This is a genomic window from Hydrocarboniphaga sp. (assembly GCF_028291725.1).
Classification (GTDB): domain Bacteria; phylum Pseudomonadota; class Gammaproteobacteria; order Nevskiales; family Nevskiaceae; genus Hydrocarboniphaga.
The window spans coordinates 115,344-162,704 of sequence record NZ_JAQGNT010000051.1 but is presented as its reverse complement, the minus strand read 5'-3'; the positions used below and the strand labels follow the sequence as shown (position 1 = coordinate 162,704).

The 47,361-nt window shown below is 63.5% G+C and carries 45 protein-coding genes (1 of these 45 cut by a window edge); 14 read left to right on the top strand and 31 right to left on the bottom strand.

Translation table 11 applies throughout. From position 1 onward, the window contains the following. A partial coding sequence (locus tag JWQ90_RS14835) for a hypothetical protein (protein ID WP_299695582.1) occupies nucleotides 1–302 on the top strand: 302 nt, incomplete at its 5' end. Between the two features lie 87 nt (nucleotides 303–389). Here the strand turns inward: JWQ90_RS14835 and JWQ90_RS14830 are convergent. The 7 genes from JWQ90_RS14830 to JWQ90_RS14800 all read right to left on the bottom strand — a co-directional run bounded on the left by JWQ90_RS14830 (nucleotide 390) and on the right by JWQ90_RS14800 (nucleotide 7,251). Further along, nucleotides 390–1,520, bottom strand: coding sequence for a sigma-54 dependent transcriptional regulator (locus JWQ90_RS14830; RefSeq protein ID WP_299695580.1), 1,131 nt, complete (start codon nucleotides 1,518–1,520; stop codon nucleotides 390–392). A gap of 236 nt (nucleotides 1,521–1,756) precedes the next feature. Continuing rightward, the gene (locus JWQ90_RS14825; RefSeq protein ID WP_299695578.1) at nucleotides 1,757–2,449 is read right to left on the bottom strand and encodes a TonB family protein; all 693 of its coding nucleotides are present in this window, start codon (nucleotides 2,447–2,449) and stop codon (nucleotides 1,757–1,759) included. Nucleotides 2,450–2,491: 42 nt separating this feature from the next. Continuing rightward, complete coding sequence (locus tag JWQ90_RS14820) at nucleotides 2,492–2,929, bottom strand: biopolymer transporter ExbD (protein ID WP_299695576.1); 438 nt, start codon at nucleotides 2,927–2,929, stop codon at nucleotides 2,492–2,494. Then, nucleotides 2,926–3,357: a biopolymer transporter ExbD gene (locus tag JWQ90_RS14815; protein WP_299695574.1), complete on the bottom strand. Its 432-nt coding sequence runs from the start codon at nucleotides 3,355–3,357 to the stop codon at nucleotides 2,926–2,928. Before JWQ90_RS14815 ends, JWQ90_RS14820 begins: the two co-directional genes overlap by 4 nt. After that, nucleotides 3,358–4,161 (bottom strand): MotA/TolQ/ExbB proton channel family protein, encoded by an 804-nt coding sequence (locus tag JWQ90_RS14810; protein ID WP_299695572.1) that lies wholly within the window; start codon nucleotides 4,159–4,161, stop codon nucleotides 3,358–3,360. It abuts the gene before it with no gap. 173 nt (nucleotides 4,162–4,334) lie between these two features. Beyond that, nucleotides 4,335–4,529: a hypothetical protein gene (locus JWQ90_RS14805; protein WP_299695570.1), complete on the bottom strand. Its 195-nt coding sequence runs from the start codon at nucleotides 4,527–4,529 to the stop codon at nucleotides 4,335–4,337. A 25-nt stretch (nucleotides 4,530–4,554) separates the two neighbouring features. Continuing rightward, complete coding sequence (locus JWQ90_RS14800; protein WP_299695568.1) at nucleotides 4,555–7,251, bottom strand: TonB-dependent receptor; 2,697 nt, start codon at nucleotides 7,249–7,251, stop codon at nucleotides 4,555–4,557. A 544-nt stretch (nucleotides 7,252–7,795) separates the two neighbouring features. Here JWQ90_RS14800 and JWQ90_RS14795 point away from each other — a divergent pair. After that, nucleotides 7,796–8,107: a c-type cytochrome gene (locus JWQ90_RS14795; RefSeq protein WP_299695566.1), complete on the top strand. Its 312-nt coding sequence runs from the start codon at nucleotides 7,796–7,798 to the stop codon at nucleotides 8,105–8,107. 72 nt (nucleotides 8,108–8,179) lie between these two features. Here JWQ90_RS14795 and JWQ90_RS14790 read toward each other — a convergent pair whose 3' ends face one another. Beyond that, complete coding sequence (locus JWQ90_RS14790) at nucleotides 8,180–8,305, bottom strand: hypothetical protein (protein ID WP_299695564.1); 126 nt, start codon at nucleotides 8,303–8,305, stop codon at nucleotides 8,180–8,182. A 49-nt stretch (nucleotides 8,306–8,354) separates the two neighbouring features. Here JWQ90_RS14790 and JWQ90_RS14785 point away from each other — a divergent pair, with 49 nt between their 5' ends. Further along, nucleotides 8,355–9,821: an MBL fold metallo-hydrolase gene (locus JWQ90_RS14785; protein ID WP_299695562.1), complete on the top strand. Its 1,467-nt coding sequence runs from the start codon at nucleotides 8,355–8,357 to the stop codon at nucleotides 9,819–9,821. Nucleotides 9,822–9,882: 61 nt separating this feature from the next. Here the strand turns inward: JWQ90_RS14785 and JWQ90_RS14780 are convergent, their stop codons facing one another. The 10 genes from JWQ90_RS14780 to JWQ90_RS14735 form a co-directional block, all read right to left on the bottom strand. Beyond that, on the bottom strand, nucleotides 9,883–10,317 hold the full coding sequence (locus JWQ90_RS14780) for a CHRD domain-containing protein (RefSeq protein ID WP_299695561.1): 435 nt from the start codon (nucleotides 10,315–10,317) through the stop codon (nucleotides 9,883–9,885). A gap of 100 nt (nucleotides 10,318–10,417) precedes the next feature. Continuing rightward, nucleotides 10,418–11,308 (bottom strand): dienelactone hydrolase family protein, encoded by an 891-nt coding sequence (locus JWQ90_RS14775; RefSeq protein WP_299695559.1) that lies wholly within the window; start codon nucleotides 11,306–11,308, stop codon nucleotides 10,418–10,420. A gap of 113 nt (nucleotides 11,309–11,421) precedes the next feature. Further along, complete coding sequence (locus tag JWQ90_RS14770) at nucleotides 11,422–12,393, bottom strand: SMP-30/gluconolactonase/LRE family protein (RefSeq protein ID WP_299695557.1); 972 nt, start codon at nucleotides 12,391–12,393, stop codon at nucleotides 11,422–11,424. 36 nt (nucleotides 12,394–12,429) lie between these two features. Further along, nucleotides 12,430–13,005 carry a peroxiredoxin gene (locus JWQ90_RS14765; protein ID WP_299695555.1) on the bottom strand — a complete coding sequence of 192 codons (576 nt, stop codon included), beginning with the start codon at nucleotides 13,003–13,005 and terminating at the stop codon, nucleotides 12,430–12,432. 56 nt (nucleotides 13,006–13,061) lie between these two features. Next, entirely contained in the window at nucleotides 13,062–13,469 is a 408-nt protein-coding gene (locus JWQ90_RS14760) for a hypothetical protein (RefSeq protein ID WP_299695553.1), read from the bottom strand. 93 nt (nucleotides 13,470–13,562) lie between these two features. After that, nucleotides 13,563–15,005: a DUF1501 domain-containing protein gene (locus JWQ90_RS14755; RefSeq protein ID WP_299695551.1), complete on the bottom strand. Its 1,443-nt coding sequence runs from the start codon at nucleotides 15,003–15,005 to the stop codon at nucleotides 13,563–13,565. A 44-nt stretch (nucleotides 15,006–15,049) separates the two neighbouring features. After that, a complete protein-coding gene (locus tag JWQ90_RS14750; RefSeq protein ID WP_299695549.1) occupies nucleotides 15,050–17,482 on the bottom strand; it encodes a DUF1549 and DUF1553 domain-containing protein in 2,433 nt (810 codons plus the stop codon). A gap of 448 nt (nucleotides 17,483–17,930) precedes the next feature. Further along, on the bottom strand, nucleotides 17,931–18,686 hold the full coding sequence (locus tag JWQ90_RS14745) for a cytochrome b/b6 domain-containing protein (RefSeq protein WP_299695547.1): 756 nt from the start codon (nucleotides 18,684–18,686) through the stop codon (nucleotides 17,931–17,933). 9 nt (nucleotides 18,687–18,695) lie between these two features. Next, nucleotides 18,696–19,199: a cytochrome c gene (locus JWQ90_RS14740; RefSeq protein ID WP_299695545.1), complete on the bottom strand. Its 504-nt coding sequence runs from the start codon at nucleotides 19,197–19,199 to the stop codon at nucleotides 18,696–18,698. 478 nt (nucleotides 19,200–19,677) lie between these two features. After that, nucleotides 19,678–20,235, bottom strand: a complete 558-nt coding sequence (locus tag JWQ90_RS14735; RefSeq protein ID WP_299695543.1) for a hypothetical protein — start codon at nucleotides 20,233–20,235, stop codon at nucleotides 19,678–19,680. 203 nt (nucleotides 20,236–20,438) lie between these two features. Between JWQ90_RS14735 and JWQ90_RS14730 the strand changes: the two genes are divergently transcribed. From JWQ90_RS14730 to JWQ90_RS14715, 4 genes are all read left to right on the top strand, one after another. After that, nucleotides 20,439–21,029: a hypothetical protein gene (locus tag JWQ90_RS14730; RefSeq protein ID WP_299695541.1), complete on the top strand. Its 591-nt coding sequence runs from the start codon at nucleotides 20,439–20,441 to the stop codon at nucleotides 21,027–21,029. A 283-nt stretch (nucleotides 21,030–21,312) separates the two neighbouring features. Beyond that, complete coding sequence (locus JWQ90_RS14725) at nucleotides 21,313–21,783, top strand: hypothetical protein (protein ID WP_299695539.1); 471 nt, start codon at nucleotides 21,313–21,315, stop codon at nucleotides 21,781–21,783. 297 nt (nucleotides 21,784–22,080) lie between these two features. Further along, nucleotides 22,081–24,537 carry an MHYT domain-containing protein gene (locus JWQ90_RS14720; RefSeq protein ID WP_299695537.1) on the top strand — a complete coding sequence of 819 codons (2,457 nt, stop codon included), beginning with the start codon at nucleotides 22,081–22,083 and terminating at the stop codon, nucleotides 24,535–24,537. Between the two features lie 17 nt (nucleotides 24,538–24,554). After that, nucleotides 24,555–25,772: an EAL domain-containing response regulator gene (locus tag JWQ90_RS14715; protein WP_299695535.1), complete on the top strand. Its 1,218-nt coding sequence runs from the start codon at nucleotides 24,555–24,557 to the stop codon at nucleotides 25,770–25,772. 18 nt (nucleotides 25,773–25,790) lie between these two features. Here JWQ90_RS14715 and JWQ90_RS14710 read toward each other — a convergent pair whose 3' ends face one another. Then, nucleotides 25,791–28,355, bottom strand: coding sequence for a hypothetical protein (locus JWQ90_RS14710; protein WP_299695533.1), 2,565 nt, complete (start codon nucleotides 28,353–28,355; stop codon nucleotides 25,791–25,793). A 56-nt stretch (nucleotides 28,356–28,411) separates the two neighbouring features. After that, nucleotides 28,412–29,116: a hypothetical protein gene (locus JWQ90_RS14705; RefSeq protein WP_299695531.1), complete on the bottom strand. Its 705-nt coding sequence runs from the start codon at nucleotides 29,114–29,116 to the stop codon at nucleotides 28,412–28,414. Between the two features lie 247 nt (nucleotides 29,117–29,363). On the opposite strand from JWQ90_RS14705, the gene JWQ90_RS14700 reads away from it, so the two are divergent. Continuing rightward, on the top strand, nucleotides 29,364–29,927 hold the full coding sequence (locus tag JWQ90_RS14700; protein WP_299695529.1) for a lipid-binding SYLF domain-containing protein: 564 nt from the start codon (nucleotides 29,364–29,366) through the stop codon (nucleotides 29,925–29,927). 171 nt (nucleotides 29,928–30,098) lie between these two features. Here the strand turns inward: JWQ90_RS14700 and JWQ90_RS14695 are convergent, their stop codons facing one another. Next, the gene (locus JWQ90_RS14695) at nucleotides 30,099–30,452 is read right to left on the bottom strand and encodes a YkgJ family cysteine cluster protein (protein WP_299695586.1); all 354 of its coding nucleotides are present in this window, start codon (nucleotides 30,450–30,452) and stop codon (nucleotides 30,099–30,101) included. Between the two features lie 156 nt (nucleotides 30,453–30,608). Here JWQ90_RS14695 and JWQ90_RS14690 point away from each other — a divergent pair, with 156 nt between their 5' ends. The 4 genes from JWQ90_RS14690 to JWQ90_RS14675 all read left to right on the top strand — a co-directional run bounded on the left by JWQ90_RS14690 (nucleotide 30,609) and on the right by JWQ90_RS14675 (nucleotide 35,612). Further along, the gene (locus tag JWQ90_RS14690) at nucleotides 30,609–33,377 is read left to right on the top strand and encodes a winged helix-turn-helix domain-containing protein (protein ID WP_299695527.1); all 2,769 of its coding nucleotides are present in this window, start codon (nucleotides 30,609–30,611) and stop codon (nucleotides 33,375–33,377) included. Nucleotides 33,378–33,618: 241 nt separating this feature from the next. After that, entirely contained in the window at nucleotides 33,619–33,903 is a 285-nt protein-coding gene (locus JWQ90_RS14685) for a hypothetical protein (protein WP_299695525.1), read from the top strand. Between the two features lie 94 nt (nucleotides 33,904–33,997). After that, nucleotides 33,998–34,792: an ADYC domain-containing protein gene (locus JWQ90_RS14680; protein ID WP_299695523.1), complete on the top strand. Its 795-nt coding sequence runs from the start codon at nucleotides 33,998–34,000 to the stop codon at nucleotides 34,790–34,792. Nucleotides 34,793–34,850: 58 nt separating this feature from the next. Beyond that, the gene (locus JWQ90_RS14675; protein WP_299695521.1) at nucleotides 34,851–35,612 is read left to right on the top strand and encodes a hypothetical protein; all 762 of its coding nucleotides are present in this window, start codon (nucleotides 34,851–34,853) and stop codon (nucleotides 35,610–35,612) included. Nucleotides 35,613–35,741: 129 nt separating this feature from the next. Here JWQ90_RS14675 and JWQ90_RS14670 read toward each other — a convergent pair whose 3' ends face one another. Next, the gene (locus JWQ90_RS14670; RefSeq protein ID WP_299695519.1) at nucleotides 35,742–36,467 is read right to left on the bottom strand and encodes an RNA pseudouridine synthase; all 726 of its coding nucleotides are present in this window, start codon (nucleotides 36,465–36,467) and stop codon (nucleotides 35,742–35,744) included. 98 nt (nucleotides 36,468–36,565) lie between these two features. Here JWQ90_RS14670 and JWQ90_RS14665 point away from each other — a divergent pair, with 98 nt between their 5' ends. Beyond that, the gene (locus JWQ90_RS14665) at nucleotides 36,566–36,847 is read left to right on the top strand and encodes a hypothetical protein (RefSeq protein WP_299695517.1); all 282 of its coding nucleotides are present in this window, start codon (nucleotides 36,566–36,568) and stop codon (nucleotides 36,845–36,847) included. A gap of 29 nt (nucleotides 36,848–36,876) precedes the next feature. Here JWQ90_RS14665 and JWQ90_RS14660 read toward each other — a convergent pair whose 3' ends face one another. The 3 genes from JWQ90_RS14660 to JWQ90_RS14650 all read right to left on the bottom strand — a co-directional run bounded on the left by JWQ90_RS14660 (nucleotide 36,877) and on the right by JWQ90_RS14650 (nucleotide 39,959). Further along, a complete protein-coding gene (locus tag JWQ90_RS14660; protein WP_299695515.1) occupies nucleotides 36,877–37,083 on the bottom strand; it encodes a hypothetical protein in 207 nt (68 codons plus the stop codon). 160 nt (nucleotides 37,084–37,243) lie between these two features. Continuing rightward, a complete protein-coding gene (locus JWQ90_RS14655; protein ID WP_299695513.1) occupies nucleotides 37,244–39,265 on the bottom strand; it encodes a helicase C-terminal domain-containing protein in 2,022 nt (673 codons plus the stop codon). 103 nt (nucleotides 39,266–39,368) lie between these two features. After that, complete coding sequence (locus JWQ90_RS14650; RefSeq protein ID WP_299695512.1) at nucleotides 39,369–39,959, bottom strand: S24 family peptidase; 591 nt, start codon at nucleotides 39,957–39,959, stop codon at nucleotides 39,369–39,371. Nucleotides 39,960–40,265: 306 nt separating this feature from the next. On the opposite strand from JWQ90_RS14650, the gene JWQ90_RS14645 reads away from it, so the two are divergent. After that, nucleotides 40,266–41,399: a hypothetical protein gene (locus JWQ90_RS14645; protein ID WP_299695510.1), complete on the top strand. Its 1,134-nt coding sequence runs from the start codon at nucleotides 40,266–40,268 to the stop codon at nucleotides 41,397–41,399. Between the two features lie 107 nt (nucleotides 41,400–41,506). On the opposite strand, the gene JWQ90_RS14640 is transcribed toward JWQ90_RS14645, so the two are convergent. From JWQ90_RS14640 to JWQ90_RS14615, 6 genes are all read right to left on the bottom strand, one after another. Beyond that, nucleotides 41,507–43,174, bottom strand: coding sequence for a tetratricopeptide repeat protein (locus JWQ90_RS14640; protein ID WP_299695508.1), 1,668 nt, complete (start codon nucleotides 43,172–43,174; stop codon nucleotides 41,507–41,509). A gap of 22 nt (nucleotides 43,175–43,196) precedes the next feature. Further along, the gene (locus tag JWQ90_RS14635; protein WP_299695506.1) at nucleotides 43,197–43,631 is read right to left on the bottom strand and encodes a YbjN domain-containing protein; all 435 of its coding nucleotides are present in this window, start codon (nucleotides 43,629–43,631) and stop codon (nucleotides 43,197–43,199) included. Then, on the bottom strand, nucleotides 43,628–44,272 hold the full coding sequence (locus JWQ90_RS14630; RefSeq protein ID WP_299695504.1) for a hypothetical protein: 645 nt from the start codon (nucleotides 44,270–44,272) through the stop codon (nucleotides 43,628–43,630). Before JWQ90_RS14630 ends, JWQ90_RS14635 begins: the two co-directional genes overlap by 4 nt. Before the next feature lie 157 nt (nucleotides 44,273–44,429). Then, a complete protein-coding gene (locus JWQ90_RS14625; RefSeq protein ID WP_299695502.1) occupies nucleotides 44,430–46,196 on the bottom strand; it encodes a putative porin in 1,767 nt (588 codons plus the stop codon). Between the two features lie 152 nt (nucleotides 46,197–46,348). Then, nucleotides 46,349–47,032, bottom strand: a complete 684-nt coding sequence (locus JWQ90_RS14620) for an energy transducer TonB (protein ID WP_299695500.1) — start codon at nucleotides 47,030–47,032, stop codon at nucleotides 46,349–46,351. 10 nt (nucleotides 47,033–47,042) lie between these two features. Further along, on the bottom strand, nucleotides 47,043–47,361 hold the 3' portion of the coding sequence (locus tag JWQ90_RS14615) for a biopolymer transporter ExbD (protein ID WP_299695498.1). 83 nt of this gene lie beyond the right edge of the window; only the last 319 of its 402 coding nucleotides appear in the window; its start codon lies beyond the right edge, outside the window; it ends in the stop codon at nucleotides 47,043–47,045.

Genomic DNA, 47,361 nt, shown 5'->3' with positions numbered 1-47,361 from the left:
CCGATGCGGGCGCGCTGCTGCGTTGCAAATGCTCGCGATACCTACGGGTATCGCTGCGCTTTGCGCCTTGCATCGCGTCCCGCCTCGGGCGTCCCTCACCGCCAATTCCAATGATCCAGCGGACTAGCGCCGAAGCTTGCGCCGCTCAAATTGCAGCGATCGTGCCGAAAATATCGGCGCGCTGTCCCAAGGCTCTCGCTGGTTACAAGCCCTTGATCCCCGGACCAATCGAGCAGATTAACCTGGGCTTTGACGATGCGCCGACGCCAATTTCAGCAACGACCGCGCTTGACAACTGTTGAGATCGCGTCAAGTCAGGCAAGCACTTGTTGATTAGAAAACATCCCGCGGCCTACTGCGGAATGTGACGCAGGCCACGTGCTCAAGGCTTACCGCGCATGCGCCGCATGCAGGCCCGACGCTGATGGTTCGTCCGAAGACTCGTCCTGCTTGTCACCGAGATGGCCGTGCTTTTTCAGCAAGGTCCGCAGCACATTCCTGGAAAGGCCAAGCAGGGACGCGGCGCGGACCTGGTTGTAGCGGCTGTGGCGAAAAGCCTCATCGACGACGATGCGCTCCAATTCGTTGAACAGATCAGCGCCGGGCTCTAAAAGCAGACTCCGCACCGCTGCGGCCACCTGCTCTCGCGGGCTGAGTCGCGACGCGGCTGCACCGGCTCCCGTCGCCAGGGGCGAGGTGATGCCGTTGAGCTTCAGGTGCTCCAAGCGAATCTCGTCGGTCTTCGCTACCAGCAAAGCGAAATGGACGACGTTCTCGACCTCGCGGATATTACCCGGCCAGCCGTAGGCTTCCAGCGCACGGCGCGCCGAATCGGCCAACTGCGGCCGCGCGACTTTGAGCCGCCGGCTGTAGACGTCAAGAAAATGCGAAGCCAGCGGAACGATGTCGCCCGGCCTGTCGCGCAGCGGCGGCAGCTGAAGCTGGGCGATGTTCAGTCTGTAAAACAAATCCAGGCGAAAGCGACCCGCCGCCACCGCGTCGGCCAGATCGACATTGGTTGCTGCGACCAGGCGTATATCCACCGGGATCGATCGCTGCGATCCCAGACGCACGACTTCACGCTCCTGTAGTACGCGCAACAACTTGACCTGCAGGGCCAAGGGCAGATCGCCGATTTCGTCCAGGAATAGAGTTCCGCCGTTGGCCGACTCGAACCAGCCTTCGCGCCGGCGCACCGCCCCGGTGAAAGCACCCACCTCGTGGCCGAACAACTCGCTGTCGGCAAGCTGCTCGCTGATGGCGCCGCAATTCACCGCGAGAAACGGCCCCTTTCGCCCGCTGCGCTCATGGATGTGCCGGGCAACCAACTCTTTACCGGTACCGGTTTCACCGATGATCAGCACCGGCGCCTCACTGGGCGCCACCTGCTCAAGATACTTGAGGATTTCTTTCGATACGGGATCGACGAAGACCAGAGCCTTCGCCCGGATGGTCACCGGCTCCGAATTGGAACCGCGCAGTTGCAGAACAGGAGAATCATCGTAACCAAGCCGGCCCATTGTCCACTCCGTTAAACCAAGCCAACGGCGCCACTGCCGTTACTCATCAAAACATTTTATTAAAATTAGTCCTCTCTAACGAAATTCGATTTCGTATTTGGACTGAACCAATCAGCGAAGCAGTTGGATTTGCGGCGAGTAGCTTGGGGTAAGCGCAACGAATCCCAAGCTGTGCCCGCGCCGGTGTTGGGGTTCGCTGCGCTCACCCCAACCTACTCGGCTGGCTCAGAGCTTTCCTAGCCGAGCGAAAATTCGATCGGAAGCTCAACCGTGAAGTCGGTTGCATCGGGGTTCGCGCTCTCGGGCACAGCCGGAAATTTTCCGATACGCTTGAAGACTTCGCGGCACTCGTTGTCCAAAGCCAGGTAGCCGGCTTTCTGCACTATCCTGGCTTCGGAGATCGAGCCGTCGCGCGAGAACGTCACACGCACCTTGCACGATCCTTGTTCCGATTTGAGTTGGGACGAATTCGGATACTCCACGGTCTCCTGAACTTTCTCCTGCAGGTTGTCGAAGTACGCCGGCGGCACACTGGTGGCGATGACCCGAGCCGGCGCCGGCGCAGGGGCTTCGGCTTGCGGTGGCGGTGGTGGCGGCACGGCAATGACTTCCGGCGCAGGATCGGGCGCCGTCGTCACGATCTGTTGCGGCGGTGGCGGGACCAGAGGCTTCGGAGGGGGCGGCTTCACGATCTCCTTGGGCGGCGGTGGTGGTGGTGGTGGTGGCGGTGGCGGTGGCGGTGGAGCCAGTTCCACGAGCATCTGCTTGCGTTTGGGCTCGCTGACGTGCGCGCCTGGATGCACCAGATGAAGCACGTACAGGATCACGCCGACGTGAAACACGATGGAAACCGCGACACCCGGATTGAACGGCAGCTTTCCGGTACCGATTCTGGGGGCGTCCGCGCTGGCTAAAACAGTGGCGTTCATGGCGATGGCTGAGCGACTCGATTCGTTATTGCGCAGTGACCGTCACTGCTGGGCCTGCGACATCAGCGACACTTTGTAGAAGCCGGCGCCCGCAGCGAGCTTGAGCAGATCCCTGACCTTGTCGAACGCCACGCCCTTGTCGGCACGGATGTAGAGCAGATTGTCCGGCTGCGCTTGCGCGATCTGATACAGCTGAGTCGGTAGCTTGTCGTAGCTCAACTCCTGCACATGCCCTCCTCCGGTATCGATGTAGTAATTGCCTTCCAGGTCGAAGGACACGATCAGCGGATCTCGTGGTTTCCCCATCTCCTGCAACGACGCCTTGGGCAGGGCCACCGGCACCTGCGACAGCATCAGCGGCGTCGTCACCATGAAGATGATCAGCAGCACCAGCATCACGTCGACCAGCGGCGTCACGTTGATCTCGGCGATCGCACCACCGAGACTTTCATCGTCGTACAGACTGGATTTGCTGCTCACGGGCACAGGCTCACTTTGCTGAATCCGGCTTCGCCGACCACCGACATCAGATCGACGACGCGGTCATAAACCGAGTCCTTGTCCGCGCAGACGGTGATCAACTCGTTCGGGTTTTCCGCGGCGATCGAGCGCAGGCGCTGCGGCAGCTCCGTGTAGACAACAGCCTCTTTGGGATCGTCGTTTGTCTGGATGTAGTACTGGTTCTGCAGATCGAAATCGACCGTGATCTTCTGCGCAGGCTGGTCCGACGGGACCAGACTCGGCTTCGGCAGCGCGATCGGCAGCTGGCTCATCATCAGCGGCGCGGTGACCATGAAGATGATCAGCAGCACCAGCATCACGTCGACCAATGGCGTCACGTTGATCTCGGCAACCGGTCCAAGATCGCCCTCGTCGCTCAGCGAGGCGACTTTGACCGTGGCGCCCACCTAGGCCGCCTCGGCCGAGTAGACGCTGGCACCCACACCGCTGAGCGAATCGCTTTCCTGGTTGCGCGATTTGCTCGCCGCATGAGGTGCCGGCCTTTTTGCCGGGACGGCAGCGGCAGCAAGAGCCGGCGCAAAGCGCTTGGAAAGCCGGTTGGCATACACGCCTACGGCCGTATTCACGCGGCCCGAATAGCGGCCGAGGTTGGTGGCGAAGCTGTTGTAGGCCATGATCGAAGGAATCGCCGCCGCCAGGCCGATGCCGGTGGCGATCAGCGCTTCGGCGATACCGGGCGCGACCGTCGCCAGGCTCGTGTCATGTGCACCGGCGATGCCGGTGAAGGTGTTCATGATGCCCCACACGGTTCCGAACAGCCCGATGAAAGGAGCCGACGACCCCACAGTGGCAAGGAACGGCAGCCGCTTGCTGATGCGGCGCTGCTCAGCCGAAACCTGAAGCCGCATCGCATGTTCGATGCGCTCACGCACTTCATGCAGCGATTCGTGGTCATGATCACCGGAACCTTCCAGCCACTCCGCGTTGCCGGCGCGGATGACCGCGGTCAACGGATGCCGATCGGAATAGTTGATCACATCGTCCAGCGTTCCCGTCTCCAGCGTCTTTTCGAGTCGGGTGACCGCATTGAGCGCGGCGACGAATTGAAACAGTTTCTCGAGCATCACCGACCAGCACCACACCGAGAACACCACCAGAATCACGAGTATCGCCTTGACGACGGCATCAGCCTGCGCGATCAAGTGCTGAATGGATAGATCGGCCGGGTTGATAACTGAAGTGGGGTCCATCAGAAAACTCCTTTGACTAAACGCAAAAAACGGGTTGAGACGATGCGAGCGCTTGCATTCGTACCGCGATAGCGCAACGAACAAGCCATATCCACGCAAGCGCCCGAGATCGGCGACAGGCTCGCTCGGATCGGTTGTAGTGATTTGTTTCTGCGGCGAAATTTTTCGCATTTTCATGCGGTTATAAGCTCATGCAGGCCGACTGAACTGCATTTCTTTTGATCACGCTGCTGGCTTTTCAACACCTGTAGCAACACTGTGTTGAGCGCTGCCGGCAACAGTGAGCCGAGTTGAAGTCGCCATTGCCCGATGGCTCGCACAAAGCAAAACACCTCGCTGGCGCGCTGGCCGGCGAGGTGCAGGTTCATCGTTGGCCGAATCGTTGGTCGATACTCAGCCGAGCTTGCCGGTGAATACGATGCCGTACCACTGATATACCGCAGGGACCAGGCTATTCCAGGTTTGCGACTGCGGCGTGCGATCGTCGAACAGGTTCTTGACGACGACGTTCACGTCGAAAGTCCGGTCGGCCCGACCGATGCCGATCGCGAAATCGGTGATCGAGTTGTTCGGGATTTCCGCGTAGCTCGACAGGGCGATATCCGAATTGTAGTGACTCGCATAGTTGGTGTTGAAGCTGGTGTGGAACTCCTTCCGGGCAAACACCGGCACGCGATATTCGGCACCAATGTTGAACGTGTACTTCGAGCTGCCGGCGACCTGTTGCCCGGAGACATCGCGTGTCGGCTGGGTTGCGATCAGGGCAGGATCGAACTCCACCGGCTGGGCGGAATTCGGAAACTTCTTGTAGACCGCATCGTTGTACGCCGCGCTGAAACGGATCGAGGTATACGGGATGCCGGTGTAAGTGCCGTCGAGTTCCAGACCCTTCACCTGCACCTTGGGAACGTTGCCGGTAGCCGACACGTACACCGGCGTGATGCCTCCCTGCGCAGCGGTCGAATAGGGATCGAGGACGTTGACGCCCTGCTGATAGTTGGTGATGTTGTTGAGGAACATATCCGTATTCAGCAACAGCGTGTTGTTGAGCAGCGCCGATTTCAAACCCAGTTCGTAGGCGTTGTTCTTTTCGGGCTTTGCGTTCTGCGAAGTGCCATTGATGACCTGCGCGATTCCGGCCTTTTCGCCGTGCTGGTAGGAGATGTAGGCGGTCTGGTTCTTGTTGAGCTTGTAGCTGGGGCTGAAAACGTAGCTGGGCTGAATCTTGTGAATGCTTTGCGCCGACACCGGGCCCCAGACCACGCCGATCTGACCTTTGCGGATCGCCCTGGCGTCGGCGAGCTGCTGCTTCTGCGCCGTGCTGAGATCGCCGTAGCTCGCCACGTTGAAATACTTCAGCGCGGCGGCATTGGCCACGGCCAGTTGCTCGGCGGTGTTGCTCGCCACCAGCTGGTTAGTGCTATCGACGGTGAAGCCGCCCAGCGACACGCCGTTCACCACGTCCGGATTCAACTCGGGAGCGACTCCATTGTCACTGATGAAGCTGCTGGTCGTGTTTGTGCGGTTTTCCCGGGTAATACGCACGCCGGTGGTGAGCGTCAGCGGATCGCTCAAATGCCAATTGGCCGAGGCGTACACGGCTTCGCTGACGTTCTTGATCGACTGCGGCTGATTCTTGGCCAGGCCATTCAAGGACTCGGTCAGCAGGTAACGGCCGTTGCCGTCCGTATCGAGACGATTGTACTGCGCCGTGGTGGCAAACCAGGCGCCGGCGTCCGAACCCCAGCCGCTGGTTGGAGAACTGAGTTCGGTGCCATAGCCGATGGTGTTGCGGAACAGATAAAGACCCGCCTGGTAGTCGACGAACTTGCCGACCTGCGAGCCGACGCGGAACTCCTGGCTGGTCTGTTGATACTTGTCGTCCTTGCCACCACCCTGGACGCTGATGTCGAAGGGCGTGCCCTCATCGTTGCGCGCATCGAAGTGATAGCTGCGATACGCGGTGATCGAACTCAGCTGGTAATCGCCCAGCGTCCAGTTCACCTGCGCCGACGCGCCATTGGTATAAGTGATCAGCGGCAGCTGCGCATCGACATTGACGCTGCCGTTTCGCAAATAGTCTCCCAGGTAGCTGTAGCTGCCCTGCTGAGTGAACCAGCTTCTGGCCAGGCGGGTCGATGCGTCCGTCGTCAGCGTATTGGGCTTGCCGTCGGAATACTGCGTCGGCGTCGGCTTGTAGAACGTCGAAGCGTTGTAGTTCTCGAAGCCCTTGGGCTGGCTGTCGACACTGACCAAGGCATTGACACTGTCGCTGGGCCTGAGCAGAAACGATACGCGGCCGGCGACGCGATCGGTGCTGTAGAAAGTCTGATCCGGGTTGTACCGGTTCTTGATGTCGCCGTCGCCCTTGTTGACTACGAGCGAACCGCGCCAGGCCAGCAGATCGTCGATGACCGGGCCGCCGCCTCCGAGCGTGGCGATGATGGTCTTGTTCTCGCCAAAGGCCAGCGAATAGTCGGCCCCTGGTGTGAACGAAGGCTTGCGCGTCGTGACGATGATGTCGCCCATGTCGGCCGTCTTGCCGCCCTGGGTTCCCTGAGGCCCGCGCAGCACTTCGACCTTGTCGATGTCGTAGAAGTCGAAGCTGCCCAGCGGATTGAACGCATAAAAGACACCATCGACGACCACGCCGACGCTAGGATCCTGCGCCTCGGTCTGCGTGACTTTGCCGAGGCCGCGAATCGACAGACTGTAAGTGCGCGAGTTGCCGGCGTTGCGGCTGACATTGGCGGTGCGTTTTGTGATCGCGCCAAGGTCGGCTCCCGCCTGCGCCGCCAGATCGGCGCCGGTCACGACGGACGACGAAGACGGCACGTCCTTGAGCGCCGCCAGTGGCTTGGCCGCTTTGACTCTGACTTTCTTCAATTGCTTGGGCTGATCCGCGGTCGGCGCCGCCGCGACAGGAGCTTCTTCTTTTGGCGCCGCATCGGCAGCACCTTTCGCGGCGAGGGCTCGCTGATTGGCCTCCACCGCCTGCTTGAGCCGGTCGATCTCCGCCTGGATGTCCGCGACGCTGCGCGTATCGGCCGCCACCGTTTCCGCGGCGGATGACAGACCCGGCAGCATCATTGCCAGACCCGCCGCCAATGCGGAGATCGGGAACAAACGACTAGGGCTGTGTCGAAAGCGGCCAATCCGGACCTCGGTGTTTATCACGCTGTGCATCCCTATGGGTTGAGTTGGTACTGCTCGAAGCAGAGCCAGGGAGCAACGTTCATTCCAATGGTGCAATCGATTGCTTATATGCCTATTCGCATTGCGAACCGGATCGACAAGTCGATGAATACGCGCCGCAAAACCTGCAGTGGCGGCTTGCCGGCGACGGGAGATGCGAACACGCGCGCTCGACTGCAGAGCCGGCATCGTCGGCATGCCTGCTAAGTTCAGTTCAGCTGCTGTTGAATATTCAACAGCCGATCGGAGATCACCTCGGCGATCCAAACGGCATGCGGTGCGATCGAAGGCCGCGATTCATCCATCGATCTATTGATATGTGTGCATTCGTGCTCCTGCCTGTGTTTTACTGGCCGACTGTGAACCTTCGTCTGCGTCGCGGGCCGCTACACAAGCGGCTTTTCATGGATATTGGGTTCTCAAAATCACAGGAGTTTTCTTGAAATCGATCGCTCTACTCGCGACAGTGGCGGGCTTGGCCATCGCCACGTCGGCGCACGCCGATGAACAGCTGATGTCGCAAGCCGGCTGCATCGCCTGTCACCGCATCGATCAGAAGCTGGTCGGCCCGGCATTCAAGGACATCGCAGCCAAATACAAGACAAGATCCGATGCCGCCAGCTACCTTTTCGACAAGGTGCGCAATGGCAGCGAGGACATCTGGGGCGACATCCCGATGCCGGCGAAAAGTCCGGAGCACTTGTCCGACGAGCAGTTGAAGGCAGTCATCGACTGGCTGCTGACGCTGTAGAAGCGCGCTCGAAAGCACGCCGGCAAGCGCTTGCGCGGCAAGCAGCAAATCGCTGTTTGAATTGCCGCTTTTTCAGCAGAGCTTGAATCTGTCCGACACGAAAGCGCCGCAGGCATGCGCCACATTCTGACCAAAACTTTCTTGCGGATGAATGGCCTGTAGCCGTCCCGCGATGGCGGCGACGATGTCGGCGTCCATGGCTTGCTCCTTGCTCAAAGCGCGCTTCATTCTTCCAAGGATTCAAGCCATGCGCCGATTGACACCGCTTGCTCTCGCCGTCGCCTCATTTGTTCTTGCCACCGGATGCCAGCGCGAGAACGGCACGCTGCAATCAGCCTCCAAAACGCTGGGCGCGAGCGATCTGAAATCGATCGAGTTCTCGGCGACCGGGCGCTGGTTCCAGTTTGGACAGGCACCTGCGCCGGATCTGGCCTGGCCGCCATTCGACGTGAGCCGCTATACCGCGACGATCGACTACGACCATGCCGGCGCGCGGGTGCAGATCACGCGCAAGCAGACCGTCGAGGCGGGGCGTGCGCGGCCCGCAGCTGTCGAGCAAAAGCCCGATCAATATGTCAGCGGCGGGCTCGCATGGAATATTGCACCACCCGCCGGCGCGCCCGCCGATGCAGCGCCGGTCGCGCAGACGCAGCCGGCCGCCGTCGAAGAACGCAGCGCGGAAATCTGGTCCACGCCACAGGGCTTTCTGAAAGCGGCCGCGGTGAACCGCGCAAGCAGCAAAGCCATCAACGGCGGCACCGAGGTTTCTTTCACGGTCGGCAAGGAGCGCTACGTCGGCACGATCAACGCGCACAACGAAGTCGAACGTGTACAGACCTGGATCGACAATCCGGTGCTAGGCGATACGCTGATCGAGACCCGCTACTCCGACTACAAGAAATTCAACGGCATCTCGTTCCCGGCGCACATCGTCCGCACCGAAGGCGGCTTTCCGGTGCTGGATTTGAACGTCGCGACGGTCACGCCGAACGCGCTGGTCGACATCAAGGTGCCGGACGCGGTCAACGCTACGCCGGTTCCGCCGATCACGGTAACGGTGGAAACGCTGGCGCCGGGCGTGCTGTATCTGCGCGGCGGAACGCATCACAGCGTCGTCATCGAGCAGACCGATCATATCGTCGTCGTCGAAGCGCCATTGAACGAAGCCCGCTCGGAAGCGGTGATCGCCAAGGTCAAGGAAACTTTTCCGAACAAGCCGATCCGATACCTGATCAACACGCATGCGCACTTCGATCATTCCGGCGGCTTGCGCACCTATGTCGATGCCGGTGCGACCATCGTCACTGAGCAGGCCAACAGGGCCTACTACGAAACCGTATGGGCGGCGCCGCACAGCATCGCGCCCGACAAGCTGGCGCAGTCCAAAAAGGCCTCGGTGTTCGACACGTTCACCGACAAGCACGTGCTCAGTGATGGCAAGCGCAGCATCGAGATCTATCGGATCAACGGCAGCGGCCACAACGATGCGTTCGCGCTGATCTACCTGCCGACCGAGAAGATCCTGATCGAGGCCGATGCCTACACACCGACGGCGCCGGGCGCGCCTGCGCCGACGTCGATTAATCCCTATTCGGTGAACCTGTACGACAACATTCAGCGCCTGAAGCTGGACGTCGACCAGATCGCCGCGATACATGGCCCGGGCGTGGTGAAGCTCACCGATCTGCAGGCAGCGATCGCGCCCAAGTCCTGAGGTTTTCCCGGTGCAGCGTGTAGGTTGGGGTGAGCGCAGCGAACCCCAACCTACACGCTCGTTACGGCTGCAACTGCCCGCGAATCTCGCCGCCCTTGTTGGCCGCGCTGTGCACGTTCACGTAGAGCTTGCCGGCCTTGAAGCTTTCGTAGTCGGCATCGCTGAGCGTGGTGCCGGCCGGAACGTTCCATTCGTTGTCGGCCAGCTTGTTCAGCGTGACCACCGGGCCACCCTTCTGGCCGGCCACGCCGACGTGGATATGCGCCACCGTCGCATCGGCAAGACCGCTGGTCTTCACGGTTCCGGTCAGCGACCTGTCGTCCGCCACGGAAAAGCTGCCGACCCCGGTCGCGCTGGTCGTCACCGCTGGCGTCTCCTGATCTCCACTCAGTTTCACTTTCACATCGCCTGCATGGGCCGCGCCGATGCTCAGCGCCAGCAGAACGAGGGTGGCGGCACTACCGGCGGCGCGGTACATCTTGATTGTGTGATTCATCAGTTCTCTCCAAAGGGTTTTTAGAAAAGTGGGTGGCGGTTGTTTCCGTCCAAGAACGGCACGAACGAGTGGTAGGCTTTCGGCAGGCGGCCCCCGATGTTCAAGCACGCAGATTCTTCTCGAAGAAAGCGATGGTCCGCTGCCAGGCCAGCCTGGCGGCGGCTTCGTCGTAGCGCGGCGTCGTGTCGTTGTTGAAACCGTGCTCGACACCAGGATAGATGAAGGCTTCGTACTGGACGTGCGCCGTTTTCAGCGCGGCCTCGTAGGCCGGCCAGCCGGCGCCGATGCGCTCGTCCTTGCCCGCGTATTGCAGCAGCAGCGGCGCCTTGATCCTGGCTGCGTCTTCGGCTGATGGCTGCGCGCCGTAGAACGGCACCGCCGCCGCCAGATCCGGCACCCGCGTCGCCAGGAAGTTGGCAATGCCGCCGCCATAGCAGAAGCCGACAACGCCGACTTTTCCGTTGCCCTGCGGCAGCTTCTTCAGCACGTCTTCCGCCGCCAGAAAATCCGCGCGTGTCTTGGCCTGGTCGAGCGTGCCGAACAGCTCGCGCGCCTTGTCCTCGTCGCCGGGATAACCGCCTAGTGGAAACAGCGCGTCCGGCGCGAAGGCGATGAAGTTGTCCAGTGCCAGCCGCCGCGCGATGTCCTCGATGTGCGGATTGAGCCCGCGATTCTCGTGCACGACCAGCACCGTCGGCAGCTTGCCCTTGGCCTTCGCCGGCTGCACCAGATAGCCGCGCAGCTTGCCGTAGCCCTCCGGCGACGGGTAGTCGACATAGCTCGTTATCAGACGCGCATCGTCCACCGGAACCTGTTGCGCCTCGGCGAAATTCGGGCTTAGGGACTCGAGCAAGGCTTCGGCGGTGACGCCGGCGATCACGAACTTGCCGGCGCTCTGCAGAAAACCGCGGCGCGAGAGTTGCCCGTGCACGTATTGGTCGAACAGTTTCAGAGCTTCGGGATGAAAGTCTTTGGCGGTCTTGCGGGTCATCGGGAGCTTTCTCTTGTTGGTGTTGGCGCGTGTAGGTTGGGGTGAGCGCAGCGAACCCCAACCTGTGTCCGCGCCGATGTTGGGGTTCGCTGCGCTCACCCCAACCTACTCGGCTACTTCGCGCGGCCCTTGTAGCCCGGCGTCAGCACGGCGATCTTGTACGCCGCGCCGCGGCCGACGGCGTACAGGGTCCTCTTGCCGGCACCGGCGAACGCGAGGTTCTGCGGCTGCTTGGGCAGCGCGATGATGCCAAGTGCTTTGCCATGATCGGAGAACACCTGTATGCCCAGACTGGTGGCGACGTAGACACGCCCTTTGGAATCGACCGCGAGGCCGTCGGCGCCGCTGGTGATGCCGGTCTCGGTGGGCTTCACGCCATCGAGCCTGGCGAAGCTGCGGCGGGGACCGATGGCGCCGTCCTTGCCGATGTCGTAGGCCAGCACGTACTCGCCATTGGTGTTGGCGACGTACAGCACTTTCTCATCCGGGCTCAGCTGAATACCGTTGGGCCTCTCGATATCGGCGGCGATGCGCGTCAGCGCGCCGGCCGCCGATATCCGATATACCGCCGGTTTCGCCACTGCTGAGGTCGGCGCCGGCTGATCGGGCCGGGCCTGCGCACCGGAGTCGGTGAAGTAGACGACCTGGTTCTTATCGATGACGAGGTCGTTGGGACGGCCGAAGGCCTTGCCTTCGAAATTGTCGGCCAGCACTTTCACCTTGTCCGCGGGGAATACGATGCCGACACGCGTCTGTAGCGTCTGCACCGCATAGAGAACGCCATCGGCGGAGAAAGCCAGGGCGTTGACGCCGTTGGTGTTGTCGAGAAAGCTCGAGGTGCTGCCGTCGGCCGCGATCTGGGTAACGCGATTGGCTTGGTTTTCGGTAAACAGCAGGCTGTTGTTCGCATAGGCGATCGGGCCCTCGGTGCCGGTGAAGCCGTCCTTGATCAGCTCGATCGGGGTGCCGGCGGCCACCACGCCGGCGATCGCCGGCGTGGTCGTTACGGCCTGATCTTCGGCAAGCGCCGAGCCGATCAGCATGAAACCGCCCATAGCAGCGGCGATTGTAGATAGACGTGACATCGAAATATTCCTGGTAGTTTTTTTGTATGCGTAAGTTCAGCTGTGCGCGAGCCGCTGCACCGCTTCCAGCGACTTGGCGACGTTGTCAGCCGGCGTCACGCCGCCGATCGTCTCGGCGATCTTGCCGTCGGAAGTGACGATGAAGGTGGTGCGCTCGGCGAAGCCGTGATCGATATCGACGCCGCGCGTGTCCTTCTTGCCCGGCGCCGCGTCGCGCACCGTCAGCTCGAATGCCTTGGCGATCGCACCGTCGGCGTCGGAGGCGACCGGAAATTTGCCGGCGCAATACTGCGGATCGGCCGAGAACTCGTTGAGCCGCGCGATGCTGTCGAGCGAGACGCCGATGATCGTCGCGCCGGCGGCAGCGAACTTGTCGCTCTCCACCGAGAACGTATGCGCCTGCAGGTTGCAGCCGCCGGTGTAGGCCGAAGGATAGAAGTAGACCACCACCGGCCCTTTCTTCAGCGCGTCCTTCAGCGAGAACGCGAATGCCTTGCCGGCCAGCGAGGCCTGCGCCTTGAATTCCGGCGCGGCCTGCCCGTCCTTCAATGCGGCGAACGCCGGCAGCGTGATCGCAACGGACAGCACACAGATCGACAGGAAACGTTTCATGAAATCCTCCATGGATCGCCCAATGATGGTTTAAAGCAGCGGCGATGATCGCCGTGTTATTTGGTCAGCGGCTTGTAGAGATCGTGACAGCTCTTGCAGTTCTTCGAGATGTCGCGCGCAGTGGCGGCAGCACCGTCGAAATTGCGCGCGCCAATCTGCGCTTCCGCTGTCGATACCAGCGCCAGCGCATCGCGCGCGATTTTCACGGCATCGTCGGTACCTCCCTTTTTCTCGAAATAGTCCTGCGTTTGCAGCAAGGTCTTGCGTAGCACGTCCAGATCGGCCAATGCGATCTCGGCATTGCCGGCACCCAGCACCGGCCCCAGATCCTTATTCGCATCGTCCATGTCACGCATGCTGTCGTCATCGAAATCGCTCAGATCGATCTGAGCCAGCACCAAGCCACTTACCAGTCCACTCGACAAAGCTGCCACCAGTCCCACCAAACCCAGCCACTTACGCATTTGCGACTTTCTTCCTCAGGGAAAAAAGCCCGGGAGGTGCGCCTCCCGGGCAAAGCCGTCTACTCAACGGTGGGAGTGCTTGTCAGTGCCCGGCTAGGCAATCAACTCGTGCACGACCTCGCCATAAACTACGGTCGGACGCTCGGAACGGCCGTTGTTGAGGAACGTCGTCTTCAAGTGATCCAGGCCCATCAGGTTGAGCACGGTGGCGTGCAGGTCGTAGGTATCGACCGCCTTGCCGACCGACTTCAGGCCGATCTCGTCGGTCTCGCCATGGGTGTAGCCGGCCTTGGAACCGCCGCCCGCCATCCACTGCGTGTAACCCCAGGGATTGTGATCGCGGCCGTTGCCGCTCTGGCCATAGGAGGTGCGGCCGAACTCGGACGTCCACACCACCAGCGTCGTCTCCAGCAAGCCGCGCGACTGCAGATCGGCGAGCAGGCCGGCAATCGGCTTGTCGACCATGCGCGCGTTGGCGCCGTGGTTCTTCTCCAGCTCCTTGTGCGCGTCCCAGGAGATCTCCTCTCCCTCCACGTCCACCGGCCCGGTGACCACCTGCACGAAGCGCACTCCGCGCTCGACCAGGCGACGGGCTTTCAGCAGGTTGGCGCCGTAGTCCTTGACGTTGGCGTCGTCATCGTTGATGCCGTACAGATCCTTGGTCGCGTCGGATTCCTTGTTCAGATCGACTGCCTCCGGCGCTGCCGATTCCATGCGATAGGCCAGCTCGTAGGAGTTCAGTCGGGCCTGCAGTTCGGTGTCCTTCGGATAACGCGCGGCGCCACGCTCGTTCAGCAGCTTGAGCAGATCGAGGTTGTCGCGCTGCTGGACAACGGAATTGAGCTCCGGGCGATCGAGGTTGAGAATCGGCGAGGGCCCCGGACGGAACGGCGTGCCCTGATACACCGCGGGCAGGAAGCCCGAACTCCAGTTCACCGATCCCGCCTGCGGCTCTTTCTTGCCGCCATACAGCACGACATACGGCGGAAGATCAGGATTGGCAGAGCCGAGCGCGTAAGAGACCCAGGCGCCGAGCGTCGGCCGGCCGGGGTTCAGATCGCCGGTATTGAGCTTGAGTATCGAGATGTCGTGCGTGGCGCCGATGGTGGTGCTGGCCTTGATGAAAGCCAGCTTGTCAGCGTGCTGAGCGAGGTTCGGCAGCAGGTCCGAGAAATAGGCGCCGCTCTCTCCGTATTGCTTCCACGTGCGGTTCGATGCGTAGAGCTTGCCCACGCCGCCCTGCGTGCTGGTCTTGATGCCCGTCAGAAAAGAGTCGGGCACTTCCTGCCCGGCGAGCTTCACCAGCTGCGGCTTGTAGTCGTACAGGTCCAGCGTGCTGGGCGCGCCATTCTGATGGAGCCAGATAACCGACTTCGCCTTGGCTGGAAAATGGGTCGGCTTCGGTGCCAGCGGGTCCACCAGATCGGATGCACGGGCCACTGAAAGTCCTGCCGGCAACAGGCCGCTCAGCGCGAACCCGCCGAGGCCAAGCCCCGCATTGACCAGAAGATCACGACGCGTTGTTTTGATGCTCATGTCTGCTTTCCTTTGTGTATGAAGCCCAGCAATTGCATGTGAAATCAGAATTTGTAGCTGAACTCGTTGGAGTTCACGATGGTGTGCACCAGATCGACGAACGCGGATTCACGAATCGGATCGGTGATGACGAGCGGTTTTGCGTCAGCCTGCTTGCCGGGCGTGTAGCTCACCGGCAGCGCGATCGCCAGCTTGCCGTCGGTCGCTTTTGAAGCGATCACTTTTTCGTGGCTCTTCAGGAAGGCGACGAACGTGGTCTTCTCGATCGCATCCGGATTGCGCGCGAACAGGATTTGGTACAGAAGATCCAGGCGTGCGGAATCCTTGTCGCCCGCTTCGCGAATCACCCTACCCGCCAGGGCCTGCGACCAGGCGAACACCAGATCGCTGTTGTACAAGGTCAGAGCCTGCAGCGGCGTGGTCGTCACGTCGCGCTTGCTGTGCACCTGCTGCGAGGACGCCATGTCGAAAGTGTCCAGCATCGGGTAGGCAACGCTGCGGCGAGTGAAGATGTACAGGCTGCGGCGATTCCAGTCGTCCTCGTTTTTCGAAACCTTCCATAGATTGCCGGCGTCGAGGCCCTTGGGAATCGGTGGGAACACGCTGGGACCACCAACGACATCGTTGAGCCTGCCCGAGGCCAGCAGCAGCGAATCGCGAATCTCTTCGGCGTCCAGACGACGGCGCGGGAACACCGCCAGCAGCTTGTTCTCCGGATCGGCCTTGTAAGCATCTTCACGGGCGTTGGAAGACTCGCGATAGACGCTCGACACCAGAACCTGGCGCTGCAGCTTCTTCACGTCCCAGCCGCTTTTCACAAAACTGTCGGCGAGATAGTCGAGCAGTTCCGGATTCGTCGGCTTGTCACCGGCGCGGCCGAAATCGCTGACCGACTTGACGATGCCCGAGCCGAAGTACTGCGCCCAGACGCGATTCACATAGACCCGGGCGGTCAAGGGGTTCTGTGGGCTGGCAATCCAGTTGGCCAAGGCCGTGCGGCGTCCCGACGAGAACTCATGGCCCAGCGCCGTGACCGCAGGCACGATGACCGGCTTGGCTCCGTTGGCGATGGCGGCTGGAAAGCCCGGCTGCACTTCCTCCTCGGGCCGCTCCTGGCTGCCGCCGAAGAATCGGAACGTCGGCGGCGAGTCCGCACGGCCAAGCTCGGTCATCGCGGTGATCTTGTCGGAGCCGCTTTCAGGCTTGAGCTTGTCGTACTGCTTCAGCTGCTCGGTGAGCTTTTTGTAGTTTTGCAGCCGCTTATCGTTTTCTTCGGTGTAGCCCGGGTTGTCCTTGTTGGCACCGACGTCGCGCAGATACGTCAGATAGTCGTCCTCGCGCGTCACGTTGGCGAGGCGGTGATTGACCCAGCGGTCCTGCGCGGTCCACTCGCTCGCCGGCTTGAAGATCGCCTCGCGGCTGTCCGTCAGGTACCGTTCCTTGTGGTACTTGTAGGCCACGTCCCGGATCGGATCGAGCAGGGCTTTCTGCTGGTCGCGAATGTCCTTGGTCGCCGCCTGGTATTTGGCCTGCGCCTGCTTGTAGGACTCCTCGTAGCTGCCGACAGCGGCCGAAATATCGTTGACTTCGCTGGTGTTGGCGAAGAACGCCTGCAGCTGGAAGTATTCCTTCTGCGATACCTTGTCGAACTTGTGATCGTGGCAACGGGCGCAGCCGACGGTCTGCGCCAGAAACACCTGGCCGGTGGTGTCGGTCATGTCGGTGGTGATCTGGTACTTGCGCTGCAGCAGATCCCGCGAGTTGTAGTTGTCAGGATAGCCGGCCAGGAAATCGGTCGCGATCAAGGCCTCCTTGTTTCCAGGGGCCAGTTCGTCACCGGCCAGCTGTTCCTTGACGAACTGGTCGTAGGGTTTGTCGTTGTTGAACGCATCGATCACGTAGTCGCGGTAGCGCCACATGTTCGGCCGCGTCACGTCGTTCTGGAACCCGGAGCTGTCGGCATAACGTGCCAGATCCAGCCAGCGCCGCGCCTGGCGTTCGCCGTACTTCGGCGAGGCGAGCAGACGGTCCGCGAGCTTGTCGTAGGCGTCCGGCGAGCGATCGTTGACGAAGGCCTTCACCTCTTCCGGCGTCGGGATCACGCCCCAGACATCGAGAGTCGCGCGGCGAATGAAGATCGCGCGATCCGCGTCGGGCGAAGGCTTGATTCCTTTTTCTTCCAACTTCGCCAGAACGAAACCATCGACCGGAGTGCGCACCCACTTCTTGTTCTTCACCACCGGCTCGGCGGGACGCTTCACCAGCTGGTACGACCAGAGCCCTGCCTTGACCGGCGCAGCCGCTGGCTTGACATCGGCCACCTTGACGTCGGCAGCGGTGGCGACATTGGCTTGTTGCGGCGTCGCCGCTTCCGCAGGCAGCGCCACGTTGCCTTCAGGCACGCCGCCAGCGGCAGCAGCCGCTGTTGCGATGGATGCACCGAGTAGCAATGCGAAATAGGTTTGACTGATCTTCATTCGGCTGTCCCTGATACAGATCGCGAGTTCATCGTTGATGGAGCTGGGGTAAACAGGCAGCCATTGCCTGACATCGCAACGAGCTGTCGATGCCGAATTGCAACTCGCGAGCCATTTGCGAGGCTGCAGACACATCGTCTTTCGATCCATGCAAGTGACTGTAATTGCGAGACTATTTTTTGCGAAAACACGCGCAGCCAAGTTTGAACAGGCTCAATCGGATGGATGCCGGACGACGCCTGCTGCCTATTCAGCATCGGATTCAACAACACTGCTGCCCTTCAGACAGACGTCTGTCGATTGAGGTGACGCGCGCGCAGGCCGGCAATCCTTTTCCGACGTGAGGCCCCAGTTGCGCATCGAAGGTACACGTCGGCAAAGGATTGCCGACCTACGATTGCGACGGCCGCGTCACGGTGTTGGAGCGGAGCGGCGTAGATGCAGCCGGTCAGAACGCCTGGATATCGGCGGCCGGAGCGTGCTCGACGATCCAGGCGAGAGCGCCGCAAAGAGCGGCGATCAGCAGCGCCGCAAGCCAAAGCCGCGAGGATTCGATCGACTCGTTCGCAGCGTTGCTGCGAAGCGCTTTTCGGCCGGTCCACATCGCCTTCAGCAGACGCTCCTTCTTCAGCAGCAGGTGCACCAGAACCGCGGCGACATGAACCGCAATCGCGATGGCGATCCAGTCGAACAGCTGGCGATGCAGGCTCGTCAGCAGCAGGCTGCGAGAGTCGCTGACATAAGCATAGAGCGGCCCGACACTGGCGATCTCGTCATTGCTGAACAGGCCGACGATCGCCTGCGTCAGCAGCGTCGCCATCAGCACAACCACCATGATCGCACCCAGCGGATTGTGCCCGGCGAAATGCTGATCATCACCCCGCAACAGTGCGCGCGTGTAGCGCAAGGTCTCGGTGGGGCCGCGCAGAAAATTCCGGAACCTGGCGTGCCGGGTACCGACCAGTCCCCACAACAGGCGAAAGCCAACCAGGATCAGAACCGCATACCCGCACCAGACGTGGTAACGAAAATAGGCGACGCCCAGCTTGTTGGTGACGTAGCTGGCGATCACCGCGGCAACCAGCGCCCAGTGAAACACTCGCACGGGAATATCCCATACGAGCCTCTGCACCTCGTGCGCGGTCTCCCGCCGCGAATCCGACGGGGACTCCGACACCCCTTCGGCCGACCTGATCATCGACATGGCCCTGGCCTACTTGGCTTTGAAGTCCTCGTGGCAGCCTTTGCAATCCTTGCCCACGGCCGCCGCCGCAGTTTTGAAAGCGTCGGAGCCGGTGTTGTCTTTGCCGACCAGCTGAGCCAGCGCCACGGCATGATCCTGAAACGTCTTCAGCTTCTGATCGAAGTCCGCACGGTGGCTCCATATCTCCGGCTTCGCCTTGGTGTCGCCGCTGCTGGAAATATCGGGAAACGCATCGGTCAGCAGCGGAGCGAGAAACGCCACGCGCTCGGCGCGTTTCTGCACGTCGGCGGCGTCGTAGGGCGTCTTGCCCTGCAGCGTTTCGCCGATCGGCCGGAAGTTGGCGCCGATCAGCGTGAAGATCGCCTTGCGAACTTCGATGGCCTGCCGCGCCGCCGGCGGCGCGGCGTTGGGTGCGGGCGCATCTTGCGCGACGGCGAGTGTGCTGATTGCGCCAAGCAACACTGCGCCGCCTGCGGCGGCGAGCCATGAAGCCGAGACCGATGGATATCTCATATGTCCTGTTGTTATTGCCGATGGGTTTGGAGGCGGAGAACGCCGTTAGCGGACCTGGGAGCGCAACATGCGCGCCATCCCCGAATGAACTTGCTCATCGGTCCGGGCCAGCCATATTGACCTGCGTAATCCCTTGCATCGAAAGGTGTTTCTTCGACGGTCGATGATCAATGTCAATCCGACGGATGCGGTGATTTACCCGAGTCGGCCGCCTGCCTGTTGAAACTGAAACAGTTCCGCAGGCAATTTGCTTGGCATGCAACACGTCGACCGCCGATGTCGTTCGAGACAGCGCGGCACACCGCCGCGAACCCGAGCGGGCCGCTAACAACCGCAGTCGAACTCGTCGATCAGACGCTTCGGTGCCCGCATCCGCCAGGCTTCAGCGAGGGCGTGTTGTAAGACGTCGATTCCTCGACGCCGGGAAAGCGCTGCGCAACACGCAACAGCTTGCGCCATTGCGCAGCGGCGGCGCCTTTCAGCTCGGCCACTGCCATGCGAATGCCGCGCCGCTGACGAGGCCATAGATCAGCGCGTCTAGCAGATCCTTGGCGACGCTGCCCCAGGTCTGCCCTTTCCAGATGCCGCTGGTGAGGCTGCCGACGCCGTAGGCGAGAAACGTGGTCAGCGCGGTCACGTGAAACAGGTGATGGCTGTTGACGCCGGTGATACCGACGGCCGAACACGCCACATGCGCCACCAGCGCCGCGACAACAACATTGAGCACGAACCACTGGCCCAGCGTCGGGCCCATCTTGGGTATGCCGTTGGGCCGCACATGGATGAACCCGACCGGGCCTTCCACCCACTTGGCCTGCATCTCCGGCGACTGCATCTCCTTCATGCCCAGACAGTACGGAATCACGTATTGCCCGGGCTTGGACACTGAGGCCCGCAGCGCGGCGCGAACCGCGTCCTCGTCGGCGAGCTTGCCGTAGTCGGAGTTGTGCCACTTGAAGACCATGTGGATCAGGCTGCTGCTGACAAACACCAGGATCGCGGCGACCAGCACCGGTAACGCGAGATGAACAAGCATTTCGTACTCCCCCAGAACGTCATGCGGATGGCGTTCGCAGTCTGTCACGGCGCCATCGCGGAGTGAAGCCGGTTTTTACAGGGCGCGCAATGGGCGGCAATTCACACCAAGCCCGCAGGGCCGCTTGAAACGGCGCGCAGCACCCCTCTAAGCTGGGGCCGCGTGTATGGGGCACGCCTTCACTTTCACTACCAAGGGGAATCATGTCTATCTTTCGCACGGCCTCCGCCGCGGCCGGCCTGCTGCTGTCCGTCTGTACTTCTGCCGTCTTTGCCCAGGCACCGATGGTGCAGCTAGCCTATCCGGTCCATGCCGGCCTGGGTTTTGTGCTGGAAGGCGCCGGTGAATTCGGCGGCGATCACATCGCCACGGTCACTTTCACCGACGACTCCGATCAGACCGTCGATGCCGGTGACGGCGTCACGATTTCGGGCGGCGCGCATTTTCATACGGAGTCCAACTGGGATTTCCGCGGCACCGTCGGCTACAAGTACGTCACGACCAAGGCCAATAACGCCGACATCTACGTCGATCGCATCGTGCTCAAAGCCGTCGCGGATTATTTCTTCAACAGCAAGTGGTATGTCGGCGGCGGCATCGTGCATCACAGCGGCATCAAGTTTCACGGCGACGATCTCGGGCCCGATCTCGACTTCGACGACGCCACCGGCGGCACGATAGAAGCGGGCTGGTCGTTTGTGGCGTTGACGTACACGTTCATGGATTACCAGGACGAGTTCGGCAACAAGTACAACGCCAACAATATCGGCATCCTGTTTATCGGCCGCTTCTGACGCAGGACGGCGCGTCTTACTTCGGAGCAGATCACACGGCTCCGAGCGATGTGAGCAAGGGCCGCTCCATGCGGCCCTTGCTATTTGCATGGCAGTGTCCCGACATGAGCTCGACGCGCCGCCCGAGGCTGTATTCAGGGCCAGTTCAAGAGTTGGGGCCTTATGATCCGCAAGCGGACGAATGCCGAGCCGTAGCCTCGTTTCCTTGGATTTTCCCCGCGTGCCGGCGATCGCGTCGTCAGTCGATGTTTCTGTAAACAACCACCTGGGGGAATCACTGAAAATGAAAAAAATACTGATCATCGCTGGACTGGCGGCATTGGCCTCACCGGCATTCGCCGCCGACATCGGCGTCTCCGTCAACGTAGGTCAGCCAGGTTTCTATGGCCAGATCAACATCGGCGATTTCCCGCAGCCGCGCGTGATCTACGAAAGGCCGGTCATCATCAGACAGCAGGTCGAATACGTGGGTGGGCCTGTGTATCTGCGCGTGCCGCCTGGCCATGAGAAGCATTGGGACAAACATTGCGCCAGCTACAACGCCTGTGGACGGCCGGTCTACTTCGTCCGGGACGATTGGTATACCAACGAATACGCGCCGCACTACCGGCAGAGCCACGGCGGCGGCTATGACCATGACCATGACCATGGCGACGACCATGGTCATGACGATGACCACGGTCATGGCAACAACGGGCATGGCAATGGCCACGGTAACGGCAACGGCAATGGCCCGGGCAAGAAAGGCAAGTAAGCAGTAACCATAGCCACTCCCGCCGCTTCACTGCTGCGGCGGAGCCGGGAGTGGCGCCGCGCCGGATACAGTCCGCTGCGCGCGGCCTGCCGTCCAACAGCCGGTTGCCGGCATCCGATAGTCGGTCCAGCGTCGGTGACGCCGAGGCGTACAGTGTTCGTCGGCCGATCGCTGTTGCCGCATGGCTTGCAAGGAAGCTTTAGAGATCAAGGACGGTGCGTCCGTCATTTTCCTGGGAATTTGCCTTGTGAGCATCGCAACCCTCTTGCGTTCGGGCCGATATCGGGCAGCGTTGCCTTGAGCCCGAGCTACAACCTGATCCTGGTTCTGCTGTCGTACATCGTCGCGGTGTCGGCATCGTTCGTCGCCCTGGACATGGCCGGCCGCGTGTCGTCCAGCACCGGCAAAACGGTGACGCGGCTGTGGCTGGGGGCCGGCGCTTGCGCGATGGGCCTTGGCATCTGGTCGATGCATTTCGTCGGCATGCTCGCGCTGCGTTTACCGATCGCCGTGTCCTATGACCTTGCCGACACCGCGCTGTCCGCGCTGTTCGCGGTGGCGGCCTCGGCGATCGCACTCAACGTGCTCCGGACCGGCGATCTGCCCCTGGCGCGCCTGCTGCCCGCCGGTGTCGCCATGGGCAGCGGCATCGTCGCGATGCACTACAGCGGTATGGCGGCGCTGCAGGTGCTCCCCGGCCCGCGCTACAACCCGGTACTGGTCACCGCTTCCATGGTGATCGCCGTCGGTGCATCGATCGTGGCGCTGTACATCGCCGCCCGGCTGCGCCGCGAAACCATTGTGACCGCATTCCGCGAGAAGGCCGGCGGCGCGCTGGTGATGGGCATGGCGATCACCGGCATGCACTACACCGGCATGGCGGCGACCGCTTTTGCTCCCGACACGATCTGCTTCGGCGATCCGTCCAAGCTCAGTAACGGCATGATCGCGAGCGCCGTCGGTGTCTGTGTTCTGCTGTTTCTGACCGGCACGCTGCTGGCCGCGCTGACCGATGCCCGTTTGGCCGAGCGCACTGTTGCACTGGCGCGCTCGACGGATCAAAACCTGGAATTGGAGGCGCGCGTACTCGAGCGCACCGCGAAAGTCCGCGAATCCGAGCATGCTCTGCACGCCATGATGCAGAACGCGACGCGCGACCGGGACAAGGCCGAGGCCGCGCTCGCCGAGTTGCAGCGTGCGGTAACACAGCGCACTCAGCTGGAAGACCGGGTGCGCGAGCAGGCCTCGCTGCTGGACAAGGCGCGGGATGCGATCGTCGTTCGCGGAATCGATTCGCGCATTCTTTACTGGAACCAGGGCGCGGAGCGCATCTACGGCTGGGCCGCAGGCGAAGTTCTGGGCCTGTCGGCCGAAACCCTGCTGCATCGGGACCCGGCCGAGTACGGTGCCGCGATGGCTGCTCTGATCGAAACCGGAGAATGGCGCGGGCGCATCGTCCAGCAGCGCAAGGACGGCAGCACGCTGATCGTCGAGCGCCATTCGACGCTGGTGCGCGACGAAGAGGGGCGGCCCAAATCGGTGTTGTCGATCAGCACCGACATCACCAAGCGGGTCTCGATCGAGGAGCAGCTGCAACAATCGCAGCGGCTCGAAACGGTGGGCCAGCTGACCGGTGGCGTCGCCCACGATTTCAACAATCTGCTGACGGTGATCCTGGGCAATGCCGAGATCCTCGTCGAGCAACTGGAAGCTCAGCCTCAACTGCGGATGCTGGCCGAGATGAACTGCAGCGCCGCGCGGCGCGGTGCCGACCTGACGCATCGGTTGCTGGCCTTTGCCCGGTGTCAGGCGCTGGAACCCAGCTCGGTCGACGTCGTCGCGCTGGTTGCGAACATGGCCGCCCTGCTGAAACAGACGATGAGCGAGGCGATCATCATCCAGCGCAGCAGTGCCGATACAGTACCACCGGCCTTGGTCGATCCATCGCAACTCGAGAACGCCATCCTCAACCTGTGCATCAACGCAAGAGACTCGATGGCGGGCATGCCCTCGCGGCATATCACCATCAGCATTGATCAGGCCGTGCTCGACTCCGCCGACATCAGCGGGCACATCGACGTCAGCGCAGGGCACTATGTCCGCGTCGCGGTATCCGACAACGGCCTCGGGATTGCCCAGCAGAATCTGAAGCGCGTGTTCGATCCGTTTTTCACGACCAAGGAGTTCGGCAAGGGGACCGGGCTGGGCCTGTCGATGGTCTACGGCTTCGTCAAGCAATCGCATGGCCATGTTTCGATCGAGTCCGAAGTCGGCAAGGGCACATCGGTACAGATGTACCTGCCGATTTCCCAGCAGCCCGCTTCCGCCGCCGCCGCCGGGCCGGTGGCAAAAAGCGCCACGGTCGGCGGCTCGGAAACCGTACTGCTGGTCGAGGACGAGGAGTTGCTGCGGATCTTCGCCAAGACTCAACTCGACGGTCTTGGCTATCGGGTGATCACCGCGGCCAACGGGGATGTCGCACTGGAAGCGATGCGGCTCAACCCGGATATCGATCTGTTGTTCACCGACGTGGTCATGCCCGGCGGCATGAACGGCGCCGATCTGGCACGGGCAGCCCGCAAGATTCAACCCGATCTCAAAGTCCTGTATACCTCGGGCTACACCGACAATGCGGCACTGACGCAGTGCGGCCTGAGCGGCGAAGTGCACTTCCTCGGCAAGCCCTATCAGCGCGCCGAGCTGGCTCAGAAGCTGCGGTCCGCACTCGCGACTCCGGTATGCGAGACATGTTGAGCCTGCCCGATCCCGCGATGCGTTTACTGATCCTCGATGACCAGGCGGATGTCGGCCAGGTCATCGCCCTCGCCGCCCGCTCGGCCACTTGCGAGGCGCGGGCCACGACGAATGCCGATGCGTTCTTTCAGACGCTCGATGCCTGGAGTCCGACTCACCTGGTCATCGATCTGGTGATGCCCGACATGGACGGCGTCGAGGTGGTCAGGCGTCTCGCGGAACGAGGCTGCCGCGCACGCATCATCATCGCCAGCGGAGTCGGCAGCCGGATCCTGGATTCGGCGCGGCGGCTCGCCATCGAACACAACCTGGATTTCGCTGGCGTGCTGGCGAAGCCCTTTACCCCCCGCGCGCTGCGCGCCTTGCTGATCGACGTACCCCAAGCTGTGCCATTCGACCCGCTGACGATCGCGGTCACCGCATCCGAGTTGCAGCTGGCGCTGACCCGGCACGAGTTGCAGGTCTACTACCAGCCCAAGGTGCACTGCAGCGGCGGCCAACTCGCCGGTTTCGAGGCGCTGCTCCGATGGCATCACCCGATTGCCGGCACCATCCTGCCCGACCGGTTCATCCCGGTGGCGGAGAGCAGCGGCCTGATCCGGCCGATCACCGACCTGGTCGTCGAGCAATCCTTCGCCTGGCTTGCCCGCTCGTTCGCCGACGCGGATTGGTCGATCTCGGTGAATCTGTCGCCGCTGGTGCTCAACGATCTGGGCCTCGCCGACCGGCTGCTGGCACGAAGCCGTCAGCATGCGATCGATCCGAAGCGCCTGATTTTCGAAGCCACCGAAACCAGCGCGATGGATCAGTCGATCAACTCGCTGGATGTGCTGACTCGCTTGCGCCTGAACGGGTTCCAGGTGTCTATCGACGATTTCGGCACGGGTTACTCGTCGATGGCGCAGTTGGTACGGATGCCTTTTTCGGAAATGAAGATCGACAAGAGCTTCGTCATGTCGGCCCTGCAATCCAGCGAATCGCGCGCCATCATCGAAGCCACCGTGGCGCTCGGCCACAGCCTGGGGCTGTGCGTGACCGCCGAAGGCGTGGAAGACGCGGCGACGCTGGAATACCTGCGCATGATCGGCTGCGATCTGGCGCAGGGCTACTACCTGGCCCGCGCGATCCCGGGCAACGAAGTCGGCGCCTGGATCACCGGGTACCGGTCGCGCCTGGCGGCCGCTGTTGGGTCGCCGGTTCTGCCGGGGATAGGCGCGCGCCTATCGGCTGTGTAAGCCGGGCGGGCGCCCCGCCTACGGCGCGGGCGTAGCGCTCTGCGCAGCGGGCACGGGCGCCGGCGCGTTCGACGGGCTGGCATCGGCCGGCGGCTCCTTCCTGGAGCGCTCCGCCTCTTTCTTCGCCGCGTCGCGCTCGATCTCGTCCGGCGACGGCGGCAGCACTTGCACTTCCAGCGCCACGGTGTTGATCACACTCGGATCGTCGCGCAGCTTCAGGTAGAGCCGGCCGTCCGTCGGATGCGGCACCGGCAGGCTGTAGCCGGGGAAGCCATCCGATACCTGCACCGCCTGATCGAACTGCGGATTGCCGGATACCGAATCCACCAGGAACAGATCAGAGCCGGACAGCTTGCAGGCGCGCTCGGCGCTGGCCGGGCACTTGAGTTCCTTCAGCACCGGCAGACGCACCAGCGACACCAGCGGCTGCCAGTCACCGTTGACCGCGTTGGCGATGGGCCGGAATTTCAACGGCCCGAATGCCGAGAAGCCGAAGGCCTTGACCGGGTCGAGCGTGACCAGCGCGACCTTGGCGTCGCCGAGCCGGATGCCGCCGTTGGCGATGGTCAGCTTGGCCGAGAACGCCTCGTCCGCGGTCGCCACCTCGATCGCCTGATCCGGCGGGAACGTCGCCGGCGTCTGCGCGCGTACCGAGAACGTGAAGCGCGCGTCCTGCGGCAGCTCGTCCTGGTTGGCAAGCTGGATGTTGCTGTCGCCGCTGGAGCGCGACGGCTGCACGTTCTTGCTGATCAGCGTGACCTTGGGACGCGGCGCATCGATGCTGGCGGTGACGCGCGAAACGCGGCCGTCCTTCAGCGTCACCCGGGCGGCGATGCCGTTGTCCGGCTTGAGCGCGGCGGCGGCCTGCGCATCCTGCGCGACCATCGTCAGCGAGTCGCTGCCACCCTGCGTCGACAGCTCGCCGGGCGCGAAGCTGACCGCGCCGATGACCAGGCTCGCCACCTCGTCGAGACGGCTGCCTTTGAGCGTGCCCTGCGAATCGCCGGCGTGCATCGCGAAGCTGTCGAGGCGCCCGGCGTTGGAGAACACCTGTATCGGCACCGGGTGCGGCTCGCTGACGCCGGATTGCGTGATCATCAAGGTCATCGCGCCGGGCTGCGCGTTTTGCAGCGGCAGCTTGACCTCGACTTCGCCGGGCTTGACCGTCTTCCACTCGGCTTTCAGCTCCTTGCCGGCCGGGTCCCTGAGCATGATGCCGTCGACGCAGCTGCTGCTGCTGGCACGCAGGCGCACGGTGTCCTGACGGCCGACAATCAGCGCATCTTCGTCGTCGTCGGCTAGCGTCCAGGCGTTGGCATTGGCGTTCTTCAGCGAGAACGTCGGCCCCTGGTAGGTTTCAAAGCCCCAGTAGCCCTGCAGCTGCGCGCGCACCGCGTCGCCGAGCGCGGCGCCCTGCAGGCTCGAGGTGTTGACGACGTAGCCGCCCTGCGCGGCATCGGCGCGCGCCGGCAGGCGGATCGTCTTGCCGTCCTTGCCACTCAAGGTCAGCGTGATGTCGTGGGCGAAACCTGTGGAGAACGCCAGCGGTGCTCCCTCGACCGGCAGCAACAGCGCCGAGCGGCCGGCGCAATAGATATCGGTCGGATCGACCGGGCGCAGCGGCGGCAGCGAGGCTTTCTTCTCGATCGCCGGCAGCGCCACGACCAGCACCGACTTGGGGCTGTAGAACGACGGCGCGGCATTGAGCGTCAAAGCCAGCTTGTCGCCTTTCTGCGAGGACAGCGCCGGGATGTACTGGAACTGCGCGGTGCCGAAGGAATCCAGGATTCTGACGATGTCGAGCACCGACGCGATATACGGGCTGTACACGCCGTAGCCAAGTTCCGGCGTCGCCGCGGCCGCCATCACCAGGTCGGCGCCGGGGCCGCTGGTCAGGGTTTCGGCGATCGACATGCTGTGGCCATCATTGAGGATCAGCGCCTCCTGGCCCTGCGTCAGACATGCCGCCTGCAGCAGCGGAATCTTGTCCAGGCATTTCTCGTCGACCTTGATCGCGAGGCTGCGCGCCAGCAGCGGCGCGACTTCCTTCAGCACCGCCGGATCGCCCTGGTTGAGCACGTGGATCGCGTCCAGATAACGCTCCAGGCGTGAACGATCCAGCGCAGCCTGGTTCAGATCCTGCGTCGCCCGCACGAAGGCGCCGGGGCGGCCGCGCACGGCGCTGACCAGCGCATTCATGTCGCCATTGGTGGAGGGTGCCAGCAGCACCAAGACCTGCTGCGCGCCCTTGGGCACGGTGATGGTCAGGCCTTCCTTGGAACACTTGCCGGTCCAGGTCTTGCACGGAAAAAACCAGCTCTCCGGCGGCGGATTGGTCGAGCCGCTGAGGAACGCCGCGACCATCAGATAGTCGGCGGACTGCGAGGCCGGGAATTCCGGCTTGATCCAGATCTTGTCGCCTTCGGCCAGATTCGGAACCTCGGACGCCGGCAGGATGGTCTTGCCGCGCGTGACGACGACGTCGAGCGTCGGGCCGGCAAGATCGAACGGTGCCGGGGCCGCGGCCTGGGCCACACCCGCCGCCAGGCTTGCAAGAAACAGCAGACACAATCGCAGCGCCATAGCGATACTTCCGGAATCGGTGAGCGACTTGAAACCGCGCGTGTTCATGGACGTGATCATTGGTACTGGGTGGCGATGCCGGCCCAGGTTTTCTCGACTTCCGCCAGCAGCTGCGTGAATGCCAGGTGCTCGGCCTCCAGGCGCCGCTTGTCGACAACCGCAGCCGAGCCCCAGCTGCTGGCCAGATCACCGAGTTTGGCCGTGGCTTGGGCCGACCCGTAGGTGTAGCCGGTACGCACATCGGTGAACACCGCCGACGCGGTGGAACTCACGGAGGCATCGGCGTCCGGCGCGCCGCCGAGCTTGATCGAGCTGAGCGGCGCATAGGCCTGCCCCTTGACCTGGAATGCGGTCTCGACGGTGAACACGAGCAGGATATCGGCTTGCAGCTTGGCGGCCGCCAGGCGCAGGTCGCCTAGCGATTCGAGCTTGATCGGCAGCAGTGCCGGATTCAGCGTCGTCGCGCTGTCCACGGCCGGCCAGGTCGTCAGACTCTTGACCTGTTCTTCGTTGAGCAGCTCCTGCGCGGTCACCAGGCTGAAACGGCCTTTGCCGTAGCTGTCCGCGGTATATGACTTGTATTCCGGCGCCTGCACGCGGACCACCGCGATGCTGGCCGGAAAATGCGGCGCCGGCAGGCGCGTTACGACTTCGCCGTTATCGCCGCCGCCGATCTGGTCGAGACGGACCGGGCCACCCGGAGTGGCATAGCTGGCGCAACCGGCACACAGCACGGCGACGGCAACAACTGAATTTCGCAACAAAAACCTTCTCCTTGCCATACGGCGTGCAGAGTTTAGCGGTCCCCAGCTGAACGAGGGGCTGGCGCGCATCGGGCGAAAACCTCGGCGAAGGATTGCCGACCTACGACAAGCAGTCCGATCACGGGCACCCGTTACCAACCGGAACAAGCGGGCCACCGTCCGTTCAGCTTGCCAATGTCACCGTGCGTACCGTCGAAATGCGTCCCCGACGCATAGACCCGAATCGTAATCAGGAGTTTCCAAAATGACTAAAACCCGCCGCTCCATTCTCGCCGCATCGCTGGCCGTCGCCGCGATGTTTTCCTTCGGCAGCATCAGCAGCGCGAACGCCGCGACCAAGGACGATCTCGACCGGGATTCCCAGCACGCGCTGGAGACGCTCTACAAGAGCAACCCGGCTGCCGAAGCGATCTCCAAGAAAGCCAAGGCGATCCTGGTGTTCCCGTCGATCATCAAAGCCGGCCTGGTGTTCGGCGGCGCTTACGGTGAAGGCGAGCTCGTGCAGGGCATGAAAGTCGACGGTTACTACAACTCGGTCACCGCGTCCTGGGGCTTGCAGGCCGGCGCGCAGTCCTACGGCTACGTGGTGTTCCTGATGAACGCCAAGGCGCTCGACTACATCCACAAGACCCAGGGCTGGGAAATCGGCGTGGGCCCGACCGTGGTCGTGGTCGACGAAGGCGTCGCCCGCAACATCTCGACCTCGACACTGAAGGACGATGCGTATGCCTTCATCTTCGATCAGCAGGGCCTGATGGCCGGCGTCAGCATTGAAGGCTCGAAGATCTCGCGGATCAAGACCAAGTAAGCGCGGCAGGCTGCAAAAAAAGGGCCGCTCTGCGGCCCTTTTTCGATGATGGAACCGACGCGGCGCGCGAATCGTAGGTCGGCAATCCCTTGCCGACATGAGGCCCCGGTTGCGCATCGACGGTACACGTCGGCAAGGGATTGCCGACCTACGAGCGGTTGGGCTCGCGCCTCAGACCAAGACCTGGCGCGTGTTGCGGGCGAACCAGTGGATACGCTGCTCGACCCGGGCATCGATCAACTGCTTCGGACCCCGGCCATGCGGGCAAGGCAGGCTCGGCGTAGTGCCGAACAGGCGGCAGATCAGCGGGCGCTCGTCGTAGACCTCGCAACCGTTCGCGCCCAGATGCGGACAGCTCAGTTCGGCGAGCGCCGCATCGTGGATCGCTTCGCTCTTGCGCGGCAGCCGCGCCATCTCGTGGGATGAGGCCGTCACCGGCCCGCAGCAGTCATGACAGCCGGGGATGCAGTCGAACGACGGAATTCCTGGGCGCAACTGTTGGAGAGTCTCGTCGGCGGAGCTGATGTCGATGTCGTTCTCGAAGCGGACGGGGCCGGCCCGCGAAGGGCGTCACTCTAACAAATCGCTTTCGCCGAACTCGCCGTGCTGTGACCGCGCCGACGCACGCCATTGACCGCCGCCGCGAGCGCCATTGATGATCACCCGATCAGGGGAGTATTCATGGACAACACCGCGGGGCGGAAGGACGCGGCTGGGGAAGATGCTGCGCGCTGGCGCTTCGGCGAGGTCGTGCTCGACGAGCGCACGATGGAACTGCTCGTCGCCGGGCAGAAAGCGGAGCTGTCGCGCAAGCCGCTGGAGCTGCTGATGTACTTCGTCCGCAATCCGGGCGAAGTCGTCACCAAGGAAGAGCTGTTCGAGGCGGTATGGCCCGGGCGCATCGTCTCCGAAGCCTCGCTGACCAATGCGATCGGCCGGCTGCGCACCGCGCTCGGCGACGAGACCGTGCAGCAACTGATCAAGTCGGTCTATGGCTACGGCTATCGGTTCATGGGCGAAGTCATTCGCGAGGATGCGCGCGCCGCCGCGATGCCGCCACCCGGGCCGGCGCTGGACTTCCACGACGGCGACGCCGTGCCGTTTCGATCCAGCTGGCTGCTGCGCAAACGCCTCGGCGCCGGTGGCGGCGGCGATGCCTGGCTCGCCACCGAATCGGCGACGCAGGACGCTCGCGTCTTCAAGTTCGCGCGTGATCGCACCGCGCTCAGCGCGCTCAAGCGCGAAATCACCCTGTCGCGCCTGATGCGCGAAAGCCTCGGCGAGCGTGCCGATTTCGTCCGCGTGCTCGACTGGAACCTGGACGAGGCGCCGTACTTCATCGCCATCGATCATTGCAACGAAGGCAGCCTCAGCGACTGGGCCGACGCCAACGGCGGCATCACCGCGATGCCGCTGGAGCAACGGCTCGATCTGCTCGCCCAGGCCGCCACGGCGCTCGCGGCCGCGCATTCCGTCGGCGTGCTGCACAAGGATCTGAAACCGTCCAACCTGCTGCTGCACCGCGCCACCCGCGACGGCGCCCTGCAGCTGCGGCTGTCGGACTTCGGCAGCGCACGCCTGATCGACCGCAGCCGGCTGGGCTCGCTGAAAATCGCCCAGCTCGGCTTCACCCAGACCGTGCTCGTCGACGGCACCAGCGGAACTCCGCTGTACCTGGCGCCGGAACTGCTCGCCGGCCAGCCGCCGACCATCCGCTCGGATGTCTACGCACTCGGCGTGATCCTCTACCAGCTCGTCGTCGGCGACCTGCGTCGGCCGCTGGCGCCGGGCTGGGAGCTGCGGGTTGCGGACCCGCTGCTGATCGAGGACATCGGCGCCGCTGCGGCCGGCGATCCGCAGCACCGGCTGGGCGACGCCGCCGAACTCGCCGAGCGCCTGCGCTCGCTGCCGACGCGACGCGAACAGCGGTCACGCGAGCACGCGGCACGGCAGGAAGCAGAACGGCTCAAGGCCACGGTGGACCGCGCCCGCGCCCGGCGCAGTCTGTGGCAGGCGCTGGCGGCGACGCTGGTGATCGGCCTCGCCGCGACCTCGTATCTGCTGTGGCGATCCACGCAGGCGCAAAGGCAGACGCTCAGCGAAGCCGCGCGCGCCAACGCGGTCACCGCCTTCCTCACCGACGACCTGCTCAGTGCCGCCAACCCGATCTTTACCGGGCGTCATGAAATAAGCATGCGCGAGGTGCTCGACCACGCACAGCAGCAGCTCGATACCGCGTTCAAGGACCAGCCGCGCGCGCGGGCAACGCTGGAACGCGTGATCGGCGGCGCCTATGCCGCGATCGGGCAGACCGAGCAGGCCGAGGAGCTGATGTCGGCGGCGGAGCGGGATCTCACGGCGCAGATCGGCGCCGCTGCCACTGAGACACAGCTCGCACGGCTGACGATACGCAACATGTACCTGAACATGATGCTGGACTACGCCAACGCGATCCGCTGGTCCCGGCGCATCGTCGAGGCCGAAAAAGAGGCGGGCTGGCCGAACATGGCGATCGGCAAAGACGCCGAAGGCCTGCTGGTCGTTGCCGGCTGTCTCCAGCAATACCGCCACGACGCGGTCTCGCGCTGTAGCGAGGTCAGCCGGACCTTCTATCTGGACACGCTGGCGAGCTTCGGCCCGGACAGCCTGGCGACGCTGCATGCGCAGGTGTTCTATGGCACCACCCTGATTCGCAACGAACGCTACGCCGAGGCGATACCGGTGCTGGAGCCCGCCTATCAGGGCATCCTCCGGCTCTATAGCGACGACAACCTCTGGCTCTTCCAGGCCTTCACTCTGCGCAATCGTGCGCTGGCCTACGGTGGCGAGGCGGCGGGTGTCAGGGCCGCGCTGGATCAGGGAGTCGACTTCGCCAAGCGCATGTACGGCCCCGAACACCGCCTGCTACTGAGCAGCCGCATGGTCCGTGCGCACGCCAATCTCGAGATCGGCAATGCGGCCGCCGCCCTGGCCGAACTGCAGGACTGTCTGGACATTGCGCTGAGAACGCCGGAAGCGACGCCCGGCTACCGCGTAAGCCTCATCAATGAACTCGCGCTGACGCTGGTTCGCATGGGCCGCCTGCCGCAGGCCGAGGCCGCGATCGCCGACGGCCTGTCGCATATCGCGCCGCAGGAGCAGCCGAGCGGCTACTGGACGCTGCGCCTGCGCGAGCAGCTGGCCGGCATCAAGCTGCAGCTAAAGGACGATGCCGCCGCCGAGCGCCTGCTGCGGCAGAACCTTGCCGAGGCGAGCACGCTGTTCAACAAGGGCGAGTGGCTGCTGGGCTGGGACCAGTATCTGCTCGGCGACTTCCTCTGGCAGCGCGGACGGCACGATGAGGCGCGCGCCCTGCTGGTGTCCGCGCATCCGATCCTGCTGGACGCCCTGGGCGCGGTCGATTGGCGAACCCGCAAGGCCCAGGCCGCGCTCGCCGCAGCCGGACCGTAGGGCGGGTTAGCGAAGCGTAACCCGCCGTTGCCAGCAGAATCACGGAAGGCGGAATACGCCTTGCGGCTATTTCGCCCTACGAGCTAAGCCCATGATCGATATCACGTTCATCGAAGTGTGAAAGACGTTTGAATGATGTTTGGTGATTGCGAGGATGTTCTGGAGGGCGAAGTTCATTGTCACTCCGTCGCCGGGCCTTCCGGCGCTAAACCACCTCTCACACCTGCAACGGAGTATCGCCATGAAATCCTTTAAGACCCTCGCCGCCGCCCTCTGCCTCGCCTCGTCCGCCTTCGTCACCGTCCCTGCCCATGCCGGCGTCTATCTCAACGGCCTCATGCTCAACGGCTTCACCGTCAATGGCATGAACTTGAATGGCATCACCTTCAATGGCTTCACCGTCAATGGCATGAACTTGAATGGCATCACCTTCAATGGCATCACCTTCAACGGCACCGCCGCGACCGGCGTCGCCGCCGGCACGCCGGTTGCCGTGACCCTGCCGCCGGACACGGCCGCCCGCTAAGCCTGCACCGCGACCTCATCATGGCGCCGGTTCCGATCCCTCGGTCCGGCGCCATTATTTTGGTCGGTCCACGCGAACCCGCCGGAGCTTTTCGATGTTCTTCAAATCTTGGTTGTGCGGCTGTGCCCTGATGCTGGCTTTCACGGTGGATGCCGCGCCGCCACAGACCGTGTCCGCGCCGGATCTGGCAGCCGAGCACACCGCCTTCGTGCTCAAACTCGCGAACGGCCGCGTGCTCAAGGGCGTGCAGATGCAGGGCGCGGTCGTGCACATGGCGGTCGAGGGCGGGCAGATCGCCTCGATCAAGCTGGCCGCGATCACGCCGGACCCGAAAGACTCCGACATCCTGCGCCACGAGTTCCAGGTGCAGGACGAGCACGGCGAGTGGAAGCCGGCCTGCCAGCCCAATTTCTATGGCGAGACCTGGGGCTTCCCGATCTCGCTGCCGGAACATCATCCCGGGCGTGAAGGCGCGATCACGCTGACCTGCTCGTCCGGCGCGGTCGGCAAGTGCGTGCGCTTTGGCTACAAGCCCTGGGCCAAGGGGCCGCATGGGGAAGATCTCACGCCGTACCACGCAGCCTGCGTGCACATGGTGCGCGCGGACTATGCAGGCGATGACACGCCGCATACCAAGAACGGCACCGACATCGACGTCTACGACTATATCGGCATCCAGTCGCCGGAATCGCTGGCTGATCCGAAGTTTGCGTTCGAGGCCGGCTGGGCGCCGGGCGGCGCGGTATGCGTGGCGCATACGCGCTGGAGCGATGTGATCACGACCGCGGCACTGCTCAAAGCCTATCCACAGTTGCCGCCACCGCAGACCTGCAGCGAGGCATCGGCAGCCCGCTTGGGAGCGCTGCTGTTCAATCGATCCAGGCTGTAGCTGTAGCGGAAGCTCGATTCATTCACACTTACACACGCAATCCTTGGGGGGAAATCCGATGAACACATTGCAAACGACCCGCGCCTCTATCCTGATCCTCGCGCTGTCCGCATGCGCCGGCATCGCCGCCGCTGCCGAACCGAACACGGCGCCCTCTTTAGCAGACCAGCTGGATTACCGCGGCTGCTCAGAGCAGACCGCGCTGCTGATCGTACCGGCGATCCTGATGCCGCCGCTGGCGCCGGGCTTCGTCTACACCACGCCGGCCGGCGACTCGCTGCTGGCCGCGATCCATGTCAGCACTTCGAGCTGCGAGTCGGTCGATGGCGGCGGTCCGGAGCAGGAGATGCTGGCCTTTGCGCTGGTCAAGCCGCCCGCGGAACTGACGATCCCCGAGATCGGCACCTACGCGGTCGCGCTGGGCGGCTACACCAACGGCCAGCAGACGCTGGCGACGTTCGAGTCCTGGGGTATCACCGATCTGATCCAGCCGGGGAGCGTCGATATCAAGCTGGCCCAGTTGCCGCTCGCCCATATCGGCAAAGTGATCGCCAAGAGCGCCAGCAGCCGGGTCGCAATGCACATCACCGCAGTCGGCTTGCCGACGGACTTCGGTGGCGGCCGCACGCGCGCGTACTACATGCCGAACGGCGTGCTAGTTGCCAGCTTCGATGCGATCTACACCGCGCAACAGGGCATGAACGCCGTCGGCACCGTGATCCAGACCGGCGACGGCTTTCTGCCTTTGGGGATTTCTGCGGCCGTCGGCTCGCATGCCTGGGGCTACGACCTCACGGTCGGTGAGGTGCAGTATTACTGAGGTACTACTGAGGGGAACAGCATTGCGTAGGCCTTGAAGTCTCAATCGCGGTCAAGGACCGCTCCTACAGTCGCGTATCACCGGTGCTTGAGGCCTGTAGGAGCGGCCCTCGACCTGCGCAGGGGTTCCCTAGAAGCGCTTGAAACCCGGCAGATAGCGCCACTGCCCCGGCTGCAATTTGGACATTGCGATCTGGCCGATGCGGATGCGCTTGATCACGCTGGTCTTGAGGCCGACCGCCTCGCACATGCTTTCGATCTGCGCGGCGCGGATATCCTTGGCGGCGAAGCGCAGGCGCTGCTCGCTCTGCCAGCTGACCTTGCAGCCCGGCAAGCGCCAGCCGTTGGCGGTGATGCCGAGATTGAGCTGCTCCATGCCGCCTTCGGCGATCGTGCCAGTGACATCGACGACGTATTCCTGCTCGATCTTGCTGGCGTCTTCGGTGAGTTTCTTGACCACCTGAAAATTCTGCGTCAGCACCAGCAGGCCGCTCGCGTTCGGCGCCAGGCGCATCGGCACCGTCAGCCGCGCGAAGTGGCGGCGCAAGGTGCGCACGGCCGGGTCGGTGTGCTCGGTCACGCGCGATTCCGGCGACAGCAGCTTCCACGCCGGCTTGTCGCCTTCGTCGGAATCGTAGCCCTCGGGTTTGTGCATCACGATCGTGACCAGGTCGATCGGCTCGGGCTTTGCATCCGGCAGCAGCTCGACCTTCTGGTCAGTGATCATATGTTGCGGCTCCTCAATCACCTGCCCGTTCACCGTCACCCAGCCACCCTCGATGTACAGCTCCGCCTCGCGGCGCGAGCACGAGGTCAGCGCGACAACGGTTTTGGCGAGGCGGACAGGTTCGGACATGGCTTGCTCTACGGCTGGTGATGCCCATTGTAGGCGGGTACGTCGCAGGCCTCGCGCTTTTACACGATCAACCGCAGTCCGCTATTGGAGCTTCATCGATGCAAACCACCGCCCACGCGAGCCGGCATTTCCTGCGCAACGGTCTGGTGCTCGGCCTGCCGATCGCGTCGGTCCTGGCATTCGAAAACCACGGCGATATCGCCGACACCGCCTCGTCGCTGATGGGTTCGATGCAACTGGTCTGCGGTGCGCTGCTGATGGGTATCACCTGGCACTTCGCCAACGGAACCGCGATGCCGATGATCACCGGCATCGCGGCTTGTGCGCTGCTCGCTTTCCTGCTGTCCCTGGCGTCCTTGCGCGAACCGGTCAGCGGGTAGACGAACCAGCGCCGCCCCTACATCAGCCACTACATCTTCGTGGTCCAGCCCGAGGGCTGCTGGCCGTTGGCTTCTTCTCTTTCGAGATCGGCCGGCGAACGCTGGTTGCGGAGTTGGTCCTTGCCACTAAACGAGTCGGTCTGCTTCTGGATGACAGGCTTCTTCGGCGGGCTCGGTTTCGGATCCTGCGGCAGGTCGGTACCTGTGCTCATGTCGATCTCCTCGGTATTTTTCATTTCGGACTCGATGCCCTTGGCGTCAGACTACGCTCTCTGGCTACAGGTTTCACTGAACGTTTCAGCCGTAGGTCGGCGATCCTTTGCCGACGTGTCGCTTCGATGCGCAACCGAGGCCTGACGTCGGCAAGGGATTGCCGACCTACGGCAAACTCGACTGCTACAGGTGCAATCCGCCCCACCAGCTCGGCAGCACCTCGCGTACGCGGCGCTGCGTGTAGCGGTCGTCGATCAGGTGAATCGTGCCGCGGTCCTCGGGTGAACGGATCACGCGGCCCGCAGCCTGCACCACTTTCTGCAAGCCCGGATACAGATAGGCGTAGTCGTAAGCCGATTCGGAACCGAAGATTTCGCCAAGCCGGACGCGCATGACTTCGTTGACCGGATTGAACTGCGGCAGGCCCAGCGTCGCGACGAAGGCGCCGATCAGGCGGCTGCCGGGCAAGTCCACGCCTTCGGCAAACGCGCCGCCGAGCACCGCGAGCCCAACGAGCTGGCTGGCGTCGGTGAAGCGCGCCAGAAAGCCGCTCTGCTCGAGCTCGCTCATGCCGGATTTCTGCGGATGTGTCGACAGCCGCGGATGGCGCTCGGCAAGCGCGTCGGCGATCTGCTGCAGATAGTCGTAGCTGCTGAAGAATGCCAGGTAATTTCCGGGCTTTTTTGCGTATTGCGCGGCGATCAGGTCGGCGATCGGCGCGGCCGATCGGGCGCGGTCGCGATAGCGCGTTGAGATCGAAGTCGCGATGTGCAGCTCGATCTGGCTGGACGCGAAAGGCGAGGGCACGTCGAGCCAGGCCGTGTCCTCGGGCATGCCGAGCAGGCTCATGTAGTAATGCGGCGGATTGACGGTGGCCGAGAACAGCACCGCACTGGTGGCGTCGCGCAAGCGCGGCGCCAGGTAGCGGGCCGGCACCACGTTGCGGATCGAAACGATCGAGTTGGTCTGGCCCATGTGCGGATGCCGCTCGACCCGCAGATCGCAGACCGAATGCGGGCCGAAATTTTCCGCCAGCTCCAGAAAATGCAGCGCGTCGAAGTAGAAGCGCCGCAGATGCGGCGGGCCGGCGTCCGGATGCTCGGTGTAGTACTCGCCGAGCGCCGCGACAGTCTGCGTCAGGCGGTCGATCAGCACTTGCGGCGGCATCGGATGCTCCGCGTACTCGGCTCTCTGCTGCTCGCTGTAGCGGCGCCAGTCGCTGGCCAGATGGTCGAGCGCCCGCGCCGTCGGGCGATGTGTAGAGCCTTTGACCTGAGGCAGGTCCTGCTCGACCAGCTCCGCCGAGTACATCGCGCGGCCGCGCTCGACCAGGTTGTGTGCCTCGTCGACCAGCACTGCGACCCGCCACTGGTTGAGTACGGTCAGGCTGTGCAGCAAGGCGCTGGCGTCGAAGTAGTAGTTGTAGTCGCCGATGACGACATCGACCCAGCGCACCAGATCCTGCGCCAGGTAATACGGGCAGACGTCGTGGCGCAGCGCGATGTCGCGGACCGATGTCTGATCCAGCGTGTAGCGAGTGAGTGCGTCTTCGCGCGCCGGCGCGAGACGATCGTAGAAGCCTTTCGCCAGCGGACAGGATGCGCCATGACAGGCTTTCTCGCGATGCACGCAGGCCTTGTCGCGCGCCACCAGCTCGAGCACACGCAGCGGCAGCGGCTCGCCGGCCTGCTTCAGCTGCGCCTGCTGCAAGGCATCCCATTGCAGATAGGTTTCGCATTGCTCGGCATAGAACGCCTGCAGCGTCGCGGCCGTGAAAGTTTCGGTCAGCGGCGTTTCGCTTTTCTTGTCGACATCGAAATAGATCAGGCTGAGCCGCGCCTCGCTGAGCTTGCGCTCGGCACAGAGCTGCGCGCCGTAGACCTTGAGCTGCGCCCAGTGCAGATGGCGATGATTGTCGGGCATGCGCTCCAGCGCGCCGCGATGCGTCTTGATCTCCTCCAGCACGATTTCGGGATGGACGCGCATGCCGTCGGCGCGGCCGCGGGTGCGCAAGCTTTTGTATTGCGTCTCCAGGCTGATTTCCCGCTGATAGCCGGCACCGCGGCGGCCGGTGACCAGCTTGTGGCCGGCGATGCCCTCCTGCGAGGTCGGCGACGGCGTGAAGCGCAGATCCAGATCGCCGCGCTTGGCGGTGAACTCGCAGAGCTCGCGCACCGCGACCGTCGTGGTGACGGCCGTCGTCATAACAGCGGCGCGGGATCGACCAGCGAGCGATACATCGAGCGCAGACGCTGATCATGGGTGCGGCTGAGTGAAGTCACGGCGCGAACTCGCTTAAGGGAAACGCTTAGCGGAAGCGCTTGATCAGGCCGGTGACGACGCCCCAGACCATCCACTCATCCTCGTCCTGGATCTCGCGGACCTGGTGGATCGGGTTGGACGATTCCGGCACCAGCTTCGGCCGCGGCCCCTTGGTCGACAGCCGCTTCACGGTATGGCCGTCGGCCAGGATGATCGCGATGACGATGTCGCCGTCGCGCGCTTCCAGGCCGCAATCGACGATCAGCTTGTCACCCTCGCCGATGCCGGCCAGGTCCATCGAATCGCCCTCGACGGTGAAGATCCGGGTCTTGTCGGCGCGCCGGACCAGCAGCCGGTTCAGATCGACGCCGAAGTCGAGGTCATCGTCCGCCGGCATCGCCGCGCCGGCCGGCACGCGCACGCTGACCTCGCCGAGCAGCATCTCGGGTGGGTCGATCATGGCTGCTTCGGACGGCAGCTGCGCGGCCAGCAGCTGCAGGCGGTAGCTGCTGAGGTAGCTGACGATCGCCGGCATCGCGTTCTCGGGCACGCGCAGCGTGCGGGTGCTCTCGCCGGGATAGCGGCTGCCGGTGCCGGCGGGGCGCCCGGCGCCGGGACGGAATCCGCCTTTGGGCATAACACAACTCGGTTTTGATTACTGTGACCATAATCAGAAATGCCGGCGCCCGCGTCAACTCGCCCGGCGTGGCGAGCCCCCCGAACCGCAAGATGCCGCGCTCTTTTGCCGACGAGCCGCGCTCACGCCCCGTCTGCAAGATCAGCAAAGTGAGCTTCAGGTTGAAAGCCGGGTATCTGAAGAACGCCTGAGGCTGGCGCGACAACCCTGCAGCATAAGACCTCCGCGTTGCCGCCCGGTGACGGCAGACGATCGCCTAGCATGCGCGGATGGGCGTCGATGGCGGCGCCGGATCAGGGACGATCGATGCTCCGAAACAACGGCAGGGAACTGAGCGTCGAAGCCGGCTCCATCGTCGCTTTGCGGCTGTTCGACATCGCCTACGCGATCGATCTCGCCGCGGCCGAATCGGCCTGGGCGCGGCATACGCAGAGCGCCGGCAGCCGTCGCAGCCAGCTCAGCGGCTCGCCAGCCAAGGCGATCGCCTTCGACGTGCCGCCGGTGCTGCTGCCGCTGGCTCCGATGCTGCTGCAACTGCAGGACCGCGGCGTGCAGGCACAGGTCAGCGCGCGGCTCTACGATTTCGGCGTCGTCGCCTTCTCCGTGCGCATTCCGATCGAAGGCTGCGCCTGGGGCGAGTTCAACGAGCGGATCGAAGCGGTCAACGCCGTGCTCGGCGCGGCGGCCAGCCCGACGATCTGGCACGGCCTGCTCGAGCACGTGCGGCCGCTGATCGCATCGGCGCTGACGCGGCCGAGCACCTCGACGATCCAGGAAGACTACCTGCTCGGCATCGTGCATCGCTTCGACGAGACGCTGACCGCGAACGAGCTGCTGGATCGCGTCGATCTGGTGCCGATGCTGTCCGGCGAGCGGCGCACGCTGTCCGAAGGCGCGCGACGCGATCTGATGCGCCAGCGCTACTCGTACTACGAAGACGATCTGGTGGTGCTGACCTGGGACCGCGCCTTCATCTACGAACCGCGTGGCGACTCCGATGTGGCCGACGTGCTCGAAGTCGCCAATGCGCAGCTGCTGGAAATGCGCTACTACGACGAGCTGCTCGACGACGAGCTGCCGCGCATGAACGATCTGGTCGAAGAAACCCGCGGCTCGATCGGCGTGCTCGCGCCGCGGCGTTTCGCTCATCTGGCGCGCCGGCTCTATACGCTAGTCGCGGAAGTCACCGAACTCACCGAGAAAGTCGACAACGCGCTGCAGGTCACCGAAGACGTGTACCTGGCGCGCATCTACAGCGCCGCGCTCGATCTGTTCCGCGTACCCAACGTCAGCGCCGCGGTGGATCGCAAACTGTCGATCATCCGCGATACCTATACGGCGCTATACGACGAATCGTCCGGCGCGCGCGGCGAGTTGATGGAACTGGCGATCGTGGTGCTGATCGTGGCCGAGATCGTGCTGGCGCTGCTTCGGCATTGAGTCACTCTCCATGAACCTTGCGCGGGCCGTAGGGCGGGTCGTGACCCGCCGCTTTTGCTCGGGCTTGACGCCGGCGGGTCACGACCCGCCCTACACCGCGTCATGGCCTAAGGCTGATGCAAATTCAGCGCAGCGACGACGCGCCCGACCACCGCCCCCCAATCCTCAAAGCGCTGTTGCCGGAATAGGCGCAGCGAGTTCGGATACCACGGCGTGTCCTCGCGCTCGCGCAACCACCGCCAATCGGTATTGCGGGCAGGCAACAGCACCCAGCAAGGCGTGCCGATCGCACCCGCAAGATGCGCCATCGCCGTGTCGACGGTGATCAGCAGATCCAGCTGAGCAAGCAGCGCAGCGGCATCGCCGAAATCGAGCATCTGCGTACCCAGATCAGCCACGCCCTGATGCCCCCGCATTTCCGTCTCAGCCTGGCCCTTCTGCAGGCTGACCAACGAAAGCCCGGGGATTCCGAGCAGAGGCTTCAGCGTGTCGAAATGCGGCAGCGATCGGAACCGATCGTTGCGATGCAGAGCACTGCCTTTCCAGACCAGGCCTACGCGAAAGCCCGCGCCGGGCAGCCGCGGCGCCCATTGCCGCAGCCGCTCCGGGTCGGGTGTCAGATAAGGGACTTTCGCGGGAATGGAGGCCAGCGTCGTGCCGAACCGCAATGGCAGGCTTCCGAGAAAACACCAGCGTTCGTACAGCCCTTGGTGGCCCTCGGCCTCGGCGGGGATGAACTCGTCCACGCCTTCGATCGTGCTCAGCAGAGGCGCCAGGACTGCAGGCCCGATCAGCGACAGGCGCCCCGCTCCCCGCTCCTTGAGGCCAGGCAGATAACGGGCGAACTGGATCTGATCGCCGTAGCCCTGGTCGCAGACCACTAGCAGGGATTGACCGGCAAGAGGCTCGCCTTGCCAAAGGCGCGCGTCAGTTCGATGCGTAATCACGGGCGCGGGCATCGGCGATTCGCGCGACTCGTAGTACGGCCATCCATCGACATAACGCCCCTGCCGCAATAGGAGACTGCCCAGATCGAAGCGAATGGCCAGCTCGTCCGGAACGATTTTGAGTGCCTGCCGCAAATGACGCTCGGCTTCGGCATCGGCTCCGCGGTCGGCCAGCAGAGTCGCCAGTGATCTCAAGGAAGCCAGGTGTTGCGGATCGCAACGAAGGGCATCGTGAAAAGCCCGTTCGGCGTCACGCGCCCGTCCACGATGCACCAGCGCCGTCGCCAGATTGAAGTGCGCCAGCGCGAACGAAGGCTGCAACCGAATCGCCCGGCGGAAACACTGCTCCGCCTCGGCGAAACGTTCGCTTCGCGCCTCCAGCAAGCCCAGATTGAACAGGGTCGGCGCGTGATCGGGGTTGAGCCGCTGTGCGGCCTCCAAGGCCTCCCGCGCTGCGCCGAGCCGTCCCAGTTCGAGCATCAGCACACCCAGGTTGTGGGGGGCGTCTGGATTGCCTGGATTGAGTGTGACTGCAGAACGGAACCAGGTTTCGGCCTGGTCATGGCGATGCGTGCTCGCATACAAAATGCCGAGTTGCACATAAAGCCATGCGTTGGCGCCGCAGACGGCCAGGGCCCGGTGGAGCATCACGTCGGCGTCCTGAAGCTGCTGCAGTCTCAGCAAAGCGGCGCCGGCAATTGCCAGGGCCTCGCCGTCGAGCGGGCTGGCACTCAATCGGGCGCGCGCCGAGGCCAAAGCTTCCGAGTGGCGTCCCGCGGCCAGCAATCGCGATAGATGGCCGCCGGATTCGCTCGAAAGCCCGGTCATGGGCGGCGGTGACGCGCAAGCCTCAGCGCGCAGCGACGGTTGCTGTGGCGGGCTCCTGCTTGAGATGACGGATGAAGTCCTGAATCACCCGATCCCAGAGTTCGCACTGGGCACTCAGGTGATCGTCGTCGACACCGCCGGCCACCAGCACATCCATCGTCAGCACCATCAGCGCGCCTTGGCGGAACAGGCGCGCGAAGCGGCGCGTCTGGTTCCAGCTGTCGATCAGGCCCGGGCGCAGTTCGCCTTCGATGTTGATCCAGCAATGGAACGCGAAATCGACATAGTTCGTGGCGGCCGCAGTATCGGCACCGCCGAACGCGACGAAGAAGCCGATGCCCTGGGCGGCGCTGCGCACCTGCGGCCGGCCCTGGTGTTCCGATAGTGTCGCGCGATAGCCGGTTCTGCGCAGCGCTTCTGCGATCGCTTCCGGCGTGACGGTATTCTGCAGACTCACTGTACTTTTTCCTCGATGGCGGCGGCCGGCACGCTCGCATCGACAATGCGGCCGTGATAGTCCTGCGCCAGCTTTTCGAACTGTATTTTGGAGATGCCGGTCAGCGGCTCCTTGTCACGCATCGTCGACCACAGTCCCTTGTCGCGATACTGCTTGACCAGTTCGTTGCCGATGTTGACCAGGCTGATGTTGTCGGCGACGCAGGCCTGTTGCGCAGCATGCGCCTGCTGGTAGTCGGACTCGAAACGTTTGGCATCGGCGTCGCGCGTTTTCGCCAGCGTCACGACCTGCTCATAGGACTGCTTCCAGCGCGCGAGTATCGGCTCAACCGTGCCCAGCTTCTGCTCGATCTCAGTGGAATGCGCTTTTTCCTGCTGCAGCTTCGCGCGCAGGCCGCGCAGCTCGGCGTCGTCCACGGGCTTGGCTGCGGCCGCCGGCGCTTCAGGACGCTGCGCCAGTTGCTGGGTCAGGCTTTCGTTGCGCGCTTTCAGGCTGGCGTTCTCGTCCTCCAGCGCGCGCAGCTGCGTGGTGGTCTGGCGCAGCTGATCGCGCAGCCGCGTGTCCGGCGCGGTCTGCGCGCTGGCCGGCAGCACGATGCCGCACAGCAGCAGTGCAACGAGGGGTTTGACGATGATGCTCATGGTGACCTCGCTAGTGTCGTGACACAGTGCAACGAAACATTCATCACCTACCGTCATTCCCGCGAAAGCGGAAATCCAGAACTGTCGAGAGCTCATCTGCGAACCCTGGATTCCCGCTTTCGCGGGAATGACAGTTCCAAATTAATGTGTCGCACTACTAAAACCGCGCGTTCAAATCCAGCTGCATCACGTCGATCGATACCGGCGGTCCGCTGACTTCGCTGGCGCTGAAGTAGCGTGCGGTGAACCAGGTGTTCTTGCTGATGCCATAGCTGCCGCCAAGCACGAAGCCCTTGGCATTGGTGCCGCCGAGATGGAAGTCGGAATCGGTGAACGCATCGACCACCGCGTCGGACTCGATGCGCCGGTAACCGCCGCCGATGCTCCATTCGCCGCGCTGGCGAATGATCGGATAACCGACACGCAGCTGCACGAGATAGCCGGTGTCGCCGCCTTTGTAGGCGCCGGCGACATCCTCGACCTTATCGTTGTTGGTATCCAGGCCCGGCTCGTAGTTGTTGACCGGAACCTTGCCGAGCACTTCGTTCTCGTCGTAGGCCAGGTTGCGCACGTAGTCGGCGTCGAACATCAGATGGACCGGACCGGCCACCGCCCAGTCGAAGCGGATGTTCGCATCGAGCGGGCGATAAGGCGTCGCCAGGCCAAAGTACTGGTATTCCGGGTCGCCGGCGGCCGCGAGCTGCAGCTGGCGAATTGCGTACAGCGTATTGCCCTTCTGTATGAATCCCGGACGGCTGTCGTCGGTGTCGCAGGAGAACGAAGTGGTCGGCGCCAGGCAGTCCGAGGACGTCTTGCCTTCGAGATCGATGTAGTCGTAGTACGCGACCGCGCCGCTCAGCACCATCTCGGGCTGTATCGTCCAGTCGGCGCCGAGTTGCGCGGCGAGCAGCCAGCGGTCGCGCGAGGCCGCCTTGTTGGCGTCGGTGGCCGGGAAGTCGAAGACCGTGTTCTGCACCGAGAATCCGCCCAGCGTCAGGAACGGCCAGACACCACCGCCGGCTCTCGCCTTGTAGGTTGCGGCCAGACCATCGAAGTTCAGATCCTCGTCCCAGCTCAGCTCGGTACCCTGGAACGGGCTCGGCATGCGGCCGCCCCACATCACCAGGCCCGCCAGTGGCAGATCCTCGGGCTTGTAGGTCAGGTACGCGCGGTCGATGACGAAGCTGAGCTTGTTGAAGTCATTGCCCAGCGTCTGGTTGGTCGACACCGGGTTGGTGTTGTTGCCGGTGGTGAAGCGGAACACCGACTTCACCTCGTCGCTGATCGTGCCGCTGAGATCGATGCGCGCGCGCACGCGGAAGGCTTCGCGATCTTCGGTGGTGTTGATCAGCGGCGGCGACACTTGATTCGCCAACGGCGTGCCGACGTTGTACGGCGAGCCGCTGTTGATACTCTGGAAATTGATCAGGAAGGGATCGTTCGACGAATCCAGAAAATCGAACTCTTCGCGCAAGCGGATATCGCCGCCGATCTTGACGCGCTTGACCCAGTCCGGGAACGTGTTCGGCTGCGCCCAGTTCTCGAGCTTCGCGGTCTCGATCATGCCGTCCTTGATCTCATCGCGGATTTTCTGCTTCTCCGATTCCGGGATGTAGGGCACGCGCACGCGGCCCTTGGGTTCGGCCGGCACTGCGGCCGTGGTAGCGGCCGGCGCCTGCTCGGCGCGCAGCCGTCCGATCAGGCGCTCGGCGTCTTCGCTGGACAGTACCTTGCTGTTCTGCAGCATCCGGATCAGCTCTTCGGTCACCGTCTCCTTGGGCGCGGCGGCGGCGGGTTCCGGCGGCGGCTCGGGCAGGTCCTGGGCAAGTGCCGGGCGGCCGTGAACCGCCGCGGCGGCCGCGAGCAAGGTCAGCGGCACAGCGAGCAGGGCCCGCGATGGGCGGCGGCGCGAATGCAAAGTCATCGATGCGTTCTCCACAAAATAATTCCGTAGGTCGGCAATCCCTTGCCGACGTGGTCCGTCGATGCGCAATCGAGGCCTCACGTCGGCAAGGGATTGCCGACCTACTTCGTTGCGCTGCCGGCGTGTCGGCAAGGGCGCGGGTTGTTCAGCGTTCACTGCGAGGCCACCCGCACCAGCGCCGGCTGCGGCAGATCTTTCGGCGGCAGTTCCGGCGGCCGCGTCATCTGGCTCACCGATTCGCGCAGCGCCTGATCGATCTCCGGCTTGCCGGTCGACTTCAGCAGTTCCACCCGCGTCGGCGTGCCGTCGGCACTCAGCCAGACCTGCAAGGTCGCGGTGAAGCGCACGCCCTTGAAGCGCCGCTGTTTCTGCACCGCCTCCTGCACGCGCTGCTGCAGCAGGGTCGCGTACCAGCCCCAGGCACTGCCACCGCCACCACCGCCGCCGCCACCGAAATCACTGCCGCCGGGCCGGCCTTGAAGCCCGAAGGCATCGCCGGGGCCGTCGCCCTGAGCATCCAGCGCCGGCGGGCCCGGCGGTGCTTCGGCTTTCGGCGAAGGCGGACGGTTGTCCGGCGTCACCGTCTTGAATTCGGGCTGCGGTTTCTGCACTTCCTCGATCTTCTGCTTGGGCGGCGGAGGCGGAGGCGGCGGTGGAGGCGGCATCTTGATCAGTTGCAGCTGCGTGACCTGGGCCACGGTCTTGCGTGGCTGCTGCTTGCTGCCGGTGGCGAGCTTCCACATGCCCCAGCCGAGCAGCGCCACGACCAGCAGCGATCCCAGCAGCCAGGCGAGGCGCTGCCATTTGTTGCGCGGCGGGTCTTGCGGTTCGCTCATTGCGGCGGCGTCACTTCACCAGGCGCTGCGTGACCAGGCCGATCTGGGTGATGTCGAGCTCGGACAGCAGCGCGAGCACGTCGACGACGTTGCTGTACTGCGTCTGCGCATCGCCGCGCACCACCACCGGCAGATCGGGCACCTGCGATTTTTTCACTTGCAGCCGCTCGGACAGCTCGGCCATCGTCACCGGCACCGCGTCCATGAAGATCTTGCCGTCGTTGGCGATCGTGATCGCCACGGTCTTGGGCTTGGCCAGGCTCGGCTGATTGCTGGCTTTCGGCAGATTGACCTTGACGCCCTGCACCGCCGCCGTGGTCATGATGATG

Coding starts and splice junctions, on each gene's coding strand:
- JWQ90_RS14685 (WP_299695525.1), top strand. CDS start 33,619: ATGAAATCCTTTAAGACCCTCGCCGCCGCCCTCTGCCTCGCCTCGTCC.
- JWQ90_RS14810 (WP_299695572.1), bottom strand. CDS start 4,161: ATGGACCCCACTTCAGTTATCAACCCGGCCGATCTATCCATTCAGCAC.
- JWQ90_RS14760 (WP_299695553.1), bottom strand. CDS start 13,469: ATGCGTAAGTGGCTGGGTTTGGTGGGACTGGTGGCAGCTTTGTCGAGT.
- JWQ90_RS14765 (WP_299695555.1), bottom strand. CDS start 13,005: ATGAAACGTTTCCTGTCGATCTGTGTGCTGTCCGTTGCGATCACGCTG.
- JWQ90_RS14745 (WP_299695547.1), bottom strand. CDS start 18,686: ATGTCGATGATCAGGTCGGCCGAAGGGGTGTCGGAGTCCCCGTCGGAT.
- JWQ90_RS14700 (WP_299695529.1), top strand. CDS start 29,364: ATGACTAAAACCCGCCGCTCCATTCTCGCCGCATCGCTGGCCGTCGCC.
- JWQ90_RS14825 (WP_299695578.1), bottom strand. CDS start 2,449: ATGAACGCCACTGTTTTAGCCAGCGCGGACGCCCCCAGAATCGGTACC.
- JWQ90_RS14785 (WP_299695562.1), top strand. CDS start 8,355: ATGCGCCGATTGACACCGCTTGCTCTCGCCGTCGCCTCATTTGTTCTT.
- JWQ90_RS14750 (WP_299695549.1), bottom strand. CDS start 17,482: ATGAAGATCAGTCAAACCTATTTCGCATTGCTACTCGGTGCATCCATC.
- JWQ90_RS14680 (WP_299695523.1), top strand. CDS start 33,998: ATGTTCTTCAAATCTTGGTTGTGCGGCTGTGCCCTGATGCTGGCTTTC.
- JWQ90_RS14770 (WP_299695557.1), bottom strand. CDS start 12,393: ATGTCACGTCTATCTACAATCGCCGCTGCTATGGGCGGTTTCATGCTG.
- JWQ90_RS14625 (WP_299695502.1), bottom strand. CDS start 46,196: ATGACTTTGCATTCGCGCCGCCGCCCATCGCGGGCCCTGCTCGCTGTG.
- JWQ90_RS14775 (WP_299695559.1), bottom strand. CDS start 11,308: ATGACCCGCAAGACCGCCAAAGACTTTCATCCCGAAGCTCTGAAACTG.
- JWQ90_RS14715 (WP_299695535.1), top strand. CDS start 24,555: ATGCGTTTACTGATCCTCGATGACCAGGCGGATGTCGGCCAGGTCATC.
- JWQ90_RS14805 (WP_299695570.1), bottom strand. CDS start 4,529: ATGAACCTGCACCTCGCCGGCCAGCGCGCCAGCGAGGTGTTTTGCTTT.
- JWQ90_RS14725 (WP_299695539.1), top strand. CDS start 21,313: ATGAAAAAAATACTGATCATCGCTGGACTGGCGGCATTGGCCTCACCG.
- JWQ90_RS14665 (WP_299695517.1), top strand. CDS start 36,566: ATGCAAACCACCGCCCACGCGAGCCGGCATTTCCTGCGCAACGGTCTG.
- JWQ90_RS14690 (WP_299695527.1), top strand. CDS start 30,609: ATGGACAACACCGCGGGGCGGAAGGACGCGGCTGGGGAAGATGCTGCG.
- JWQ90_RS14740 (WP_299695545.1), bottom strand. CDS start 19,199: ATGAGATATCCATCGGTCTCGGCTTCATGGCTCGCCGCCGCAGGCGGC.
- JWQ90_RS14670 (WP_299695519.1), bottom strand. CDS start 36,467: ATGTCCGAACCTGTCCGCCTCGCCAAAACCGTTGTCGCGCTGACCTCG.
- JWQ90_RS14790 (WP_299695564.1), bottom strand. CDS start 8,305: ATGGACGCCGACATCGTCGCCGCCATCGCGGGACGGCTACAGGCCATT.
- JWQ90_RS14735 (WP_299695543.1), bottom strand. CDS start 20,235: ATGCTTGTTCATCTCGCGTTACCGGTGCTGGTCGCCGCGATCCTGGTG.
- JWQ90_RS14660 (WP_299695515.1), bottom strand. CDS start 37,083: ATGAAAAATACCGAGGAGATCGACATGAGCACAGGTACCGACCTGCCG.
- JWQ90_RS14830 (WP_299695580.1), bottom strand. CDS start 1,520: ATGGGCCGGCTTGGTTACGATGATTCTCCTGTTCTGCAACTGCGCGGT.
- JWQ90_RS14800 (WP_299695568.1), bottom strand. CDS start 7,251: ATGATGCTGCCGGGTCTGTCATCCGCCGCGGAAACGGTGGCGGCCGAT.
- JWQ90_RS14655 (WP_299695513.1), bottom strand. CDS start 39,265: ATGACGACGGCCGTCACCACGACGGTCGCGGTGCGCGAGCTCTGCGAG.
- JWQ90_RS14780 (WP_299695561.1), bottom strand. CDS start 10,317: ATGAATCACACAATCAAGATGTACCGCGCCGCCGGTAGTGCCGCCACC.
- JWQ90_RS14710 (WP_299695533.1), bottom strand. CDS start 28,355: ATGGCGCTGCGATTGTGTCTGCTGTTTCTTGCAAGCCTGGCGGCGGGT.
- JWQ90_RS14640 (WP_299695508.1), bottom strand. CDS start 43,174: ATGACCGGGCTTTCGAGCGAATCCGGCGGCCATCTATCGCGATTGCTG.
- JWQ90_RS14755 (WP_299695551.1), bottom strand. CDS start 15,005: ATGAGCATCAAAACAACGCGTCGTGATCTTCTGGTCAATGCGGGGCTT.
- JWQ90_RS14620 (WP_299695500.1), bottom strand. CDS start 47,032: ATGAGCGAACCGCAAGACCCGCCGCGCAACAAATGGCAGCGCCTCGCC.
- JWQ90_RS14645 (WP_299695510.1), top strand. CDS start 40,266: ATGCTCCGAAACAACGGCAGGGAACTGAGCGTCGAAGCCGGCTCCATC.
- JWQ90_RS14630 (WP_299695504.1), bottom strand. CDS start 44,272: ATGAGCATCATCGTCAAACCCCTCGTTGCACTGCTGCTGTGCGGCATC.
- JWQ90_RS14730 (WP_299695541.1), top strand. CDS start 20,439: ATGTCTATCTTTCGCACGGCCTCCGCCGCGGCCGGCCTGCTGCTGTCC.
- JWQ90_RS14650 (WP_299695512.1), bottom strand. CDS start 39,959: ATGCCCAAAGGCGGATTCCGTCCCGGCGCCGGGCGCCCCGCCGGCACC.
- JWQ90_RS14675 (WP_299695521.1), top strand. CDS start 34,851: ATGAACACATTGCAAACGACCCGCGCCTCTATCCTGATCCTCGCGCTG.